This window comes from Pseudoalteromonas byunsanensis (assembly GCF_001854475.1).
GTDB classification, from domain to species: domain Bacteria; phylum Pseudomonadota; class Gammaproteobacteria; order Enterobacterales; family Alteromonadaceae; genus Pseudoalteromonas; species Pseudoalteromonas byunsanensis.
Map to the genome: position 1 here is coordinate 340,105 of NZ_MNAN01000037.1, position 42,745 is coordinate 382,849.

General features: G+C 43.2%; 30 protein-coding genes and 1 CRISPR repeat array. Of the genes, 7 read left to right on the top strand and 23 right to left on the bottom strand.

All coding sequences use genetic code 11. The features are described 5' to 3' along the window. Positions 1-294: 294 nt before the first annotated feature. Positions 295-969, bottom strand: coding sequence for a DUF4336 domain-containing protein (locus BIW53_RS19895; protein WP_245699496.1), 675 nt, complete (start codon positions 967-969; stop codon positions 295-297). Positions 970-1,389: 420 nt separating this feature from the next. On the opposite strand from BIW53_RS19895, the gene BIW53_RS19900 reads away from it, so the two are divergent. Further along, the gene (locus BIW53_RS19900; protein WP_084228280.1) at positions 1,390-2,463 is read left to right on the top strand and encodes a PepSY-associated TM helix domain-containing protein; all 1,074 of its coding nucleotides are present in this window, start codon (positions 1,390-1,392) and stop codon (positions 2,461-2,463) included. Positions 2,464-2,531: 68 nt separating this feature from the next. Here BIW53_RS19900 and BIW53_RS19905 read toward each other — a convergent pair whose 3' ends face one another. The 8 genes from BIW53_RS19905 to BIW53_RS19945 all read right to left on the bottom strand — a co-directional run bounded on the left by BIW53_RS19905 (position 2,532) and on the right by BIW53_RS19945 (position 13,357). Further along, complete coding sequence (locus BIW53_RS19905; protein ID WP_070993758.1) at positions 2,532-3,005, bottom strand: VOC family protein; 474 nt, start codon at positions 3,003-3,005, stop codon at positions 2,532-2,534. A gap of 80 nt (positions 3,006-3,085) precedes the next feature. Continuing rightward, a complete protein-coding gene (locus tag BIW53_RS19910; RefSeq protein ID WP_070993759.1) occupies positions 3,086-3,538 on the bottom strand; it encodes a GNAT family N-acetyltransferase in 453 nt (150 codons plus the stop codon). Positions 3,539-4,166: 628 nt separating this feature from the next. Further along, entirely contained in the window at positions 4,167-4,748 is a 582-nt protein-coding gene (locus BIW53_RS19920) for a nucleoside deaminase (RefSeq protein WP_070993761.1), read from the bottom strand. A gap of 88 nt (positions 4,749-4,836) precedes the next feature. Continuing rightward, the gene (locus BIW53_RS19925; RefSeq protein ID WP_070993762.1) at positions 4,837-5,319 is read right to left on the bottom strand and encodes a cupin domain-containing protein; all 483 of its coding nucleotides are present in this window, start codon (positions 5,317-5,319) and stop codon (positions 4,837-4,839) included. Positions 5,320-5,429: 110 nt separating this feature from the next. Beyond that, a complete protein-coding gene (locus BIW53_RS19930; protein ID WP_070993763.1) occupies positions 5,430-7,421 on the bottom strand; it encodes a flavohemoglobin expression-modulating QEGLA motif protein in 1,992 nt (663 codons plus the stop codon). Next, positions 7,405-8,451, bottom strand: coding sequence for a glutathione synthase (gene gshB / locus BIW53_RS19935; RefSeq protein WP_175442180.1), 1,047 nt, complete (start codon positions 8,449-8,451; stop codon positions 7,405-7,407). The genes BIW53_RS19930 and gshB overlap by 17 nt, the downstream gene beginning before the upstream one ends. Before the next feature lie 576 nt (positions 8,452-9,027). After that, positions 9,028-11,205, bottom strand: coding sequence for a DUF6359 domain-containing protein (locus tag BIW53_RS19940; protein ID WP_070993764.1), 2,178 nt, complete (start codon positions 11,203-11,205; stop codon positions 9,028-9,030). A 112-nt stretch (positions 11,206-11,317) separates the two neighbouring features. After that, the gene (locus BIW53_RS19945; protein WP_070993765.1) at positions 11,318-13,357 is read right to left on the bottom strand and encodes a bifunctional 2',3'-cyclic-nucleotide 2'-phosphodiesterase/3'-nucleotidase; all 2,040 of its coding nucleotides are present in this window, start codon (positions 13,355-13,357) and stop codon (positions 11,318-11,320) included. Between the two features lie 251 nt (positions 13,358-13,608). Between BIW53_RS19945 and BIW53_RS19950 the strand changes: the two genes are divergently transcribed. Both BIW53_RS19950 and BIW53_RS19955 read left to right on the top strand, forming a co-directional pair. Further along, a complete protein-coding gene (locus tag BIW53_RS19950) occupies positions 13,609-14,385 on the top strand; it encodes a thioesterase II family protein (RefSeq protein ID WP_070993766.1) in 777 nt (258 codons plus the stop codon). Between the two features lie 110 nt (positions 14,386-14,495). Continuing rightward, entirely contained in the window at positions 14,496-14,993 is a 498-nt protein-coding gene (locus BIW53_RS19955; protein ID WP_070993767.1) for a hypothetical protein, read from the top strand. A gap of 94 nt (positions 14,994-15,087) precedes the next feature. Here the strand turns inward: BIW53_RS19955 and BIW53_RS19960 are convergent, their stop codons facing one another. The 8 genes from BIW53_RS19960 to BIW53_RS19995 all read right to left on the bottom strand — a co-directional run bounded on the left by BIW53_RS19960 (position 15,088) and on the right by BIW53_RS19995 (position 26,651). After that, positions 15,088-16,305 (bottom strand): Nramp family divalent metal transporter, encoded by a 1,218-nt coding sequence (locus BIW53_RS19960; protein ID WP_070993768.1) that lies wholly within the window; start codon positions 16,303-16,305, stop codon positions 15,088-15,090. A gap of 51 nt (positions 16,306-16,356) precedes the next feature. After that, the gene (locus tag BIW53_RS19965; protein ID WP_070993769.1) at positions 16,357-18,021 is read right to left on the bottom strand and encodes a methyl-accepting chemotaxis protein; all 1,665 of its coding nucleotides are present in this window, start codon (positions 18,019-18,021) and stop codon (positions 16,357-16,359) included. A 44-nt stretch (positions 18,022-18,065) separates the two neighbouring features. Next, positions 18,066-18,878, bottom strand: coding sequence for a substrate-binding periplasmic protein (locus tag BIW53_RS19970; RefSeq protein WP_070993770.1), 813 nt, complete (start codon positions 18,876-18,878; stop codon positions 18,066-18,068). A 78-nt stretch (positions 18,879-18,956) separates the two neighbouring features. Then, a complete protein-coding gene (locus BIW53_RS19975) occupies positions 18,957-21,560 on the bottom strand; it encodes a TonB-dependent receptor domain-containing protein (protein ID WP_175442179.1) in 2,604 nt (867 codons plus the stop codon). Between the two features lie 262 nt (positions 21,561-21,822). Further along, entirely contained in the window at positions 21,823-22,752 is a 930-nt protein-coding gene (locus BIW53_RS19980; RefSeq protein WP_070993772.1) for a hypothetical protein, read from the bottom strand. After that, complete coding sequence (locus tag BIW53_RS19985) at positions 22,740-23,459, bottom strand: glycoside hydrolase family 25 protein (RefSeq protein WP_070993773.1); 720 nt, start codon at positions 23,457-23,459, stop codon at positions 22,740-22,742. Before BIW53_RS19985 ends, BIW53_RS19980 begins: the two co-directional genes overlap by 13 nt. Before the next feature lie 120 nt (positions 23,460-23,579). Further along, positions 23,580-25,973: a hybrid sensor histidine kinase/response regulator gene (locus BIW53_RS19990; RefSeq protein WP_084228282.1), complete on the bottom strand. Its 2,394-nt coding sequence runs from the start codon at positions 25,971-25,973 to the stop codon at positions 23,580-23,582. Positions 25,974-26,174: 201 nt separating this feature from the next. Continuing rightward, positions 26,175-26,651 (bottom strand): DUF3293 domain-containing protein, encoded by a 477-nt coding sequence (locus tag BIW53_RS19995; protein ID WP_070993775.1) that lies wholly within the window; start codon positions 26,649-26,651, stop codon positions 26,175-26,177. A 483-nt stretch (positions 26,652-27,134) separates the two neighbouring features. Between BIW53_RS19995 and BIW53_RS20000 the strand changes: the two genes are divergently transcribed. The 4 genes from BIW53_RS20000 to BIW53_RS20015 all read left to right on the top strand — a co-directional run bounded on the left by BIW53_RS20000 (position 27,135) and on the right by BIW53_RS20015 (position 31,445). Further along, entirely contained in the window at positions 27,135-27,524 is a 390-nt protein-coding gene (locus BIW53_RS20000) for a hypothetical protein (RefSeq protein WP_070993776.1), read from the top strand. A 257-nt stretch (positions 27,525-27,781) separates the two neighbouring features. Then, positions 27,782-28,798, top strand: a complete 1,017-nt coding sequence (locus BIW53_RS20005; protein WP_070993777.1) for a DUF4097 family beta strand repeat-containing protein — start codon at positions 27,782-27,784, stop codon at positions 28,796-28,798. A 291-nt stretch (positions 28,799-29,089) separates the two neighbouring features. Continuing rightward, the gene (locus BIW53_RS20010; protein ID WP_070993778.1) at positions 29,090-30,679 is read left to right on the top strand and encodes an ATP-binding cassette domain-containing protein; all 1,590 of its coding nucleotides are present in this window, start codon (positions 29,090-29,092) and stop codon (positions 30,677-30,679) included. Between the two features lie 484 nt (positions 30,680-31,163). Then, a complete protein-coding gene (locus BIW53_RS20015; RefSeq protein WP_070993779.1) occupies positions 31,164-31,445 on the top strand; it encodes a GIY-YIG nuclease family protein in 282 nt (93 codons plus the stop codon). A gap of 212 nt (positions 31,446-31,657) precedes the next feature. Continuing rightward, positions 31,658-33,305: direct repeats of the CRISPR family, unit length 28 nt; unit sequence TTTCTGAGCCGCCTGTGTGGCGGTGAAC. 152 nt (positions 33,306-33,457) lie between these two features. Here the strand turns inward: BIW53_RS20015 and cas6f are convergent. From cas6f to cas1f, 6 genes are all read right to left on the bottom strand, one after another. Then, positions 33,458-34,108: a type I-F CRISPR-associated endoribonuclease Cas6/Csy4 gene (gene cas6f, locus BIW53_RS20020; protein WP_070993780.1), complete on the bottom strand. Its 651-nt coding sequence runs from the start codon at positions 34,106-34,108 to the stop codon at positions 33,458-33,460. A gap of 9 nt (positions 34,109-34,117) precedes the next feature. Further along, positions 34,118-35,146, bottom strand: a complete 1,029-nt coding sequence (csy3, locus tag BIW53_RS20025; RefSeq protein ID WP_070993781.1) for a type I-F CRISPR-associated protein Csy3 — start codon at positions 35,144-35,146, stop codon at positions 34,118-34,120. A gap of 36 nt (positions 35,147-35,182) precedes the next feature. Beyond that, positions 35,183-36,121: a type I-F CRISPR-associated protein Csy2 gene (gene csy2 / locus BIW53_RS20030; protein ID WP_070993782.1), complete on the bottom strand. Its 939-nt coding sequence runs from the start codon at positions 36,119-36,121 to the stop codon at positions 35,183-35,185. Then, positions 36,118-37,410, bottom strand: coding sequence for a type I-F CRISPR-associated protein Csy1 (gene csy1 / locus BIW53_RS20035; RefSeq protein WP_070993783.1), 1,293 nt, complete (start codon positions 37,408-37,410; stop codon positions 36,118-36,120). Before csy1 ends, csy2 begins: the two co-directional genes overlap by 4 nt. Before the next feature lie 435 nt (positions 37,411-37,845). Further along, entirely contained in the window at positions 37,846-41,268 is a 3,423-nt protein-coding gene (gene cas3f, locus BIW53_RS20045; RefSeq protein ID WP_070993785.1) for a type I-F CRISPR-associated helicase Cas3f, read from the bottom strand. Next, positions 41,265-42,242 (bottom strand): type I-F CRISPR-associated endonuclease Cas1f, encoded by a 978-nt coding sequence (cas1f, locus tag BIW53_RS20050; RefSeq protein ID WP_070993786.1) that lies wholly within the window; start codon positions 42,240-42,242, stop codon positions 41,265-41,267. Before cas1f ends, cas3f begins: the two co-directional genes overlap by 4 nt. Positions 42,243-42,745: the final 503 nt, after the last annotated feature.

The following is a 42,745-nucleotide window of genomic DNA, read 5'->3' on the forward strand; positions in this document are numbered from 1 at the left end:
TTTTACTTGGCCGTTATTCAGTCCTGTATTTAATAACACTGAATGTCACATATTCACACCTGTAAATAGAGCGAGATAAATCTAAACCACCATTGTAAAAGTTTGACTTGGTTTGCGTGCTGGTATCATAAATATTGAGGATGTCTCCTGAGGGCAAAAATCGCACTGTAAAGCACCTTTACAACACTGCCACCATAAATCGAGTAAACGTGATTTACCTGCACCTTAGTTAAGCCCTTTCATACACTAAGCGCCGCATCACTCTTTAATATCTACTTAGCTGTTTACTCGCTCTTATTCGGCCACATGTGGATGCAGCCAAGAAAATGACCGCTCTAGAAATCGCTCCGCATGATGATCCACCTTATGTGCATGAGCCATAATGATAGTCTCAGGATGCCAAGTAATCATTTGTTCTATATGACTTCGAGCTTCTTCTTTGTGAAAAGTAAAACTCAAACGCCAGTCCAAAATAGTGCCAGCATCTAATCCCACCACTCCTGCAAATTTAGCCAACCAGCTCTTTGAAGGCTCATTTGCTACGCTGATACTCCCCTCAATTAAGTCAGTTACGATCAGAGTGCGAGAGGGTCGATGAAAAAACACCGCTTCTTCCATCGCAGGCGCTCCCGTAAACAACAGATAAGCAATATCAGATGACCATGGAGGCAAAAAATCAGCGGATAATTCGCCGTTAAACTCAAGATCATGACGCTTTCTAACTACTTTTTCCGTTCCCATTAACATTGCTCTTGGCACCTGCTTTTGCCAATCTTGCAAATATAAATGATGTAATTCATTGGGCGCTATCAGATATTTTACTTCACCTAAAGAAGATAATTCGCGCAATAGGGCGTCTGTCATTTTGATGGGGCTATGTAGCCATAAAGAATTGTCTTCAAAGCGCACAACCGTCATGCGGGTAGCATGAGGTAACGAAAAATAAGATACAGATTCACCGTCAAACACCCAGATATTGTCTGCTATTTTCGAATGACATGGTGAACAACTAAGTGCCTTTTCTGTCTAGCGTGAGAAAAATACCACAAATTTAACAGTGGCATTTTTATGGGCCACAAGTCGATATATGCGATGCTTGAAGTAGGACGACTAAAGTAAAATAGAAACTTGATTTTGATAACCATTATCATTAGCATGTGATATCAATTTGCATTTATGAAATCGCAATAAAAACATCGCTAATGCGCTAAAGCACTGTCACCGCTTGTTTTATAGCCAAGTCAAACAAGCTCGCTAATAGCTTCTACCTAGCGACGTTGCGATTTTTTCCCAATAAGTCGCTACAAAAACATGGGTTGGTTACGCAAGTGGCGTACCGTTTTCATTTATTAATGCTCGAGAGGCTAATGCTTCACGTTTGAAATTATTATGCTTGTAAAAATACTTAGACGATGTCACCTGATGATTGCTGCCATTACAGCGATTTTTTTGCTGTGTATCTGTATCAGTGGTGCTTTGTTGGTTTATGGCAACGAACTACAGCGCGCTCTTGCTCCTAGTGAGTGGCGTGTTTCCCCTGGTACACAAACGTTACGCATGTCCGAACTTGTTACGCGTGTAGAGCAGCATACGGGGTCACACATTCGTCAAATTCGTCTTCAAGATGAACCCGACTTAGCGTGGCAAGTTTTCTTGAATGACCTTACTGCGGTGAATCTAAACCCTTACACCGGTGAAGTCATAAAACATTATCGCTATAGCGAAACTTTCTATGGGGTGATCATGCTGTTTCACCGCTGGTTATTATATAAAAATGATGAAGGAGAGCTGCCTTTTAAAGTTTTCATTAATATAGCGAGTTTAATGCTAATCATTGAGATATTGATAGGTTTATGGTTATGGTTGAAACCCAATAAGCCGCTGAAAAGATTAAAAGTTAACTGGAAGGCAAAACCTAAAATTCTACTTTACCAATTACATATTACGCTCGGCGTGTTTTGTGCTGTCCCGATCATATTAATTGCTTTTTCTGGGATGACATTTCATTGGAAAGATGCAACGCAAGCGGTTGTAAAAACCCTAACATTTAGTGACATCACCAAGGTCGAGGCACCAAAAATTGAAGCTACAGGCCCATTAGTTTCTATCGACGAGGCTTATCAAACCATTTTAGACAGTCTTGAAGGTGCAAAATTACAACGTTTAAACTTTCCTCATAACAATGCTCTGATGTCCGCACAAGTACAGTTGGCACACGAGTTTGCCCCTCATAGTATGCGTTGGGTGGATATGAATAGTGGCCAGCTTGTGAAAAAGTTTAACGCTGTTGATCAAAGTGCAGCAACCGCAACATGGAATTTCAGGTATGTATTTCACGTTGGCAGTTTTGGGGGACATGTTACTAAAATCTTGTGGCTGATATTCACCCTACTCCCCGTATTCTTTTTAATCTCTGGGGGCTACTTCTATGTGAAGCGACAACGTAAAGGTAAAAACTGCTGAACGACAAAAGGGCGCTTTAAAGTTAAAAGAAAAGCGCTCTTTGTTTGTGGCTCTGTGGTGAGTATTAATCATACATCCTGCTGCTGACTCATAAAATCAACCATGCGTTGCATAATTTCTTCTTGGCTTAGATCTTCTATATGCGTGGCAATGGTCCAAACATGACCAAATGGGTCTTGTAGGGTGCCCGCCCTATCACCGTAAAACTGGTCATGAACAGGCCTAACCTCTACGGCCCCCAATGCGACAGCATTGGCAAACACACTATCAACATCCTCAACATATAACATGAGGCTTACTGCTGTCCCCCCAAGTGCTTGTGGGTCTTGAAAGTGGGCTTCTGAGCACATATCAGAAAGCATAATATGTGAGTTACCAATCTTAAGCTCAGCATGAGCAACGCCTCCATCAGGCATCGGCAGCTGTATAACAAGCTCTGCGTTAAAGGCTTTTTGGTAAAACACGATAGCGTTCAGCGCACCATCAATAATTAAATAAGGGGTAACTGAATGAAAGCCATCTGGGATTGCAGGCACTGTCATAACTTTTCTCCTTCGTCGTTATTTGCTCATTGAGACTAGTTGAAAATAATGCAATGTGCACAGCCAAAAACCCACCAGCCTCAATATTTAAAATATGACAAAGCCAGTTTCTCGATACCATGTGCAGGGGTAAACCTATCACGCTCAATAAATCCATGCTTTTTGTACAACCGAATTGCAGGGTTGTTCACCACCGCCGTTTCAACCATGGCAGATGTAACATCAAACTCATTAAGCACAAAGTGCATCAGCTTATCGGCAATCCCCTTTCTAAAATGACGAGGGTCTACCACCAAACTATGGATCTCAAGATGCTGCTTAACGATTTCAATTTCAATCACCGCTGCGATGTCATTGCTTTCGACGTAGCCATAATAATCACTTTTTGCAGCTTTGATATCAGCAACTGTTCGAAACAAAGGTGGAAAATCTTCCCTTCCTATCAATTTCGCCTCAACGCGATAGGCGCTTTGCAACACGCTCCAGATTTGCTTTGCGGTGCGCTCATCGTGATGTTTTAGCTTCGTTATCATGGTTGTCCTAATTTACTTTTTGTACAGTAGCCTAAGCGATAGCTTTTATCAGCTAGCCATTTTTTCTTATCAAACTCATTGGCATGTTTGTCTGTGAGATGGTTTCTAATAAACTCCCACAAAACCTGCCTGCATATATTTTCAATATTACTTGCTTCGTCGTTAGTTATCCTGCCATCACCGAGTGGTATATCAGTAAACTTCTTTAATACTTCTATCAATATGATTAATAATATGTGATTTTCCCGAGCGGTTTTTACCCGCAAACACGATTAGCTTTGTTTCATTCCCACGGGGAACTTTGATGTTCAATAGAATAGACTCTTGTTTACTTCTTGTTCCAACGCTTACTTTTTTTATGAAGTTCATTTATTTCCCTAATCCAAACAACTCACCACGCGCTGAATATTTGAGTTTTCACGCACCACCTGAGCACACCCAACACAGCCCGCCTATTCACTTCGATATCGGTGCGCTAAGTTCTTATTACTGATTTTTTTAAGCTCTAACATGCATGACAAAGGAAAAGTGGTCAATACAAACAAGAAAATGGCCACCAATTGGCGACCATTTTCTAGGAATGTCACGGTGTGCTAACGAAAGCTCAGTTCATAGAGTTTGCGCTAAACTACAACACCCTCGGATTATTCACCGCATTTAAGCCTTGCCAGTCTTCCAAATCTTGTTCTGGTTTTTCGGCTCTGAATTTGGCGTATTGAGCAATACCTTGTTGGTCTTCCAATATCTCAACATTTACACCCTTTTCTGTGAGCATTGCTTCATTGCCCGACGCGTTAGTAACATCACCTACAACGACTTTACTAAAGCCTCTCATGTACAATAGCGTTGCACACACATCACATGGGCTGAGACTGGTAAACAATGTGGTTTTACCAAAATCAATGCGCCCAGCGTCACGAATAGCTGAGGTTTCACCATGATTATAAGGGTGATCTTCTTGTACCAAGGTGTTATGCCCTTTGCCAACGATTTGCCGGGTTTGGTTATCTATAATAACCGCACCAATTGGGCAGCCCCCTTCGCCGTAACTTTTTTGCGCCAATAGCACCGCGATGCGCATAAAGTCAGCATCGGTTAAAGAGCAAGAAAACTCTGCATTCATGAGCGTAGGTAAGCTACGAGTTGGCATATGGGCGATCACAGCCAGTACTGCATCACAAACCTGTGTATTCTTAGTTAATATGGCCATAAGCTCTTCCTTCTAAAAATAATCTCTCTTTTTACTCGCTCTAAAAGCATAGTTTAAATTCTATCTTTATCGTTATTTGCACACCCTATCACGCTTTGTTACCCGCAACAGGCTCAGCAATGTCATCAATATCTACCAGATTCCAAGGCAAGCCCTGCTGTCGATAGATGCGTTTTTGCAAGTTTGGATAGTCACCCACATCATGAGATAAGCGTTGACCAACCACGATACATTTAAACGTGTCAGAACCACTGTTATAGATAGTGTGCGCAAGGCCACCTGCACGATAACCAATAAAGTCGCCTGCACCAATATGATACTGTTCATCTCCAATGGTCGCCGTCGCTTCCCCCTCAAGTACATAAATACATTCGTCTTCATGATAGTGTTTATGAAACTCCGTGGAGTAAAATCCAGGCTCGACCTCAATAATATGAAAACCAAACCCTGTCAGGCCCGTTGCGTCACCTAGTGATTTATTGAGCCGCTGGGCTTTATCGTTTAAAAAGTGAGTCTTTTCGACCCCCTGAAGATGTTCGATGTCATTATGTGTCAACAAGTACTTGTCCATGTTACTTCCTCTATTGCGACAGAGAATTCAGTGTACCATGCACATAATAATGAGAAAATTCGGGAAATGTAAGAAAACCACAGCCAAAGATGGCTGTGGTTTAGGTGTGTTTATTTGATTGAACCAATCACAAAATCAAGCACAGGATTGCCTGAAGGACGGTAAGCTAAGTCAAACAATGGCGTAGGTTTGGGCAACATACCTCGTTCAACAATTTCTGAAATGACGCCCAAGTCTAAAAGACCAGCCTTACCCATTAGCAAGTTATCCAATGACGAGTGCTTGGCCAAATGTAGTACGTCTCTAAAGCCCTTTAAATAAAGGTGATCTTTAGTAAATCCGCCCCCGCGATACACACGAGTAGTAAGTGTAAAGGCCGACTCTCTGCTCGCACCGTGATCTTCAACTAGCTTATGGAAGGTCTTAACAAAATCACCGTGTTCCAACATGTAATGTACTGCCAACACTCGCAGTGCAAGCGTTTTTAAACGACCTATTGTCAAACTGCCCGAACAATACTCGCTGTATATCGCTACTCCTTCTTGAGTATGCGTGTTACCCGCTAAGCCCAGTGCAAAAATCTTCAAAGGTAGCTTTTTGGCTATCAGCGTAGTCAGCATATGAATACCCAGCTCATGATAGGCATAAGCATGTAATTCAGGTGCAGTAAACTTCGCATCTTTATTCACCATTAACAGCGACTTCTCACTGTTAACCATGGCCTTAGCTACGGTTTTGCTTGATTTTTCAATACGACAAACCAAACCCCACTGCTGTGCCATTTGCTTAAAGTACTCAACCGCCTCGTCAGCGTTGTGTACAGCCTGCTCCTTCTCTAACTCTGAATTGTTTAAATGCAAAATAAATTTGGCGTTTTCAACATCAGCTTTTTGCGGTGCACCATAATACTTCAGTGAATTATACAGAAAGTTGTCACTACCAATGGTACTCAACAAGTCAATTTTATTCGCTAGGTTATCAATTACATGGCGATAAAGCTGTTGAATGTCCGCGTCCATGATCTCATCAACAGGCAACTGATATAAATGCTCTCTAAACTTGTACGGATTAATATTCAGCTGCTTGTATGTAAAATTAGGACACACATCACTGCTTTTATTTAAAAACCGATTTCGTTCCGTGGCAATGTTCACAGGGTTAATGTAGTTCAATGTCTCTACATTTTTACACAGCGAATACAGAGCCTTATCAATCTTCAAGACATCAGGACTAATCGATGACGACAACACATCAGCTTTTTTGGTAGTTTTACGCTTACCATAACGACGCGCAAAATATGCTGCCGTATCACTGATAGCATTTTTAAAGCCCGCTTTAAGCTCTTCTAAAACTAACGGATAAACCTCACCCGTAGTTTCATCCATAAAGACTTTTTTCACTTCTGTTGGCAATACTAGCGTATTGTCGAAGTGTGCATTAACGTGAGAAATTAAATATCCACGCCCTTGAAACACTTCATCGGTGGCAGCACGCACATCAAGGTTAGGCAAGCTAATTTTGTTGAGCTGCTTCTCAAAATATTCACTAACCTTGCCCCAGCGCTCAATATCAATTTGTCCAGAGCCAATATTAAAGGTTGGCGTATCATGTTCAATTCGTTTGTAGTTGTACGAATGAATATCAAACACAATGGCATTTTTAAAGCGATGCTCAACCTCTGCGATAATCGCTTCAAGTACGTTGTAAAACGCCTGATGCTTACGATGGCTTTTGGCTCTTTGTGCTGGGCTCAGCGGCTTTTTCCACACCTGTTTGTTCCACGCAGTTTTAAAGTACGTAGAGAGTGTTTTGGCTCGATTCAAGTCATACTCAAAGCGAGAGTCATTACCAATTAATTGGATTGGAAATGACGAGATCAGCTCATCCGTATACGGATCTTCTTCAAAAAAGCGCTCTTCTTTAGTTAACAAAAAAGCTTTTTCAAGCTCGCTGCGCAAGTTATGACCATTATGAATAGCCGCACAAATAACAGGCGAATACTCATCTATCTTAACGATGAATGCACCTGATTCAACTTCAGCGTGAAAGCACTCACCTTTTTTAATTAACGCAATACACTCGCGCTCAGACAGCGTTAGCATCTTCAATCACCTGTCTGAACTCAGATTTACGGCTACGTACTAATTCTTTTGCATGTACAACACTTTCCACAAAATCAATAACCTGAGATTGTAGGCGAACTCGGTTAAGCTTGTTGATACGTACAATTCCACCAGGGCTTAATACATTTACTTCTATTAACTTACCGCCAATAACGTCTATTCCTGTGAAATATAAACCATCACGTACCAATTTTGGGCCTATGTACTTACATAGCTTTTTCTCTTGTGCGGTCAACTTGTGCTTCACCACACGACCACCCGCGTGAACATTGGCACGTACATCGTTTGCATCTGGAATACGTTTCATTGCGCCAATTGGCTCGCCGTTAAGCATCAAAATACGCACATCTCCTTGTTCAGCACCTTCAACATAATCTTGTAAGATCACATAGTTGCTGCCTTTACCGTGTTCATCACCACCGATGTAAAAGTCCAGCAATGAACGGAAGCTTTGTCTGGCGTTTTTCTCAAGCACAATAACACCACGACCGCCATATCCATCCAATGGTTTGAGGATCATACGGTTACTAGGTGATTCTTCAAAAATACGCTCAAGATACTCGCGATTTTTCGACACATGCGTTGCCGGAATAAACTCACTGGCCGTATCTTGAAACGAAGCGGTGTATATTTTGTTGTTAGCGATACGCAAACCATCTAAGTCGTTCATGATGAAAGTATCACCACGAATTGAGTCTAAGAAATTCAGCGCTAGTGTATCCAGTGGTGGATTCGCTCGCATAATGATGGCGTCAAAACCCGCCATGGGTAGCTGTACGCGCTTAAATTGCGCCGTTTTGTAAAAGCTAGGGATATTGTCCGGGCACTTACTATCTTTTGTGAATACATCACAAAATGCACTAGCAACACTGTCACGAATGGTTAAATTGTTAACGGTTGCAAGCGCTACGGTGTGACCGCGCTTTACGCACTCATGGATTAAACGTAAAGTTGAATCGTTTTCAGGCTCAACTTTATGCCACGGGTACATAATAAAACAAATTTTCACAGGCTTTGATCTCTTGTAGCTAAACGGTATTGCCAACATTGGCAACACCTTAAAGAGCGTAGAGTACAAAATCGCGCCCCCCACTGCTGAGAAATATTTTTATCGTCACGATAAAAATACTTACATACCAAAATTTAGCTTTTGTCAGAGTAAGTTAGCGAGCTTTTTCAGCCACCGACATCGCAACTCCGATTATCATAATTGGTATTAAATTTAGACTTTAAAAGCGTTACTCAAGACACAAAAATGAATCATCATTCTTAATGAGATCATGGATTTATTTAACTATTAAGTGATGTAGAACCATCTCATTTGGAACAAAGCTCCCCCGAGAAAATAACCAACTAATAAATAGTTAATAGAATCAAATAATTAAAGAAGAAAATACGCCACTGGTTAGAAATGAGCACCTGCCTTGGCATCACCGAGCACATGCTGGTTTTTTAACTATTCATGACAAACAGCACAACCGTCACATTCTCAGATAAGCATTCCCTACAATGCCGAATTCCTCGTCTCAAAGTGCTAGTGAGTAAAAAGGGCCTTACGGCCCTCTGTTTCTTTGGGTGAAATACCTTAGTCTAACAACGTCAGCTTGCTGACATTGCGCACACCTGGGTGGCTCATATAGTCGTTTTTAATGCCTTCGACACGTATGCGTTTACCCAATAGGTTGGGGTTTAACTGCGGACTAAACGCATCACGCTGAGAAGATTCTAGTTTGATATATAAATTATCCGCACTGTTATTATCGTCACTCAATTCAAGAGCATATTGGCCATTGACGGCTGAAGTTATCACACCTGCCACAACCACAGCCTGACCATTTGTCAATGCCAGAACATCGCTCACTGACATATCATTCCCTGTATCTGGGTCAGTGGTGCCATGACCCACTACTTCTATCGAACTGACCTGACGCACACCCGGTGCGCTCATGTAGCTGTCGCGCACACCTTTGATCAATAGTTGGGCATTTAGAATAGATGGATTTAGCTGCGGGCTAAACTCACTGCGCTGCGCACTTTCCAGTTTCACATTAATGGTAAAACTAGGGTCATTACTATCTTCAAGCACTAACGCGTAAATATCATTCAATGCCGATTTTACACGTCCAGTTAACTCAACACTTTCTCCTTGCGCTGTAGCCAATGCCTGTTCTACAGACAAAGCGATTGGTGCAATTTGAATATCACTGACATACCGAAGCCCAGGCTCTCCCATGTAACTGTCGCGCTTGCCGGTAATAATAATGTTTTGATTTAAAATACTAGGATTTAATTGCGGGTTGAAATCGTTACGCTGAGCGCTTTCAAGCTTCACATAGATATGACTTGCGGGGTTATTTAAATCTGTAAGGTCCAATCCGTAAATGCCGTTTACAGCCGCCGTCACTTTGCCAACTACAACCAGTTCAGTGCCTTGTGTTGATGCAAGCGCTTGCTCTACTGAAACCATGCTACCGGGTGTAGGCGTTGGATCCGGATCAGGATTGGTTTGCCCATTGCCAAATGGCGCATTATAGGAGTTATTTTTGTAGGTGTCCGTATCCCATGCATTGAACCCTGTTGCTGGCGTGCCCCATGGCTGACCATTGTTGGGGTCTGTATGTTCCTGAACCGCCATAGGTGTTGGCGTTGCGACACCACTGACATGGCCGTTACTACCATCAAAATATTGATAACTTTCAGGTGTTGCTAGCCAGTTTATAATATTAACCGCCAACACCGCAGCATTACCCGTATCAGTCCAGCCTGGGTAGGTTTTTTTAGTATTACCGTTATCCTGGCGAAGGTACTTTGGTGTCGCATCTTCTATCGGTGAAGAGTCACCAATAAATGCCGCTTTACCAGCTCCTGATTTTGCAATAGCAGCGTATGGACCTTCGGCAGCTCCGCCAAAATATAGCCCCTGATCTTTAGCATGTCGCCATTTAACCGGAGTATCCGCTTCTGAAAAATACACTAACCCTTTGGCTTTTTGTGGGTCCACAATCGCCAATGTTGCCCCCGCAGCCATCAAAATAGGCTGAACACCTTGTGTGATCCCTTCCGTTTTTGAACTTTCAACAACACCGCTCACACCTTGCTTATAATCAACCGCATTAAAACGAAAACGAATACCAAAGTTATCAACTAACCATCCTGCGTTCGCATTTTTTGGATTGCGCCAGTCACCATAAGCGCCACCCATGTTGTATTTACTTAAGTCTGAACGGTTATAACCATTAAAGACTTCTGTTGCATCCCAAGTATTTAAGTTGCGATCTGCATCGTAATGATCAGCAACAAAGAAAATTCCTTTTCCAGAAGCTACAAATTGCTCCAATGCTGCCTGCTCGCTACTAGTAAATGGACGGTTAGTTTCTGCAAGAACAAATACGTCAGCTTCTTTTATTGCATCATAGCTGATCACCGCCTCATTTTGATTTGCTTGATTGCTGCGATCATCATAAAAACGAATGCGACCATCGTTATTTAAATCAACGCCACGGTATTCTTTAACGGTATAGCCTTGTTGCACTAACGCATCCGCAAAATCAGAAAATGCTCCATCAATGACCCAGTCAGCATTTCCTTCGACACCACCATGTGAAACATCAAAATAAACGGTTTTACCATTATTGCTGCTTGCAGAAGGTGTTTTTATCGACGCGATGTTGTTCCAGTTATACGCCTCGACTGCCATAGCATTCAGTGAGAGCGAGCCACTGAACAACAACGCCAGTGCACTGTATCTATACAAAGATTTCATTTTAAAATTCCCGTTACTAAGTTAGAGATCCCTATCTCTTTGCATCAACAAGACAGCAGCTAGGGGTGGATAATAAATAGCCCCAACAAAGGGGCTAGAGTTAAACCGCAAATTACTGCGGCTGGGTCAAATCTAATTGATAAACAGCAAAGCCAGATTCATCCACTTGGTCGGTGGTAATGATGTGAGCAAACTGCTCGCTATACGCCTTTGCTTCAGCGCTATTAGCACTGGTAAATTGGATCTGCACGTTAGCAATTGGCGCAAATGACCAGTTCATATCTGCAGCCGGATTTAGGCCTTCACCATTGTTTGCATGACTTTGAAAAGCAATATAGTCGGCGACCACTTGACGGTTTTCATCAGGAGAGTCGACGACTATCTTGTCGGCTCCGATATTTGGGAAGTTTCCACCACCAGAAGCTCGATAGTTGTTGGTCGCCACTAAGAATTGCTGTTCATCAGCCACCGGTTCGCCTTGATATTGAAGCGCGATAATGCGCTGACCATCAGAGACCTTTTCGCCTTTAGCGTTATATCTGGCGGGTTGTGTCACATCGATTTGGTAGGTAACACCATCCAACACATCAAAGTTGTAAGAAGGAAACTCACTATTGATAAGCGTTTGTACGTCAGTGTTTTGCACGTCTATTTGATTGAACTGACCTGCTGACATCTCCAACCATTCTTTGACTTGCGCTCCATTGAGCTTTAGAACTTTTAGAATATTGGGGTAAATATAGAGGTCCGCAACATTGCGATAGGCTATATCACCAGATGGGATCGAGGTATAGTCATCCGCACCGCCACGACCTGCTCTAAACGGCGCACCTGCTGAAAGTATTGGCAAACCATCAAGCTCAGTACCTTGCACTATTTTTTGCGTATACCAAGTTTGCGCATTGGTCACAATTTGAATAGAAGGGTCATCATTTACAAGTGCAAAGTAACTGTTCACAGGCCCAGTGATTTTAGCAAATGGCGCATTAACCCATTCACGTGTTTGTTGGTGTGCATCATTAACCGCAGATTCAACCTGAGCATCATTATCAACCAATGCTGTGGTAACTCGGTTTTCATCGGTTTGATAAATTGCTTGCAACGATGACTGGGACTTACTGACTTGCCACTGACCAGATTTATACTCCAGCGTTAGGTCAATAATACCTAGATGATTCCCCCAAAATCCGGGCATAACCGCTGCTACGCCGTTGATTGTACCTTTGTCTACATCAACACCATGATCAGCCAGATTTTCGTATCGTGGGCCTGGGAAGTTTGCATGAGCGTGACCAAACATAATGGCGTCAATGCCATCTACCTCAGACAAATAGTAGCTGGCGTTCTCAGACATTGGTTTGTTAGCACTTACATCTAATCCTGAGTGCGGAATAGCAACTATTAAGTCTGCACCCTCTTCTTTCATTTTAGGTACATACAAATTTGCCATTGCTATAATGTCTTTTGCAATAACCTTACCTTCTAGGTTTGCTTTATCCCACTGCATGATTTGTGGTGGCACAAAACCAATAAAGCCCACTTTAACGGTGTGACTATTGCCTTCAAGGTCAGTAAATGTTTTTTCCTGTATTACGTAAGGCTTGAAAAGCGGCTCGTCATTGCTCGCATCATCATCGCCGTCATCTTTAAACACATTTGCACTGATGTAGGGAAAGTTTGCGTCATCAATTGATTCATGCAAAAACTCTAAGCCAAAGTTAAATTCATGATTACCAATATTCGCAACGTCATACTCAAGCGTATTCATGGCTGCATAAACAGGGTGTACCTCTCCATGGGCTAACTTTTTAATTTTTGCCATGTAATCACCCAACGGACTACCTTGGATCAAGTCACCATTATCAACCAGCAAAGAGTTACTCACTTGCTCGCGCGCCTGACGAATTAAAGCTGCTGTTTTTACCAGTCCAACCTTATCGTCTTGCTTATCTGAAAAGTAATTAAAGTTTAAAAGGTTGGCGTGTAGATCCGTGGTCTCAAGCAAGCGAACTTCGATTTGCGTCCCCTCGGTAATATTTACAGGTTGCTTTTCGCTTGGAGTGTTAACTTGATTGTTGTCTGAGTCTGAACAACCAGCAAATAATGCGCTAGAGCCACACAAGATTGCTAATGGTAATAACTTTGTCTTCATAGTCCTTGCTCTTTGTTTTATCTAAAATTAGAGCAAGTACTATAGGGGCTTAAAAAGACAATTAAGCGAATTATTCATGGCATATTTGTGCAATAAATATGACTTTTTAGGGACAACTATATTGAATATTTTAAAACAACTTTTGCGTCAACAGCATTGAATTATAGGCATTATTGCACGTTTCATTTTATCGCCTACCAAGGTAAACTAAAGCGCATAACAGGTTAAAAAGAATAAAAAAGGATTAAGACATGAGTCGTGTATCACAAAGCCCTTGGCTGTTTATTGCTAAGCCTAATCCACAGGCATCGCTCAAGGTTGTCTGTTTTCCCTATGCAGGCGGCAGCGTAAGGTCTTTCAGTGAATGGAAAAATACACTGCCGGAGTTTGTTGAACTAATCATTGTTCAGATGCCAGCTCGCGGTCCACGTATTAGTGAGCCACCAGCTCAATGTATGGATGAATTAACTGATACGCTGATCACCGAATTAAAGCCACATCTAAACGGTGATTTCGTATTTTATGGTCATAGCTTAGGCGCAAGAGTTGCATTTGAAACACAACGCAAAATGCGACAAAGGGGAATGGCAGGCCCATGCCACTTCGTTGCATCTGGCAGTCCAAACCCAGGTAAAGACCGTAGCCACGAGAATACCCACTTATTAGATGACGAAGCATTTAAAGCGAAGCTGAAAAGCCTCAATGGCACGCCACCAGCCGTACTAGAAAATGAAGAACTGATGACATTATTTATGCCGGTGCTACGTGCTGACTTTAAACTAGCAAACACCTATCGATATACTGGAGATGAGCAATCTCCATGCAGCTTGAGTGTTTTCGCCGGTAAAGATGACGAAATTACCATCGAAGAACAACAAGATTGGCAAAAATACTTTTCAGGTGAGTACACTTTCACCTTATTTGAAGGTGATCATTTCTTTATCGACAGTATTAACCAAGAAGTAGGTGAAGCCTTCAGTAAAGTCGTTAAACAACTTTGCAATGAACGTACACTCACCAGCGCGTAACTAGCAGGTCGTTTCACTGTTGAAGCCTTGTACATGCAAACTGTTTAACCTAATTTAACTCGATAACGCAGTCCTGTTTTTATGACATAAAAACAGGACAAGGAAATGTGATGATATCAGAGCAACAATGGCAAAATGCGAAAGGCGTGTGCACAGCCTCTTTGTTTTCTTCATTGCACTATGCAATCGCGTCAGTAGATGACAAGGGCTTACCTCATGTCACTCCTATAGGCTCTTTGATGTTGGGTGCTTTAGTTAATGGTCAAGCTCAGGCCTGCTATTTTGAGCGCTTTACCAAACAACTCCCAGCCAATGCCAAACACAATACAAGCGTCTGCATTTTGGCTGTGAACAGCAGTAAATGGTTTTGGTTTAAATCGTTATTGAAAGGGCAATTCTTGCACCAACCTGCAGTGCGTCTGATAGGCCAACTTGGACCATTGAGACCTGCTACTGATGCGGAGATCCAGCGCTGGCAAAGGCGCGTAAAACTCTTTTGTTTTAGCAAAGGTCATAAGTTGATGTGGCAATCCATGAGCCATGTTCGTGATATTACTATCACTGAAGTAAAAACCGTGAGTATTGGACGAATGACCCTTCAGCCTTAAGTTTGTGGGTACACACTCACCATTGTAATTGGAAAAACAAACACTATACATCAAAGAGCTAGCAATCATTCACTGCTTAAAACAATCATATTAATCAATACAAACCAAGTGACTTTGCTATCAACCTCACTCCCAAAAAGGCAGTAAAAATTAGCACCGAAAAACCGAGAAAGTTAGACCATTTTGTATTAGCGTAACGACCGAGTAGTTGTCGATTGTTCATGGCATACAGTAAAAACACCGCGATAATAGGCAGCAGTAAACCATTAGCAAACTGGGCAAGAATAATGATTTGAATCGGCTTAACATCCGCCATTGATAGAGCTGCGCCTATCACTATGATACCTATGGTGATAAGTCGAAAAGATTTAGAGTTCACATCGCCTTTAAGCTGCAAAATTTCAGAGATCACATACCCTGTCGCTAGCGGAGCAGTGATCACACTGCTGAGCCCCGCTGAGAATAATCCTATACCCAATAAATATTTGGAGAGACTACCAAACGTCGGTTCAAAGATGACCGCCATATCGATAGCATTATTCACACTCAACCCCAGCGTGAAAATACTGGCAGCCGCTGTAGAGGTCACCAAAATTGCAATTAACCCTCCCAGTCCAATAGATATGATGGTGTCAGAACGTGCCTTAGGAATATCCTCAGGCTTTGACCAATGAGACTTAGCTGTAGAGGCATGTAAAAACAAATTATATGGCACCACGGTCGTACCAATCAGCGCAATCACTGTCAGCAAACTCCCCTCTGGGATGGACGGTGAAACTAAGCCTTTAAATAGCTGCGTAAGATCTGGCTTGACCAAAACAAAGGTGACAATAAATGCCAACGCCATAATGCATACCAAAGCAATTAGAATACGTTCTATTTGCCGATAAGTGCCCTGCATAAGGATCGCCGCACCTATCGCTGTCAAAGCAATGATTGAGCCTCTAAAAATCCATTCGTTCGAGTTCGTTATCGCCTCAATTCCCAACGCAGCCCCTACCAAATTTCCCGCTTCGTATGCGGCATTACCAATACAAATCGCGATAATAATCAAAGCAAACAATGGCCACTTCCAAAAGGAGTCATGTAATGACTGATTGATGACCTCGCCCAATCCCTTTTGCGTCACAATGCCAACTCGCGCTGACATTTCTTGTAAAATGATGGTTGCCGCCGTTGCAAAAACTAATGCCCATAGCAACACATAACCATATTGCGCTCCAGCCAGTGTACATGCGGTAATCGTTCCTGGACCAATGAACGCCGCCGTCACTATAACGCCAGGTCCAAAGTTTTTTAATCTGTTTAGCATGCTTATCTTCCCATTCTATGCCGTCTTGACGCTTGAGCACCACAATGATGACTATATTTTAAAACGATTTACTATCGCTGCTAATTCACCCGCCTTTTCGCTGAGTTTGGAGCTGATCTCTAGATTACGATCTCCAATGGCCGCAGACTCTTTGGAATGCTCTGAAATAGATTCTGTCCGTTCACTAATCTCTTTATCAACAATATTTTGTTCCTTTGTCGCGCTGGCAATATGCTCGTTGACGTTTAGAATCTCATGGATAAACTGCACAATATTTTGTAATGAATCAGATGCATTGGCCGCTTTTTCAACCGTCAACGCACTAAAACTCTTACTTAAGTCCATCGCCTGCACAGCATCCTTAGAGCCACCTGTTACTGTATTTATTACCCCTAATATTTGGGTAGCACTTTTTTGCGTACGAGTCGCCAATTCACGAACTTCATCGGCAACCACAGCAAATCCCCTTCCCTGCTCCCCCGCTCTGGCCGCTTCAATAGCCGCATTGAGCGCTAACAAGTTTGTTTGCTCAGCTATTTCTTGAATAACTGATAACGAGCTTGAAATATTTTTCACATCTCCTTCGAGCTTTGAAATTACCTCACTGGCCTCGTCTAGCTTCTGTGCCAGTGTATTAACCGAGCCGGTCGCTTCATCAACCGAACTTTGCGTATCATCAGCGCTACGATTGGCATTTTTTGCAGACGTTGCTGCTTCGTTGGCATTGCGAGATATTTCTTCGGCAGAAGCACTCAATTGCGTCATAGCAGTGGCAATCATTTCGGTTTCTGATTGCTGGCGCATCAACAGCGCATTTATTTCTGAAGATGCATTTGCAATTTGTTTAGTCTCATCAACCACTTCATTTGTGAGCTTCGCAACCTTAATGATCAGTGCGTGTAACTGACCAAGAAATATATTGAAATTACGACTCAAGCTATCAAACTCTGGAAGAGAAAAATCAGGAATACGAGCGGTCAGATCGGCATCTCTGGCAGCAAAGATATCAATGGTGTCTTCAAACTTAGAAAGTGGCACAGTGATGCTTTTACTAATGAGTAAACCGAATATGCCCACCACGATTGAGATAATGAAAGTAAACAATAAAATATCGCGAATACTTTTCATCACTTGTTTATCATTTTTTTCACGCATAGACTTAAGCAGCGCATCAACATCTTCGGTATAAAATCCAGTACCGACGATCAAATCCCAAGTCGGTAAGTAAATACTATACGCCAACTTTGGAATGGCCTCGCTTTGTTCTGGTTTGGGAAAATAATACACTGAGTAGCCATCACCACGTTTCGCTGAATCAATGATGTCACGGACTAGGTAATTCCCCCTTTTATCTTGTAAATCAATGAAGTTCTTTCCTATTCCTTGATCACTGTCACCTTGCATTACCCGCGTGCCATCACTTTTAAATGCAAACAAGTAGCCAGACTCTCCAAACTTGATGTTTTTCAACAACTTAATAACATCTTCTTGTGGGCGGTCTTGATTTTTAATCGGTATGATCACGCTTTGGGCTATTTCTAAATACGCTTTTAGTTCATCTCGTTTCATACGCATCATTTCTTTACGGCTTAAGACCTCTTGCGCTTCACTCAGTTTGGTCGCTTCGCTGTATGTGAGCGTAATAGCAACTGAAGAAATGATAATGATAGGGAGCAAAGATAGTAATATCAGTCTGGTCTTTATTTTGAGTTTCATACTCTCATTCCTAATACAAATCGCTTGGCTAGGTTTACACCAAACTAATTTACACCCTGCTCGGACTCGACTGGCGTGTTTCTCGCCGGTTGAACACTCCGATAGTGTTGCAAATAATCGGCGATAATTTTCTGGTAAGAACCATCCTCCTTCATTGCCCTAATCGCCATGTCTAGACGCTGCTTAATCCCCTCTAGATATGGCTCCTTACCAAATGCGATATAGCTCGGGATGTCATAGGCGTATGAAGGGACTTGATGAATTTTATCCTCTAAACCTAGCTGCTTGAGTATCTCCAGACCACCCAACTGATTACTGATCACCACGTCAACTCGGTCGGCAAGTAACAACTTGAAGCTGTTAATTCCAGTATCTGTGGTGACAATATTCTCAAGCACCCCCTTGGCAAGCGCCAAGTCTATTTCTTCGCCATAACTAACTTTTCGTACAATCCCAATACGATAAGGAGACAGTGACGCAATGCGACCATCAAAGTAAATTTGATGGTCTTTAAGTGCGAAGAAGCCAATGGACTGCTGCACCAAAACTTCATTGGAATAACTCATAAAGGTTTCTCTTTCTGGCGTTTTGTAAATGGTGAAAATGCCATCTACTCGAGCATTTTTAACCTCTCTTATGGCTCTTCCCCATGGTAAGAACTGGATCGAAAATGGTTGGTCTATGCGATCAAATGCCTCACGCACGATATCGACAGCAATGCCTCTGGCATCTTGGGTTCCTTGAAACTCATAGGGTGGGTATTCCAATGTCACCAAACGAATGACCCGCTCCTGCGAGAAAGCGGAGGATATCAGGCCCAATAAAAGCACCGCAAAGACAATAAATTTCCCACCCATATCTCGTTCTCTCAGGCCCAGTCATGCCAAACAGTAAGCCCACTGTCCACACTCAATAACCTACAACTTCTAAATAATTTAAAAGCTAATCTGGAATTTAGCATAAGCTCGACGCCCTCTTGGATCACCCGTTCGGGGATCATAACTGCCAGCGACCGCAACGTAAGGAGGGGCTTCATCTGTAACATTAATCACCCCAAACGTTAGTTTAGTTTCAGAGTCCCCTTTAAGCACCTGTCCCATGTTCACGCTGTATTGCAAATCAAGTGTATTGAAGGCATCAATGGAGTCTTCCGTCACATCATTGGTGTAACTTGCCACATGTCTGATGAACACGTTGGCACGATGCATACCACTTGACCAGTTCAAGCCTATGCTACCTCGCAAACGTGGCGATGGATTGCCCACCGTGTTTAAATTCAACAGGCCGAGGCCATCTGTGGTTTGACCGCTAGCATCCATCAAATCGTAACTTAACAAGTAAGTTGCGCTTAACTGTGGAGAAAAGTCCCCATAGTCGCTGCGATAAATGGTGGAAGCACTCAAATCAATCCCAGATGTATCTATTGCTTCTGCGTTAACAAACTTGGTATTGACGATTGAAATGGTACCAGCAGATGTTCTAATCACTCGAGTAGGGTCATTCGGATTGGCATTTACCACCGCCTGATGGCTCTCTCTGGTGAGTACATCCTCAAAAGAGAAATCCCAGTAATCGATATCAAAGGCATACTCATCGAAGGCATAAGTCAGGCCCAGATTCAGCGCTTTTGAGGTTTCTGGCACCAGATTGGGATCACCAATTGTGCGATTTCCCCCAAAAGTAGTCGAACCATCTTCAGGGTCGGTAATATTGGCAAAGTTAGTCTGAACCCCTTGTAATTGATGAACGGATGGCGCTCTAAATGATGTACTAAACGTCCCTCTCAATGACAACGTATCACTGGCTAACCATAAAAATGAAAACTTAGGATTGGTGGTATCGCCACCAAACTCGCCATAATCCTCGTATCGCACGGCAGCGCCTATTTCAAGGTTTTCCGTCAGTGGCATGAGTACTTCTGCAAATATAGCTTTAACATCACGCTCACCAGTAAAGTTCTGATTACCAATGAGAAATGCGAAGCTATCTTGTTGCGTAAAAGAGTCATAAACATTCTTGATAGACTCATCTCTATATTGTATTCCGATGGCGTAACCCACATCTCCACCTGCAACTTCAAACAGTGAATCACCGGTTATCACGGCCTCAAATACGCGCATTTCTGACTCTGCATCTCCGATGTAGTCGCCAATAATAAAATCCCTTAATAATTCATTGTTAGGAGCATCTGGGTCAAATGGGTTGAAATAATAACACTCACCGACGCCTGCCTCCGACGCTGTCATACCATTACATTTATTACCGCCAAAACCATACAGTGCAGCTTGAAAATTATCGCTTATCACATCTCTAGGATTTACCAGCGCGTCGTTTGCCGCAGCCACAAAAGAGGCCTGCCAATAAACGCCCTCGGTTATCTCACCGTCAACACCCAAGGCAATACGAGAAGTCGTATGATCGTAGTAATTGGTTTCAGTGGGTTTACCTACTCCATAAGGTCTGCCACGAAAGAAAACATCCTCCGCATAGGGGTTATCAGGGTGTGAAGCCAACACACTAGGTGCATTGAGCACCGGAAAACTAGGTGACACTTCGCGACTAATTTTATTTCGCGCATAGCCAAATTCTGCCCACATTCTGGTCGTGTTGCTCCAGTCCCATTGTGCACGTGCATACGCCTGCAATCTATCTTCATTGGGCACCGCCGTTATCTGTGGAGCAAAATCAAATAAGCAAAACGAGTTACCGTTAGAACCTTGCGATACACTACCGCCATTAGTAGCACAGTTTGGGTCAGCAACGGTTAAACCACTGGGATTGTTTTCATCTGCGAGTGAGGGGATCACAAAGCTACCAGGATTACCAAAGCTGCTGGTTGCAGGTTTTACCCAGTCGACTTCATCAAGTAACAAACTTGAACGCTCCAAAAAGCTCACTGCAAACAGCATATGTGCCGAATCCCCCACATAGCCACCGTAAGCAAAATCTACTTTGGTTTCATCCTGACTACCTTCACTCCACCTGGTACGGTACTCATATTGTACTTCCGCACCTTCTAAGTCATCTCGGGTAATAAAGTTAACAACCCCAGCGACCGCATCAGAGCCATAGATTGCCGATGCACCATCTTTGAGTATTTCGACTCGCTTAATTGCAAGCGCTGGTACTAAAGAAGCTGTATCCACAAAGCTCGCGCCTTGATCAGTAACAACAGCCGACGTAACCTGTCGAATACCGTTAAGTAGTACTAGGGTTGAAGACACCCCTAGACCCCGCAAATTGACGTTCGAGGTCCCCACTGTAAAGTTTTGCGTCAAATTGTCCGAGTTATTTTGCGAACCTGCGTTAAAAGGCAAAACCTCAATGAGATCACGTACATCATTGGCTCCTATATCAGCCAGATCGCTCAACTCTGTGCTAGAGATGGGCGAGGAACTTTCTGATTGTACCGAACGTTTGATACGAGAGCCTGTGACGGTAATGGTTTCAATGGATGCTTTTTCCTGAACTTCAGCATAAGCGGTCGTTGTCAGTACCAAAGTGCACAAGTACAACAACTTAGATTTGCTATTGTTCATCATATCCCCTATCAATTCGACAATGAGTGATTAAGGCGGTGGCCCCTACTAATACCAAGCGCGCGAAAAAATTAATACAAGCTTAATCAAGCATAGTTCGGTATTGACCAATTACACCAAAAGAAACACAGTTTAAGTATTTGTAAGACGTTAGATAAATACCTATGAGTCGAGGGAAGGCGAGGAAATATTGATAGGATGTATCATTTAACCCCACCTCATATATCATCATTGAGGTGGGGCAATGGATATTGCAGGGATATTATTTTTCCGCTGCTTTGAAGTCTCTAATAAATGAGGGGGGCTCACCAAGTAAGCTGTGTAAACAACGCCTTATTAGTAAATACAATAACCCAGCAAACAGTATAGGGAGCAACACAAAAGCGATAAATTTATGGGCTAAATTGTGGGTAACCACACTATTTCCTTTGAGCAATTTATTTGACAACTTCACCGCGAGCGCTTTATGTAGCACCTTCACCCCGTGTTTGGCGTGCTCTTTTAGATCGGTACTAGATAAGCTGGTATTCATCTCGTTCGCTACATCACTAAAATAACCTAGATCCGCTTTGTGACCCAGTTCAGCCGCGATCACTTGTGAGGTCTTGGCGCTGGCATGAATACTGTAAGGAAGCACCATGTGACACAATACAAAGGCCAACGCGAATGCTTTACCGAACCATTGCAAGCTTGGTCGATACCTTAGCTGTGGCTGAACCACACACAAAACAGCCCAAATGAAACAATACAATAATGCCGCTTGTAGTAACCATGGCGATAATTGCTCAGCCAAAAAGGTCAACGCCTGTATCGCACCGACTAAAGCCAGTGACCAAAACAAGTAGTGACTACTCTTTTCCAGCAAGCTTGAAAAATCAGCCAGTAAGCTGCCAATTTCTACGTCAAAATCAACGATAAATGAGATACCAAATTGACTGCTTTTCGCAACGTTAAGTGCAGCATTTAAGGCATTCACGTCGGCCAAGTCGCTCATAATTTGCTGCTCTACCTGATGTAGATATTGCAAATTTGATTGGTATAAATGCTTGTTGTCTTGCACCAAAGTGCTATCAGCAAAGCTGCCTTGTACAATCGCTATCAGTAACCATGCAATCATTACGCTACTCAACAACGCCACTAATCGATAGCGTTGCTGCTTTATGTATTGGTCAAACGATGTCAGTAACTGCATTTGAGTGCCTCCAATGCCTGTTTGCCATCTAGCACTTTATCTAAATCAACCAACGTATTGACTCCAGCTACAGTGCCAGTTTGTGAATATTGCCAAATTTGAATATTTTCGAGTTCTTCAGGTGCATTCATTTTCTCGCCGTAATGAGCAAACCAAAATGGATAGTCATTAAACGAAGTACCTATGTAGCCTTGCCAGAAGTTGCTATTGCTATATATCAGCGGTTTACACCCGAGTTGTTGCTCAAGTGCGCTCAAAAATTCATGTAGTCGTGATTGTATTTGCTCCGCGCTTTGTTCCCGCGTTAGTTCCACGTCAACCATAGGCGCTAGGGTGAGCCCTTTATCTTTGATATGAGAGAGAAAGTTTTTCAGCTGTTGTTTTGGATCGTCCTCTGCTTCAAAGAAGTGATACGCTCCTACAGGTAAAGATGTATTCTTGATAGCTGCAAGATTGTCAAAATACTTAGGGTCATGATATGTAATACCATCTGTGGCCTTAAGATACACAAATTGAATACCGCTACTTGCTACCTTTTGCCAATCTACTTTGCCCTGATCATGAGAGACATCAATGCCATATACGCCGCCTGAAAAATCACGGTTCTCAGTTTGCAAAATCGAGGCGGGAAATAGTACGGGTCTTTTAATACACAAGATAACAATCGCTGCGACCACCAGCAGCTTAATTACCAGTTTATTGTTCATTTCTATTCCTTGATAACCTAGCAAGTGATGCCACCAACTTACTATAATCTAATACTGTTCAATACCTTATATACAATAGAACAACAGTATATCTGCGTCTTAAGATAAAGTCACAAATGATTAACACGCTAGCCAACGCGAGAGCACATCTTTAAGCTTTTCTTGCTCAACAGGTTTGCTGATAAAGTCATCCATACCTGCATTAAAGCAGGCGGTAATATCTTCTTTGAATATATTGGCTGTAAAAGCAATGATAGGGAGGTTTTTATAAGTAATGTCTTGTCTGATCCGTTTAGCAGTTTCAAGACCATCCAAGTGTGGCATGTGGACGTCCATCAGAATTAAGTCAAACGACTGTTTTTTAATTGCTTCAAGTGCTAGCAAACCATCTTTTGCGGTACTGACTTCTAAGCCTAATTTTCTCAGCATTGCTGTCACAACCATAAGATTGACATCATTGTCTTCGACCAGTAACACATGGCCTTTTAGTGCAGATAGAGAAGAGGATATATGCTGTAATGGCTTAGGCACTGTCGACACAACTTCCACTGGTAGGCTAAAGAACACGTCAGTACCTTGACCCTGTTTCGATTCAATACCGATTTTTCCTCCCATCAGCGCCAGTAATTCCTTACACAGGCTCAGGCCTAACCCTGTACCGTCAAAGCGGCGGGTCATGCTGCCATCCGCCTGCTTAAAAGGTTCAAAAACACGCTGCAAATCTTCTGGAGCAATACCGACTCCCGTGTCAGAAACAATGAACTTTAACTTCGCCTGTTTTGAGACTGTCTTAGCTTTATTCTGCACCATCACGCGTACATGACCTTTATCGGTAAACTTGATGGCATTACCAACCAAATTAATGAGGATTTGCTGCAAGCGAGCCTGATCACCACGAATAAACGCAGGTACATTATCATCAATAATATACTCAAGGCTCAGTCCTTTTTGAGATGCCAACGACATTAATAGATTATTGACATCCTCAATTAGCTCTTGCAAAGCAAAATCATTGTGCTCTAGCGTAACATGCCCTTCTTCGAGTTTTGACAAGTCCAAAATATCGTTGATTACATTCAATAAATGCTTACCTGAGTGCCTGCAAATTTTCAGTAACTGAGTTTGCTCTTTGCTTAATTCTGCGCTGCTGTTTAACAACTCAAGCGTCCCTAAAATACCGTTCATGGGTGTACGGATCTCATGGCTCATATTAGCAAGAAATCGCCCTTTGGCTTGTAGCGCTTGTTGTGCCTGCACTCTTGCCTCTTCTAATTCTTGCGTGCGTGTATTAACCAATTTTTCCAGTTTATTTTCTCTTTGGCGCAACTTGTTACGCATTTGCTCAAAAGAGCGAGTGAGCACTCCAAGCTCATCTTTGCGATGGTTGCTTAGCTGTTTATCATAATTGCCAGCGGCTAACTTTTTCGCCGCGAGCGTCAACGACCTGATTGGCGCGTAAATCACATTCGACATCCATATAGCCAGTGCGCACACTAAGGCGAACACGGCTGCGAACACAATCCAAAATAATGTTTGTAGCTCATGTACTTGCTCAAGCATGACTTCTTCGGGAAGAACAATCGAGATGCTATAATCAGCGGATTCTATTGGCGCAAAAAAAACATGAAGGGCTTGTTCAGTTTGAGGTTCTGTGATTTGTTCATAGCCCCGATGACCGGCTATCATTCTAAGCCCTATTGCTTTGAGCTGAGGATCATCATGTTTAGTTATATAGTGGGTTTGCGATGCGCGTTCGCCACCTCTTTCAAGTACCCACTCACCCCCCTCTAACTTTAAATGAACAATTTTATCTTCATTCCAGTGATAAATGTACGCGCCATGACGAGAAACTAACATTACGCGTGCTTTATCTTTAAATGAAGCAGTGATATTTCTTTGAACAAGTGAGATTAAACTATCAATTTGCTGCCATGCGATGGCTCCCCCCAACAAGCCTTTAAGTTTTCTTTTTTGATCCAAAATACTGGCACTGACTACAATTTGCTTGGTGTGGGTTGTATAGGAAATCATAGGTTCAGAGACATACACTACCGCATCCGCAGCTACGTTTTGCCCGATAGTTGCTTGCCAATAGTCTCGCATGACTAAACTTCTGGGTTCTGCTTGAGGGTTTGTATCATCAAAAGTTCGGATCATACCTTGCGCAGGATTGCCACCTCGCGTGTTATAAAAACGGCCATCGAGTTCCCCTAGAATGAACTTTTCATATATCCCTTGGCTGCGTATTAGAGCGTCATTGAGATACCCTTTCATCTGCGCAAAGTCCATGCTTTGTACACGCTCATCATTGACCATGGTTGATAGTTCGGCTTTACGCTCACTAAAATATCGCTCAAATATCATCGCCGCACTGTGCACTTCTGCTTTTGCAGCAACCACCCTAAGCTGCTTGGCCTGCTCGATGCTTTGCGTCATAGCAAGTGCAAACATAACAAGTAGCGGTAACAACGCACAGCCAAGCATTACACCAACCAATTGATTCTTTAGACGCATATCAATTTAATAGTTCATGACACATGCACTACAGTTTAGTAGAAAAAGCGGACACTCCCTAACATTAGGTGCTGTTATTTTCGAATTAAATTAGTAATAAATACAATAAGGTATGATGTATGGATCTTGGCATGATGCTGCTTCAGCACAACCTTTAGTGCCGTCATTCCACAACACACTCCATTGCCAACAAGTACTGGATCAAAGCGGCTTGCTCACTGCCAGATTGGCTTTTTTAATGCCCATATTCACGACTCTATACTTCGCAAGTTTACAAACACGTTGTTTATGTTCATTCGCATTGGTGTTGATAAGCCACAACGCACCAGCTTTATCGATAAAATAAAAAGCCAACTGCTGGTTTTGTTTTGCTAGTCTCACAGCACTGTGTAACGGACAAAATACGAACACACTAAGCTCTTTATAATGCATATGCTTGTCACCACCCCACAAAAATGAATAACGCCAACCTTGACACTTGAGCCTATAAATAGCTTTTTGAGCGAACAACCTATTTTTTCTCTGTGTACATATTTGTCCACGTGGATTCCAAATACTGATGATAGCCCCACTGCGCACAAAGTTTTGCCCTACGTTGCGAGGTAAATACGAATTGCGTAAATCACAAGGTTGAAAATACACCTGCTGATAGGTTTCCCATAGCTGCTCACTTACCACGTTAAACTCCTAACAACCAAGCTCATGCTCTTTAAACATAGCCTAGTACACATTATAACGGCTTAATCTCTAGTTACTGTAAAGGGGGTTGATAGACTAAGGTGCTACCTTCGCTGTGAATAGCTGCCTACTATAAAAAGCAATACTTTTTAACCAATCAACTAAACGCAACAAGACGAACAAAAATAATACAGAAAAAAACGATATATTAAATAAAAAAACCGATAACCTTAGTACCAAAAACTCTCATTTTCAAGAGCCTGTAAATAATATTCTAGCACGCTAAATGCGGTAAAATATTTACGGGTGGAAAACTAAAGTGACACTAACAACACCCGCATTACCTTTTGATTTATATCAATTTTTAAAAACAGAAACGTCGCTAAAATGTAATCAAAGTTTAACTTGAAGAACTCAATTTAAACGGTAGGATACACCCGCCAATCAGGCATCAATCACTTTTAAATTAGAAGGAATTTTCTTGTGAAAAAATTACTGTTAACCACAATTTTTGGTCTAATTTCATCTGCTAGCTTTTCATCTGTAGCGACACCAGACCTAGCGTCAGGCTACTATACTACGCAAGAAGTATTAGAGTTTGGTCGTAAATATCAAGTGGTAAAAGAGCAGTTAAATAACTCTGGTTATGAGCTTCAAGGCTGTGAACAACAGCCGGTATATTACTTTGCTCAGCCAAGTGAAGACGTCTACTTGTTTAGCCAAGCAGAATGTTATTATTCTATTCCTAAAGACCCTAACGTCTACTCATTTAGAACTGACTACGCGACAGTTGTCGTTGATATTTATTATCACCAGCTTAATTACCTGTACCATGAAGGTAATGTAAATGTGAGCTATTTTACAGCCTACTAAACATATGCTTGATGAAGTGGCTAAGCCACTTCATCAAAACATTCCACCACCTCTGCTACACCCAACCGCCTCGCCTTGAAGCCTTCATGCCTGTAGGTCAATCTGACCAGTTAATTGCGCAAGTCACTAAAAAAGTGAATAATATCCATAGCAAAGAATTAAAAAGTTTATAAAAAACAACAACTAAATTTTTGGCATCCTATTTGCTATTCCAAGGACAGCGATTCATCACCAAAAATTAAATACAGGGACACTCCATGTTAAAAATATTCACCCCCTTAGTTAGCGCGTTGATTTTAAGCGGTTGCATCATTCATGTTAATACCGCCTCAGCTGATGCAAAAGAGCATGTACAACGCCAACTTCAATTGTCTACCAGCAATATCACTTCATTAACGACGCTGACAAACGCAGGAGATTTAAAAATTATCGCCTCGCCAGATACCAGCGAGATCACCGCAAGTGCAGACATTTACACTATAGAACCAAATGAGTTTGTTTTTACATTAGAACAGCAAGGTAAAACTGCGAAACTGGTTGCAGAAGTTAACTCAGAAAATACTTGGCGATTTGGTGGTCACGGCCCCAAAATCGACATGACTATTACCATGCCTAGTGCACTGGCATTAACACTAACCGACTCGTCTGGTGACATCGACATCAAAGGATTAACGAGCCATATCCAGATCGATGACGGCTCTGGAGCACTAACGATCGATGGTGGACAGAACATCGCAATACGTGATGATTCTGGCGACATTACAGTGCTCAATGCCAAAGGAAACATCACCATTAACGACGGCTCAGGAGAGATCTCGATCCGTGGCGGACAACAACTTACATTGAGAGATGATTCTGGCGGTATTGAGATCTCTAAGGTGACAGGCGACATGGAGATCACTGACGGCTCGGGTGATATGGAAATAATTGGTGGCAACAACATCACCATTAAAGACGACTCAGGAGATATCAGCCTCACGTCAATTATTGGGTCAGTGTCGATTGTTGATGGTTCAGGTAACCTAACCATTGATGGCGCACAAAGTGTGAATATTAACGATGATTCTGGTTTTATTAAGGTCAATAACACACGTGCTAATGTTAAAATTGACGATGGTAGCGGCGATATTTGGGTGAATAATGCAGGCGCGGTGACCATTGATGATGATTCGGGCGACATTGATATCAACCATGTGCAAAGCCTTGAAATTTTGAGCGATAGCTCAGGAAATGTACGCACCAACGATATCAAAGGTGGCTCCAAAATAAGGTAGTCAACCCAATACCAATCACGCAGCGCAATACAATGTCGCTGCGTGATACTTTATTTTTTAAGTCTGAGCATTTAAACTCCCCTTCTCATCTATTCAAGGAGTAAACGCCATCATGAACAACTAATACCTGTTATCCATTTTCATTTATTTTTTTGGATCTACAGGGTTAGTGAACGTGGCTTAGCGTTTATACCTTTTCATTTTTGTTCATACGCACATTTAAACTTAGCGTTATTTATAGGTTTCATTGTTTGGCCTCGTTGACTGCCCCTATTTATTTAGGAGGCTTCTATGCCCGTGTTAACCGCACAAAACCTGAGCTATCAATTTGCCGATGGAGACATCATATTCCAAGATATCAACTGTACTATTAACCATCCTCGCATAGGTTTGGTTGGCAAAAATGGAGCTGGTAAGTCTATTTTAGCAAAATTACTTGCCAAACAGCTTACGCCAACCCGGGGAAGCGTGAACTGCAAAATGCAAATAGGCTTTTTTGACCAACATTCAGAACAACAGCTTGACGACTCTACGACCATTGCCCAGTTGCTTGGCTATGAGCGAGTACTCCAGGCGCTAGAAAAAATTGCACAAGGCGATTTTGAGCAAGCACTATTTGATACGGCTGATCAGCAATGGCAACTCCCTGAAACCTTTTCTCAACAGCTTAAAGCAATGGGGTTACCCGATGATCACCACATCCTGTGTAGCCAACTGAGTGGCGGTCAATTGGCTCGACTACGCCTTTGGCAACTTTTTAATAGTGACGCTAAGTTACTTATTCTGGATGAACCCTCCAATCATTTAGATACCGATGGTCAATGTTGGCTATTGGAACAACTAGCTCTATTTCAAGGCCATGTGTTACTCATCAGTCACGATTACACGCTGCTGCAATACGTCACGCATATATGGGAATTAAGCGAGCTGGGATTGAAACAATACGGTACCAATTTTGACAATTTCTTGGTACAAAAAGACACCGAGCAAAGAGCGCTTAGCAGTCAAATACACACAGTACGCAAACAACAGCTGGAAGTACAAAAGCAAGCTCAATTGAATCGACAAAAAGCACAAAAACGAGCAGCTCAAGGCAACAAGCTACGAGCAAGCACAAGCCAAGCTAAAGTGTTGCTCAATAGCAAAAAAGATAGCGCCACAGCAAGTTTATCGAGCAGTCAAAAAAATCAGCAGCAGCGACAAAAAAAGCTATCGGAAAAATACACTCAATTACGACTTAAGCAACAGCAGCACCAATACCAACGTTTTTACCTAGGCAACATCGCCAAAGCGGATATCAGTAAACGCTCATTAGTAAGCGTACAAAACTTAACACTCCCTTTCGGTCAGCAAAACGAGTTCAGCTTCACCATTTATCAACAACAAAAATGGCAGATAAAAGGTGCCAATGGCTGTGGTAAATCAACCTTGCTAAAAGTGTTATTAAAGCAACTTAGTCCAAGTACGGGGTCAGTGACCATAAACACGGCTTTGAGTTATATAGATCAACATTTTACTCACTTAGAACCTTACCTAAGTCCGTTGCAGACCTTACTGCAGAGGTGCCCACATTTAACGAAATCTCTCGCACACACCCTGCTGGCAGCGATTGGACTAAAAAATAGTAAAGCGAATCAAACTGTCACAAGCCTCAGTGGCGGTGAAAAGATGAAACTCAGTATGCTCTGTGCGAGTCAGCAACAACCCACTCCTCTGCTGTTACTTGATGAACCCGACAATCATCTAGACTTTGAATCTAAACAACAACTCGCTCATGCATTATTTGAATACCAAGGTAGCTTCTTAGTGATTAGCCATAACCCACACTTTATAGCAAGCCTAGGTATAACCCATGAACTCGCTTTAGATATAGAAAAATAGACATTGTAAAGGGGCTTTACGGTTTGGGAGGGTCATATTTGATTGAACTTTCAGGGCATATTCACCATAGACCCTGAACAAATCAATAACTCAACCTTGCAGCCCTAATCCTAACCCCGTCACCCAATCCCGCAACCCAACTCCCAATCTCATCACTCGTCACCCTGAACTTGTTTCAGGGTCCATCTGCACATTGCGATAAAACTGGCACAAGATCCTGACCTTCGTCAGGATGACAGTGGTGCTTTCTGAGCCGCCTGTGCCTATATCCATCCTGAATCAAACCGTCACCCTGAACTCAGTCTTGCAGCCCAACTCCCAATCTCATCACTCGTCACCCTGAACTTGTTTCAGGGTCCATTTGCACATCGCGATAACACTGACACAAGATCCTGACCTTCGTCAGGATTATGCCATTGTAATATTTTTGGTCTCATAGCCTATAATCATTTTTAGTCTAAACAAGCAATGATAAGGAAAGTCAATGCAACCAGCCGTGTATATACTCTGCTCAAAGCCAAAAGGTGTACTATATATTGGCGTAACAAGTAACTTAAAAAAGCGCGTCTACGAACACCGACAACACTACGTAGACGGGTTCACAAAGAAGTATAATGTTACCCAACTAGTTTACTTTGAATGCCATGAACAAATGTACTCGGCACTTTGCCGAGAGAAACAGTTAAAAAACTGGCGTCGACAGTGGAAATTAAATCTAATCCAGCAGAAGAATCCAGAATGGATGGATTTATACAATTTCATCTAAACCGATTATCTGGTGTGCTCATTTGGAGCTTGTTCTCCTCAAGTAAGATTTCGCTCAGGTGGGCGAATTTCTATGAGCATCACCCTGAACTCAACCTTGCAACCCAACTCCCAATCTCATCACTCGTCACCCTGAACTTGTTTCAGGGTCCATTTGCACATTGCGATAAAACTGGCACAAGATCCTGACCTTCGTCAGGATGACAGTGGTGTTTTCTGAGCCGCCTGTGTGGCGGTGAACTTTAGCTTTTTTTACAAACGCCGCTTTAACTTTTTCTGAGCCGCCTGTGTGGCGGTGAACTGTTACAAAGTGAATCATATATTTTGCTGACATTTCTGAGCCGCCTGTGTGGCGGTGAACAATATGCCGATGATATGGCTAAGTTGGTGGGTTTTCTGAGCCGCCTGTGTGGCGGTGAACCGTGCTCTAGTTGAGATAGCGCCTCTTCTCTCTTTCTGAGCCGCCTGTGTGGCGGTGAACCTAAAGCAATCACATACTGCACATGCCCAATTTTTCTGAGCCGCCTGTGTGGCGGTGAACGCTATGAAACTCTCGGGATAGCATCTATTGCGTTTCTGAGCCGCCTGTGTGGCGGTGAACAGCATTTGTGTTTGAAAAATCCAAAGTAACTATTTCTGAGCCGCCTGTGTGGCGGTGAACGATGTTAAATTGCTACGGTCGATGGGTTATAATTTCTGAGCCGCCTGTGTGGCGGTGAACGGATTTTATTTAGTTAAGTACCATAGTCGAATTTTCTGAGCCGCCTGTGTGGCGGTGAACAACTGAATCAGGGGCAATTAGTTCTACTCGCTTTTCTGAGCCGCCTGTGTGGCGGTGAACTTTTAGTATTAGATAATTCTGGTGCCATTAGCTTTCTGAGCCGCCTGTGTGGCGGTGAACTGTTTAGAAAGTCAGGGATGATACTATCCTCATTTCTGAGCCGCCTGTGTGGCGGTGAACTGGCCGCACTATTCTTTGGCTCGTTCACATTCTTTCTGAGCCGCCTGTGTGGCGGTGAACAAAGTTTCTCATCATACAATGTACTATATTCGTTTCTGAGCCGCCTGTGTGGCGGTGAACGAGAACAGTAGAGAAGTTACACCACCTGTTGATTTCTGAGCCGCCTGTGTGGCGGTGAACTCGCCACCCTCGTTAATATTGTCATCAAACCATTTCTGAGCCGCCTGTGTGGCGGTGAACGCGCTGGGTGAAACAGGCTTGCATCGTAGTTATTTCTGAGCCGCCTGTGTGGCGGTGAACTCAGCAATACTTGATCAGTAAGTTTTCAGAGTTTTCTGAGCCGCCTGTGTGGCGGTGAACATATTTGTGTTGATGGTTAAAGCTTACTAGCTTTTCTGAGCCGCCTGTGTGGCGGTGAACGAATTCATATACACCGATACGGCCTGACCACTTTTCTGAGCCGCCTGTGTGGCGGTGAACTTATAAGCTAAGTTATCTATAGTGATCTCTTTTTTCTGAGCCGCCTGTGTGGCGGTGAACATGCCTGAAGCGCTTGTCAATGCACTTAATAATTTCTGAGCCGCCTGTGTGGCGGTGAACCAGTAGGTGCTCGAATTAAACAGCCCAAATACTTTCTGAGCCGCCTGTGTGGCGGTGAACATTCTCGCAGTGCCGCTTACTTTGGGTATCTATTTCTGAGCCGCCTGTGTGGCGGTGAACACGACGAAATTGCCCGCGATGCCCATGTAATATTTCTGAGCCGCCTGTGTGGCGGTGAACAAGCAAAACTTAAGTCTCAGCTCACTCAAACATTTCTGAGCCGCCTGTGTGGCGGTGAACATCAGAAAAGGCGTACATGCCAAAACTCAAATTTTCTGAGCCGCCTGTGTGGCGGTGAACAATAAAATTCTAATACAAAAATAAGTTACAACAAGTCATTAGGTAAAAAATAGCGATTTTACCTAATGAAAAACGACTTATTGCAACTTACTGATTTATATATTGGTTTTTAAAGAGCAAAAATAAAAGGGTTTTTAAGGTGTCAACCAGCCTTAAAACCACGGCACTGCGACTTGCTGTGCTTCTGAGCGCCGACTGAGCCCATAACACGTCAACAGTGGTATGTTATCACTCGGCTTGCTTGTTTTTTGGCACTCAATAAACAACAAAAACTTTCTACGCTCAGCAGGGCTTAGCACACTATCGGTCGACAAACTCCGTAAATTGATAAAAGGCAATTTAGAGTGTTGCTTAAAGTTATCAATTGCTTGCAACAAACGGCTTTTAACTTCTTCAACAGCAAAACCATTTTTTGTTGCAATGGCTTGCGCTCGGCTATCGACCTCTTGTCGCAGTTTATCTGGGTTTTTAAAGCGCCAACGCTTGAAATACGCATATTGTGTAATATTACTTGGTACGGCTTTTATGGCTTTAATGTGCACATAATCCGATAAGCGCAACAACCATTGCTCTACCTTTAAATCAACGAGTTGCTGTTCAGACTCGGCAAGCAATCTGAGTTTATTGCCCAGCGGAAACGGCTTGTCACCATACAAAGGGAACGACACTGCTATGGCAGAATCCTGCTCACTGACTTTATGCTCCACCAGCAACAAATGAATTTGTTGATACACCTTGTGCCATAAAAAACCCAAGTTAGCCTCGGCGTCTGGCAACAAGGTAATGTCTAAGTAGTAATTCATACAACCACCTTATTTGTCGCTTTCTCCAAACACCCCACCGCGCACTAATGTGGCCATCACATAATGCTCCTGCTCAGTGGCTTGCAACTGCTCTCCTCTGGCCCAGACATCAAAAAAGGTGTAAAAGTCTTGTTTTTCAGCGGGTGTTCTATATGCCTTTCCTCGGTTGGTTACCGCACCATAAGGTTCGATGGCAATTGGGCCTGCACTGGCTTCTGGGTCGGTAAATTCTGGGTACCACGTATCAATTGTGCGCAGCGCGTTGCCTAGCTTTTGTGAGTGCATGGCAGCAATGTCTTGCACCTGATAGAGCATTTTGCTTTTCTCGCCTTTGCCTTTATCAAGTACTAACTCCTCGCTTGGGTATACTTCTTGCGCGCGGCCAACTTGGGCATAACAGTTTATATCCAGCATCAAGAAGTCATTGTCGCTGCTCAGTGCTTGGGCAATCAAAGTGGCCAGTTCATCAATTTTTTCGTCTTGATGGTCAAAATGTTTGGTACTGTATTGCGTTGCATCGAAGGTCCACGATTTTTCAACTTGGTTATTTTTAGCCGACACCTGCACTTCTATTTGCTCTGCACCAACTCGGTTGCGCCATAAAAACCGAGCGTTGGCTAAGTTAATGGCGTAGCGGCGCGCTAACTCGGCAAATTGGTGTGTTTCAATATAAGCACGCGCTGCATTGCGGTAGCTTTGCTTAAACAAATCATTATTACAGGCTGCAGGCTCGGTAATGCCGCCCAGCACTTTAATAGTAAATTGTAAGTTCAAGGTGTCTTGCTCAGGTGTTAGCGCGCAGGCATCAACCCGTTGTAGGTTGGCTTTTTCAACCTCCGCGTTCAGTTTTGCAGGGTCGCCTTTGATGGCCGCTTTTAAGCGGTTTGAAATGGTACCGCGCACCGACTTTTCATTTAATTTTAGCGGCTGTAAGCGTGTGGTACGCTCTTGCCAAGTCGTGCCATACATATGCCCATCACTGGTTACGAGTTTTTTCTCAAATGCCAATACTGATGCGGTGTTTTCTTTTTTAGCCATGTTGATTGTCCTTTTCTTTAATTTTTAAATTCAGTGCTATTCAAATTCGTTCCCTGAGTCACATGGCTCAGGTGTTGCAAATTTACTTTGCTGACAAAGGTAGTAGTCGCCTTGGGAGTGATAACGCCACAACATATCTTCTACATAGTGAATACGGTGGGGCATTTTAAACTCACCCAGAGTGACTAGGCTTTCAGCAAAGCGGTGTGGGGTATCGGGATCTCTTTGGTTTTTAGCCGCTGCCAACTCGCTTATTCCATAAAATCCGGTAGCAATGGGTACAATCCAACCCGCCGATGCGCCATTCACTTGTTTACTGTGCCGAAACCACTTCACCTTGTCGGTGTCGTCGGTTTCGCAACTGTAATGTACCGAGGTAAAATCAATCAGCGCTTGCAGGGCATCTTGCCCTTCACTCATTGCCGCTATCATTAAATCGCGACGCTCTATCAGCGCATATCCGGGCATAAGGAGCCTTTGCAGCTTTTTAAGCTCGCCCTCATCGTCGTGTGTTACATTCATGCAAATGGGCGTTTTAAAGCTTTTAATATCACCGCTGGCCATTTTCATTTTGCCATGCAAAAGCTGTGTTACTTGCTCAATCAAACGCGCTCGTTCATCCACGGTTATGTTGTCAAACTCAATCACTAAACTCACATCAAGGTGACAGCGGGCTTCTTCAATAAAGGCTGATCTTGCGCCTGTTTTATCCAGCGGATTGCCTGTGCCCACAATTGAGTGAACGTAATCGCTTTCCCCTTTGTATGTTTGCAAGTCAATATCGTGGCTTATTACCCCAACAGCGTTAAAAGCCACTCCTATGTGTTGTTTGTTTAGCTGGCGCTGCAAAGCATGTACCGCGCCTAACCATGCGGTCATTGCAGGAAAGCCGATGGTAAACGGGCTAGAAAGCGCGTTAGCGTTATGTACCTTTATATGCGGTATGACCAGCAGTTTTTTTACTGCTCCTATCATCGTAAAAACTCCTTGTTATCGTGTACCACTTGCTTCATATGCTGGCGCTCTGCATAGCTGAGCTTAACAGCTTTATTGCCCAGCGTTTTTTCATAGCCATGAAACATAAAATTGACGATGGCATCACAAATTTCATCTAACCAACTGTCGGTTTCAAAGCGCTGTTGGTCATGCTCTGGGCATAACCACACTCGCTGCGCTTGAGCTAAACCACTACTGGTTGCCACATATTGCTGCACAGCCACTTCTCTTATCAGGTACATTTTTTCAATCACATGATCAATCACGCTTTGATATAGCTCGTCGCGTTTTGCTCTGGTATGCATATTGTTAAAATGCTCGTTGGGTAAGCGATACAACACATCGAGTGCTTTAAACTGCGCTTGGCAATGGCGATAACGTACTACTTGAGCAAAAAAATCACTGCGTGGAAAATGAAGATCTCGTCGCTGTAGTTTAGGCGGCATACTCATCAATAAATGCGCTTTACCGCCATTTTGGTTGTTTAACACGCTGATGTTTTGCGGCTTTGTGCCGCCATAACCAATAGTAGTAAGGTTGCTAATTTCGCAATGAGTTGGGTGGGCTAAATTGGCTTTACGCTGCTCTCTGGCCAGCTTTATCTCATCACCAAAGCGCATCGTATCTAAACGCTTTCTCAGCGCAAATAAAATGCCAGACGCGGTTAATAGCGATAGTTGGTGATAACTTACATCATCACTATTTTTTGCAGTAAGCGGAAAGTAAACTTGTTTTATTTTTGAACTTGTGACGACTTCTTTACTTGGGGCAGTCATAGCTAAAAAGCCCTCTTTAAGTGCATCGTAATCAGAGGCTTCATGCATGGGGGTGGTTCTAAACAAGCGCTGTGCTAAGTCGGTGTCTTGCTCAAGGTGCTGTAATAAGGTTTGCCCGTCTTCTAGCACTAGGGTTAAAAACTTATAAACATCTAGCGCCGCCGCATTACCTAACGCATCGGCTACTACCTCTACATTCCCTGAACGTAAAAAGCCATCATTACTTGCTTCACTTTTGGCGATAATCGAGCTGACATAGCCATTTTTGTTTTTTCGTGCACTGGGGTGGCTAAAGGTGCATGGGTGGGTAGAAATAGAGATCTGCCCTGCTCTTTTTGCCGCATTAGGTAACCAGTTTTGCAAACTAAATACCGACTCGCATTCCATATGTGTTTGTTGTATTTCGTCACCTAACATTGACGCTTTTATGTTTTTTTTAAGCCATGCGGCTTTTCTTTCTTTAAAAAACGCATCAACTGCTTTATCTATCATCGTTCCCTCCTGAAATTTTAGACTTAACATAGTCCCACAATATATCTAACGGCTTTTTTAACAGATACCTCCACCTTGAGTTACTCATATCGGGCAACTGCTGCTTTACAGCGTTACGTTCCGAGACTAAGCTTATTTCTTTAGTCTTAGTTTCAGTTACGCTTCTGGTTGTAGTTTCTGTAATTACATACCGCTTATCCATACTAATGGCCCCCAATGCCAGCTCAACTATTAATCAGTTTAGAAGGATCGAAAGACAAAGTAAAGCCATGCAGTATTGAAATTTATTTTAACATTGATAAATATCTTTTTATCTATATGATTAACGTGTGACTGCCACAAAGGCAGCTCAGAAAATGCAATATTGAAATTCAATATAGATTGTTCACCGCCACAAAGGCGGCTTAGAGGCCAGAGCTCAGCTCTGGCCTCCTTTCACTCAACCTTCACCAGCCCAAGTTGATCGTTATATGCATAGCGTTTGTTTTCATTAAATGGAAAGCTCAGCTCGCCGTATTTAAGCGATATAATGCGCTGAGTCAGCGGGCTTTGTTCATGTGCATGACAATCAGCCAGCTCAGCGCAGGCTTGGTCAAAGTCTCTGACTAACCATAGTCGTTGAAGCTGGTGCGCGCTCAACGCTATGCGCTTTATATTAAGGATCTCTTCTCTGTCGATGGCTTGGCCTTGGGGGTCTTTTTCACAAAAACGGCTACGCTGCTGGTATTGATCAAACACCAAATAGGTTTTTACATTGGGTGACCCTTGTCGAAAAGGGGTGAGTGCTTGCGGTAATGCCGTTAAAAACCAGTGGTGTTCAAGATAACCTTGCAAAGTACCAGGCCCCCGCGCGCCCGAACCGGTTGATTTGTAATAGGCCACGGCGCACAGCGTTACCACATGCTCAAGCTCCGCAAGGCTTTGCGCTTGGGTCAAGTTTTCAACATAGTCCGCATTGATATGTTTGGGTTTACAGATCCGTGCGCTGGCATCTAAACGCTCAGCGACCTGTTTAACATCAATTAGCTGTGTTAAATCATGGCTTTTTAACCGACCGTTTTTTTCAAACCCCGGACTAACAAAGGCTTTAAAACCGTCAACATGGGCGTTTTTAATGGCTTTATAGTTGTATTGCAGCAAGGCAACATTGGGGCTTTCAACCGCTGTTTTACGATGCCTGCGTACGCGCCCTGCAAGTTGAATGATTGAGCGATACGATGATGGCTCTATCACCGCCCAATCAAAATCATGGTCGCGCCCTACTTCTTCAACGGGTGTGGCAACCAATACGAAAATAAGGCTTTTAACTTGGTTTTGTTGACTTGATAGCTTATTTAAATGTTCACGTATGAGTGTATTTTGTAGCGCTTTGGGCTGTTCGTTGGCACTTTCTTTACGCTTTAACACTTGGTCTAAATGCTGCTCTTGTATTGAACGCAGTAGCAGTGTTTGCTGGCTGTGGTAAGGCATTACCCTAACTGCAATGTCATCGGGCCAATCATACGACAGTAAAAACTGAACCAGCGCCACACAGGGTTTAATGTTTGCAACACGTACCACCCCAAATGACACCTTGAGCTTAGTATGTTCATCCACAAAATGGTGCTCACCGTGTTTTACTAAAATACTTTGAGCAATCACGCCAAAGTAGGCTGATTGCTTGGTTTGCTCGCCTTCTACTTGTTGCGCTGGCACTTGCTTCTTATCATATATCGCCTCGCAAAGGCTGATATCGGCTTTTCTTAAAATAGGTTGCTGTGCCAATTTGCCTTGGCGCTTTTGAATAAACTCGTCGTGTTTTGCACGATACTGCAATATAGCTGGCCCTTTAGCTGACTCTAGCGAGCTGGCACGATTGGTATCTAGGTGTGTATTAAACTCATCTATCCAAGCACACCCTATGTGTTCGCTCGCACTGCGGGTGGCACAATACAAGCGCCAACCATCGCGATATGCTTTAAAGTAACCCTCGGCCAGTGATGGGGGAATGGTAGCAGAGGAGAGCATCACTTTTCGCCCCAGCATACCCGCAAGATGGATCAGCCTGCCGATCGCAATTAAATCACCGTCTGTAAAGTCATCTACCTCATCTATCACCAAGTCAGACGACATTAACCGTAAAGACGGCAGTATGTATTTACCCCCACGTGTTGTTTCAATTGCGCTGATGATGTGGTCAATGGTGCAAGCAAGCACAGGGGCATATAAAAACTTTTTATCGCGCTCACTATTTAGTACGGTGGTGAGGTTTTCTTGTGGAATATCACATTCAAAATCAACATCTTCGTCTAGTAGCGGCGCTTCAGATTCTGAGCCAGTTTGTTCAAAGTTACTGGTGTGCGCCGCAGTTTTATGTTTTTTATGTAACTCCATGACCGCTTTTGAACCGATCACAACCGCCAACTGAGTGCTGTCTAACCCTACCCTTTGCGCGTATTCATCACCCGTTTGTAGAGTTAACGTGCGCAGGCCCAAAGCCAAAATATAACGAAGGCTTTTGCTATCGTCCGACAGCGCGCGCATAACTTTGGCATTGGCAAATGTTTTACCACAGCCTGTACTTGCCATGTTGAGGGCAAAAAAGCCAAACCTTTTTTGCTCTTTTTCAGCTTGCAAAGCACACCATTGGCTAATTTGAGCAACGGCTTTGTCTTGCCATTTATAGTCTTTTGGGCTTGGCTTTCTTAAGCTTTCTATGTCTGTTGCCAGAGGCAGTTCACTCTCGAACGCAGGTAATAAGTGCGCCGCTTGGGTGGCATAACGCGCCACCCCCACTAAATGTTCATCCAGCTTTTGTTTTAACTGCTTGGTTGCTCTGTCAGTATTTGCGAACAGCCCCGTGGTGTTTTGCCATTTTTTGTCTGCTTGTTGAGATGAATAATAATGATCGCCCAACATTAAACACAGCCGAGCATGATGCACTAGCACCCGATAGCCGCCCGTTTCTATCGCTTTTATAGCAAGCGCTTGATAATCAAGTAAACTTGATGACCAGCGTTTAACTCGACTAAGCCACGGCTTGGAGTTACTCATTAAGCCATTGGGAAATTCAAAGCACTGCCCTAAGCGCTTTTCAAATTCCTTTTTGTTATAGCTATTTTCATAGCCCCACTGCTGCGTGATTTTAGCAAGCATTTCATCAAGCGACTTAGCTGTTTCTGATTTATAATCATCAGGCGAACCTTGCTTTGGCAAAGGTAAGCGATGATGAGACACCACCAGCCATGCAACAAGCTTTGCAATAGGTGGTAATTGCGCCATTGGCCTAAGTGGGCCTTGCTTAATCGCAGCTTGAATTTTTTGTTCATTAATATCGCCACAACTTAACGCCTGCAACCATGCTTTATCTGAATGCTCACTTATTGAGTCAATAAAGCCGCGTAGTAACAATAGTGAGATCCATTCATGGCGTATTGGGTCGCCTTTAAACTGGTTTGGGTTATTCGGTTGTAATTTACTTTGAAACAGCTCAGTGGCCTTGCCCCAGTCATGAAACAATGCAGCAATCCCAACCAAACCTTTAATCAAAGGCAAAAAGTGCCAATCGCTTTCAATTTCACTGTTAAGTAGGCTGCGCCTTGTCCAATTCACCGGCACTACCCCCTCTAGATTAAATTTATTACGATTGCCCACCACCCACAGCAGTTGGCTCCTAGAACGTGAGCGTATCCAGTGACAACTTACGGCTGTACTGCGGCTGGCGGTTTTGCGCAGCATTTTTTTAACGGTGAGTAAGCCATCTTCGGTGATCAACGTTTGCCATGTGTTATCGCCTATGCGGTTAGCAAACGCGTCTAACACTCGTCGCGTTTTTTTGAGGGCGTTTTTTTCGCACTGAGAGACAAACGTCACCATCATAAGTTGCTTGCCTCAATTTGCTCACTTGAGTATGTTTGCAGTGCAATTTTCTTCACCGTATCAAACATGTAATCCAACGCTTTATGATCAGTAAATGCTTGGAGTACTTGCTGACGAAACTCTTGCTCTGTGGCGTTTTCTTTTGCACACACAAATGCCCACGGCAGTACCAGCGCGTCTTTAATTAAATCGGCTACATCGAACACCAAAGCCCCGCGGCGGGTTTTGCCGTGCATGACCGCAAACCCGTGTGGAATACCCAGCACCCATAAACAACTGGCTGCAAGTCCATAGGCCAAATAGTTACCATGGTTTAAGAAGTCATTGGCTTTATCAGTACTTTGATGCTGCCGAGTAAAGTCTTTAACGCCGGTATTATTGGCTGCGTATTTGTAAAGCACCTTGGTTAACTGGGCTTCGGTAAGTAATAACTCTGACGGTTTGCTCGCTTCATCAGTACGCTTATGAAACGCATTCAGTGCGTTTTGAATAGCATCATGGTTGAATTCAAACCCTTCGCTTTTCAGGTCTCGGTCTTTGCTCCACACTTTTTCGAGATAGTGAATGCGCGCTTGCTGAAATGCTTTAGCCGCACTTAAGCGTTTTTCATCATCAAACCAAAATTGCAGCCAACCATGTAAATACTCAGTGGGCCGATATTCACTTTGTGGCGTAAACCACTCTACCTCACAGGCCATATGCAACGGCGTACCGCCTCCGCCACAAAACCCCACCAACACACCCGCGTGGGCCAGCATACGCATAGCCGCCTGGGTAATAGAAGTACCGTTGCCGAGCATTAAAACCGTGGTGTTCGCGATGGGAATATTAAAATATTGGTTTTCATGTTTAGCTTCTGTGAGGTATAGAACACGGCCATCTTTTTGCATTACTCGGCAGTGCTCCAAGTAATAAATATTGGCTCGTTTAGAATGTAGAATTGCTTTCAAATCGGTTGGGCTGAAGTCTTCCATGCTAGCCTTTGTACCTATAATTTACATATGGTTAACTTTCAGACTAAAACGCAAATTCGCCAAATACAATAAAAATAGACGAGTTATTCCTCTTTTTTTGAGGTAGAGCAATATTCTGCTAAATCACATAAAACTCAACATGATTGCTTTCTAATTGTTTCAGGGTCCACCCGCACATTGCGATAAAACTGGCACAAGATCCTGACCTTCGTCAGGATGACAGTGGTGTTTTTTGAGCCGCCAGAGTCTATATCCAGCCTGAATCAAACCGTCACCCTGAACTCAGTCTTGCAGCCCAACTCCCAATCTCATCAATCGTCACCCTGAACTTGTTTCAGGGTCCATCTGCACATCGCGATAAAGCTGGCACAAGATCCTGACCTTCGTCAGGATGACAGTGGTGTTTTTTGAGCCGCCTGTGCCTATATCCAGACATTCTAAATCAAACCGTCACCCTGAACTCAGTCTTGCAGCCCAACTCCCAATCTCATCAATCGTCACCC

Excerpts from the sequence above, each read along its gene's own strand:
- BIW53_RS19900 (WP_084228280.1), top strand. The coding sequence starts at position 1,390 with ATGCTTGTAAAAATACTTAGACGATGTCACCTGATGATTGCTGCCATT.
- BIW53_RS19905 (WP_070993758.1), bottom strand. The coding sequence starts at position 3,005 with ATGACAGTGCCTGCAATCCCAGATGGCTTTCATTCAGTTACCCCTTAT.
- BIW53_RS19910 (WP_070993759.1), bottom strand. The coding sequence starts at position 3,538 with ATGATAACGAAGCTAAAACATCACGATGAGCGCACCGCAAAGCAAATC.
- BIW53_RS19920 (WP_070993761.1), bottom strand. The coding sequence starts at position 4,748 with ATGGCCATATTAACTAAGAATACACAGGTTTGTGATGCAGTACTGGCT.
- BIW53_RS19925 (WP_070993762.1), bottom strand. The coding sequence starts at position 5,319 with ATGGACAAGTACTTGTTGACACATAATGACATCGAACATCTTCAGGGG.
- BIW53_RS19930 (WP_070993763.1), bottom strand. The coding sequence starts at position 7,421 with ATGCTAACGCTGTCTGAGCGCGAGTGTATTGCGTTAATTAAAAAAGGT.
- BIW53_RS19940 (WP_070993764.1), bottom strand. The coding sequence starts at position 11,205 with ATGAAATCTTTGTATAGATACAGTGCACTGGCGTTGTTGTTCAGTGGC.
- BIW53_RS19945 (WP_070993765.1), bottom strand. The coding sequence starts at position 13,357 with ATGAAGACAAAGTTATTACCATTAGCAATCTTGTGTGGCTCTAGCGCA.
- BIW53_RS19950 (WP_070993766.1), top strand. The coding sequence starts at position 13,609 with ATGAGTCGTGTATCACAAAGCCCTTGGCTGTTTATTGCTAAGCCTAAT.
- BIW53_RS19955 (WP_070993767.1), top strand. The coding sequence starts at position 14,496 with ATGATATCAGAGCAACAATGGCAAAATGCGAAAGGCGTGTGCACAGCC.
- BIW53_RS19960 (WP_070993768.1), bottom strand. The coding sequence starts at position 16,305 with ATGCTAAACAGATTAAAAAACTTTGGACCTGGCGTTATAGTGACGGCG.
- BIW53_RS19965 (WP_070993769.1), bottom strand. The coding sequence starts at position 18,021 with ATGAAACTCAAAATAAAGACCAGACTGATATTACTATCTTTGCTCCCT.
- BIW53_RS19970 (WP_070993770.1), bottom strand. The coding sequence starts at position 18,878 with ATGGGTGGGAAATTTATTGTCTTTGCGGTGCTTTTATTGGGCCTGATA.
- BIW53_RS19975 (WP_175442179.1), bottom strand. The coding sequence starts at position 21,560 with ATGAACAATAGCAAATCTAAGTTGTTGTACTTGTGCACTTTGGTACTG.
- BIW53_RS19980 (WP_070993772.1), bottom strand. The coding sequence starts at position 22,752 with ATGCAGTTACTGACATCGTTTGACCAATACATAAAGCAGCAACGCTAT.
- BIW53_RS19985 (WP_070993773.1), bottom strand. The coding sequence starts at position 23,459 with ATGAACAATAAACTGGTAATTAAGCTGCTGGTGGTCGCAGCGATTGTT.
- BIW53_RS19990 (WP_084228282.1), bottom strand. The coding sequence starts at position 25,973 with ATGCGTCTAAAGAATCAATTGGTTGGTGTAATGCTTGGCTGTGCGTTG.
- BIW53_RS20005 (WP_070993777.1), top strand. The coding sequence starts at position 27,782 with ATGTTAAAAATATTCACCCCCTTAGTTAGCGCGTTGATTTTAAGCGGT.
- BIW53_RS20010 (WP_070993778.1), top strand. The coding sequence starts at position 29,090 with ATGCCCGTGTTAACCGCACAAAACCTGAGCTATCAATTTGCCGATGGA.
- BIW53_RS20015 (WP_070993779.1), top strand. The coding sequence starts at position 31,164 with ATGCAACCAGCCGTGTATATACTCTGCTCAAAGCCAAAAGGTGTACTA.
- cas6f (WP_070993780.1), bottom strand. The coding sequence starts at position 34,108 with ATGAATTACTACTTAGACATTACCTTGTTGCCAGACGCCGAGGCTAAC.
- csy3 (WP_070993781.1), bottom strand. The coding sequence starts at position 35,146 with ATGGCTAAAAAAGAAAACACCGCATCAGTATTGGCATTTGAGAAAAAA.
- csy2 (WP_070993782.1), bottom strand. The coding sequence starts at position 36,121 with ATGATAGGAGCAGTAAAAAAACTGCTGGTCATACCGCATATAAAGGTA.
- csy1 (WP_070993783.1), bottom strand. The coding sequence starts at position 37,410 with ATGATAGATAAAGCAGTTGATGCGTTTTTTAAAGAAAGAAAAGCCGCA.
- cas3f (WP_070993785.1), bottom strand. The coding sequence starts at position 41,268 with ATGATGGTGACGTTTGTCTCTCAGTGCGAAAAAAACGCCCTCAAAAAA.
- cas1f (WP_070993786.1), bottom strand. The coding sequence starts at position 42,242 with ATGGAAGACTTCAGCCCAACCGATTTGAAAGCAATTCTACATTCTAAA.